General features: G+C 62.4%; 57 protein-coding genes and 1 riboswitch (2 of these 58 only partly in view). Of the genes, 30 read left to right on the forward strand and 27 right to left on the reverse strand.

All coding sequences use genetic code 11. The annotated features are described in order from the left end of the window. Window positions 1–575, reverse strand: the beginning of a protein-coding gene (locus KTR60_RS22115; protein ID WP_228401264.1) for a YncE family protein. The gene continues 823 nt to the left of window position 1, outside the view; 575 of the gene's 1398 nt are visible here — the first part of the coding sequence; the start codon lies at window positions 573–575; its stop codon lies off the left edge, out of view. A gap of 384 nt (window positions 576–959) precedes the next feature. Then, window positions 960–1180, forward strand: a riboswitch (cyclic di-AMP (ydaO/yuaA leader). Between the two features lie 8 nt (window positions 1181–1188). On the opposite strand from KTR60_RS22115, the gene KTR60_RS22120 reads away from it, so the two are divergent. Then, complete coding sequence (locus KTR60_RS22120) at window positions 1189–1752, forward strand: transglycosylase family protein (RefSeq protein WP_003939675.1); 564 nt, start codon at window positions 1189–1191, stop codon at window positions 1750–1752. Between the two features lie 83 nt (window positions 1753–1835). Here KTR60_RS22120 and KTR60_RS22125 read toward each other — a convergent pair whose 3' ends face one another. Then, window positions 1836–2024 carry a hypothetical protein gene (locus tag KTR60_RS22125; protein WP_019744939.1) on the reverse strand — a complete coding sequence of 63 codons (189 nt, stop codon included), beginning with the start codon at window positions 2022–2024 and terminating at the stop codon, window positions 1836–1838. Between the two features lie 60 nt (window positions 2025–2084). Here KTR60_RS22125 and KTR60_RS22130 point away from each other — a divergent pair, with 60 nt between their 5' ends. Continuing rightward, window positions 2085–4409 (forward strand): helicase-associated domain-containing protein, encoded by a 2325-nt coding sequence (locus tag KTR60_RS22130; protein ID WP_228401265.1) that lies wholly within the window; start codon window positions 2085–2087, stop codon window positions 4407–4409. Between the two features lie 87 nt (window positions 4410–4496). Beyond that, complete coding sequence (locus KTR60_RS29225) at window positions 4497–4622, forward strand: hypothetical protein (protein ID WP_007733507.1); 126 nt, start codon at window positions 4497–4499, stop codon at window positions 4620–4622. A gap of 424 nt (window positions 4623–5046) precedes the next feature. Here KTR60_RS29225 and KTR60_RS22135 read toward each other — a convergent pair whose 3' ends face one another. Both KTR60_RS22135 and KTR60_RS22140 read right to left on the reverse strand, forming a co-directional pair. Beyond that, window positions 5047–5697, reverse strand: a complete 651-nt coding sequence (locus tag KTR60_RS22135) for a TetR/AcrR family transcriptional regulator (protein ID WP_003940633.1) — start codon at window positions 5695–5697, stop codon at window positions 5047–5049. 54 nt (window positions 5698–5751) lie between these two features. Further along, the gene (locus KTR60_RS22140; protein ID WP_003939736.1) at window positions 5752–6063 is read right to left on the reverse strand and encodes a hypothetical protein; all 312 of its coding nucleotides are present in this window, start codon (window positions 6061–6063) and stop codon (window positions 5752–5754) included. Window positions 6064–6278: 215 nt separating this feature from the next. On the opposite strand from KTR60_RS22140, the gene KTR60_RS22145 reads away from it, so the two are divergent. The 5 genes from KTR60_RS22145 (at window position 6279) to KTR60_RS22165 (ending at window position 13302) form a co-directional block, all read left to right on the forward strand. After that, window positions 6279–7472, forward strand: a complete 1194-nt coding sequence (locus KTR60_RS22145) for an LLM class flavin-dependent oxidoreductase (protein ID WP_054188959.1) — start codon at window positions 6279–6281, stop codon at window positions 7470–7472. Next, window positions 7469–8545, forward strand: coding sequence for an alcohol dehydrogenase catalytic domain-containing protein (locus KTR60_RS22150; protein WP_050654728.1), 1077 nt, complete (start codon window positions 7469–7471; stop codon window positions 8543–8545). The genes KTR60_RS22145 and KTR60_RS22150 overlap by 4 nt, the downstream gene beginning before the upstream one ends. 180 nt (window positions 8546–8725) lie before the next feature. Then, complete coding sequence (locus tag KTR60_RS22155; RefSeq protein ID WP_003940219.1) at window positions 8726–10384, forward strand: DNA repair helicase XPB; 1659 nt, start codon at window positions 8726–8728, stop codon at window positions 10382–10384. A 102-nt stretch (window positions 10385–10486) separates the two neighbouring features. Then, window positions 10487–12565: a peptidase gene (locus tag KTR60_RS22160; protein ID WP_065351290.1), complete on the forward strand. Its 2079-nt coding sequence runs from the start codon at window positions 10487–10489 to the stop codon at window positions 12563–12565. Between the two features lie 74 nt (window positions 12566–12639). After that, on the forward strand, window positions 12640–13302 hold the full coding sequence (locus tag KTR60_RS22165; protein WP_007733514.1) for a DUF3239 domain-containing protein: 663 nt from the start codon (window positions 12640–12642) through the stop codon (window positions 13300–13302). Between the two features lie 9 nt (window positions 13303–13311). Here the strand turns inward: KTR60_RS22165 and KTR60_RS22170 are convergent, their stop codons facing one another. The 6 genes from KTR60_RS22170 to KTR60_RS22195 are packed head-to-tail and all read right to left on the reverse strand — an operon-like array spanning window position 13312 to window position 19681. After that, a complete protein-coding gene (locus KTR60_RS22170; protein ID WP_065351291.1) occupies window positions 13312–14298 on the reverse strand; it encodes an LLM class F420-dependent oxidoreductase in 987 nt (328 codons plus the stop codon). A gap of 13 nt (window positions 14299–14311) precedes the next feature. After that, the gene (locus KTR60_RS22175; RefSeq protein WP_042451237.1) at window positions 14312–15544 is read right to left on the reverse strand and encodes an MFS transporter; all 1233 of its coding nucleotides are present in this window, start codon (window positions 15542–15544) and stop codon (window positions 14312–14314) included. After that, the gene (locus KTR60_RS22180; protein WP_228401266.1) at window positions 15541–16887 is read right to left on the reverse strand and encodes an LLM class flavin-dependent oxidoreductase; all 1347 of its coding nucleotides are present in this window, start codon (window positions 16885–16887) and stop codon (window positions 15541–15543) included. The genes KTR60_RS22175 and KTR60_RS22180 overlap by 4 nt, the downstream gene beginning before the upstream one ends. A 31-nt stretch (window positions 16888–16918) precedes the next feature. Beyond that, window positions 16919–17791: an ABC transporter permease gene (locus tag KTR60_RS22185; RefSeq protein ID WP_065351293.1), complete on the reverse strand. Its 873-nt coding sequence runs from the start codon at window positions 17789–17791 to the stop codon at window positions 16919–16921. Continuing rightward, window positions 17784–18605, reverse strand: a complete 822-nt coding sequence (locus KTR60_RS22190) for an ABC transporter ATP-binding protein (protein ID WP_003940477.1) — start codon at window positions 18603–18605, stop codon at window positions 17784–17786. Before KTR60_RS22190 ends, KTR60_RS22185 begins: the two co-directional genes overlap by 8 nt. Then, a complete protein-coding gene (locus KTR60_RS22195) occupies window positions 18602–19681 on the reverse strand; it encodes an ABC transporter substrate-binding protein (RefSeq protein WP_047270959.1) in 1080 nt (359 codons plus the stop codon). Before KTR60_RS22195 ends, KTR60_RS22190 begins: the two co-directional genes overlap by 4 nt. A gap of 277 nt (window positions 19682–19958) precedes the next feature. On the opposite strand from KTR60_RS22195, the gene KTR60_RS22200 reads away from it, so the two are divergent. Then, complete coding sequence (locus KTR60_RS22200) at window positions 19959–20921, forward strand: sigma-70 family RNA polymerase sigma factor (RefSeq protein WP_065351294.1); 963 nt, start codon at window positions 19959–19961, stop codon at window positions 20919–20921. Here KTR60_RS22200 and KTR60_RS22205 read toward each other — a convergent pair. Continuing rightward, entirely contained in the window at window positions 20897–22618 is a 1722-nt protein-coding gene (locus tag KTR60_RS22205; protein WP_228401267.1) for an FUSC family protein, read from the reverse strand. The two genes, KTR60_RS22200 and KTR60_RS22205, sit on opposite strands and share 25 nt — an antisense overlap. 187 nt (window positions 22619–22805) lie before the next feature. Between KTR60_RS22205 and KTR60_RS22210 the strand changes: the two genes are divergently transcribed. Next, complete coding sequence (locus KTR60_RS22210; protein WP_047271188.1) at window positions 22806–23984, forward strand: acyl-CoA dehydrogenase family protein; 1179 nt, start codon at window positions 22806–22808, stop codon at window positions 23982–23984. Between the two features lie 4 nt (window positions 23985–23988). On the opposite strand, the gene KTR60_RS22215 is transcribed toward KTR60_RS22210, so the two are convergent. Both KTR60_RS22215 and KTR60_RS22220 read right to left on the reverse strand, forming a co-directional pair. Continuing rightward, a complete protein-coding gene (locus tag KTR60_RS22215) occupies window positions 23989–24615 on the reverse strand; it encodes a TetR/AcrR family transcriptional regulator (RefSeq protein WP_030535343.1) in 627 nt (208 codons plus the stop codon). Then, window positions 24612–25268 (reverse strand): TetR/AcrR family transcriptional regulator, encoded by a 657-nt coding sequence (locus KTR60_RS22220; RefSeq protein ID WP_007733534.1) that lies wholly within the window; start codon window positions 25266–25268, stop codon window positions 24612–24614. The genes KTR60_RS22215 and KTR60_RS22220 overlap by 4 nt, the downstream gene beginning before the upstream one ends. Window positions 25269–25451: 183 nt before the next feature. Between KTR60_RS22220 and KTR60_RS22225 the strand changes: the two genes are divergently transcribed. The 7 genes from KTR60_RS22225 to fadD11 are packed head-to-tail and all read left to right on the forward strand — an operon-like array spanning window position 25452 to window position 33721. Further along, entirely contained in the window at window positions 25452–27008 is a 1557-nt protein-coding gene (locus tag KTR60_RS22225) for a flavin-containing monooxygenase (RefSeq protein ID WP_064073971.1), read from the forward strand. After that, complete coding sequence (locus KTR60_RS22230; RefSeq protein ID WP_228401268.1) at window positions 27008–27940, forward strand: metal-dependent hydrolase; 933 nt, start codon at window positions 27008–27010, stop codon at window positions 27938–27940. The genes KTR60_RS22225 and KTR60_RS22230 overlap by 1 nt, the downstream gene beginning before the upstream one ends. Next, window positions 27937–29028: a PDR/VanB family oxidoreductase gene (locus tag KTR60_RS22235; protein ID WP_007733536.1), complete on the forward strand. Its 1092-nt coding sequence runs from the start codon at window positions 27937–27939 to the stop codon at window positions 29026–29028. Before KTR60_RS22230 ends, KTR60_RS22235 begins: the two co-directional genes overlap by 4 nt. Next, on the forward strand, window positions 29025–29525 hold the full coding sequence (locus tag KTR60_RS22240) for an SRPBCC family protein (RefSeq protein ID WP_007733538.1): 501 nt from the start codon (window positions 29025–29027) through the stop codon (window positions 29523–29525). Before KTR60_RS22235 ends, KTR60_RS22240 begins: the two co-directional genes overlap by 4 nt. Then, window positions 29522–30955 (forward strand): aldehyde dehydrogenase family protein, encoded by a 1434-nt coding sequence (locus KTR60_RS22245; protein WP_047270965.1) that lies wholly within the window; start codon window positions 29522–29524, stop codon window positions 30953–30955. The genes KTR60_RS22240 and KTR60_RS22245 overlap by 4 nt, the downstream gene beginning before the upstream one ends. 4 nt (window positions 30956–30959) lie before the next feature. Continuing rightward, a complete protein-coding gene (locus KTR60_RS22250; RefSeq protein ID WP_073512660.1) occupies window positions 30960–31922 on the forward strand; it encodes an SDR family oxidoreductase in 963 nt (320 codons plus the stop codon). Then, window positions 31919–33721: a fatty acid--CoA ligase FadD11 gene (fadD11, locus tag KTR60_RS22255; RefSeq protein WP_228401269.1), complete on the forward strand. Its 1803-nt coding sequence runs from the start codon at window positions 31919–31921 to the stop codon at window positions 33719–33721. Before KTR60_RS22250 ends, fadD11 begins: the two co-directional genes overlap by 4 nt. Here the strand turns inward: fadD11 and KTR60_RS22260 are convergent. The 5 genes from KTR60_RS22260 to KTR60_RS22280 form a co-directional block, all read right to left on the reverse strand. Next, window positions 33697–34782 (reverse strand): sulfate/molybdate ABC transporter ATP-binding protein, encoded by a 1086-nt coding sequence (locus tag KTR60_RS22260; RefSeq protein WP_007733546.1) that lies wholly within the window; start codon window positions 34780–34782, stop codon window positions 33697–33699. The two genes, fadD11 and KTR60_RS22260, sit on opposite strands and share 25 nt — an antisense overlap. Continuing rightward, window positions 34779–35588: an ABC transporter permease gene (locus KTR60_RS22265; protein ID WP_007733547.1), complete on the reverse strand. Its 810-nt coding sequence runs from the start codon at window positions 35586–35588 to the stop codon at window positions 34779–34781. The genes KTR60_RS22260 and KTR60_RS22265 overlap by 4 nt, the downstream gene beginning before the upstream one ends. Further along, window positions 35585–36394, reverse strand: a complete 810-nt coding sequence (gene modA, locus KTR60_RS22270) for a molybdate ABC transporter substrate-binding protein (protein WP_073512658.1) — start codon at window positions 36392–36394, stop codon at window positions 35585–35587. The genes KTR60_RS22265 and modA overlap by 4 nt, the downstream gene beginning before the upstream one ends. 25 nt (window positions 36395–36419) lie before the next feature. Further along, window positions 36420–36815 (reverse strand): TOBE domain-containing protein, encoded by a 396-nt coding sequence (locus KTR60_RS22275; RefSeq protein ID WP_003940157.1) that lies wholly within the window; start codon window positions 36813–36815, stop codon window positions 36420–36422. Window positions 36816–36940: 125 nt separating this feature from the next. After that, window positions 36941–37519, reverse strand: a complete 579-nt coding sequence (locus KTR60_RS22280; protein WP_007733549.1) for a carboxymuconolactone decarboxylase family protein — start codon at window positions 37517–37519, stop codon at window positions 36941–36943. A gap of 135 nt (window positions 37520–37654) precedes the next feature. Between KTR60_RS22280 and KTR60_RS22285 the strand changes: the two genes are divergently transcribed. Together KTR60_RS22285 and KTR60_RS22290 are read left to right on the forward strand one after the other, a co-directional pair. Then, window positions 37655–38845 (forward strand): pyridoxal phosphate-dependent aminotransferase, encoded by a 1191-nt coding sequence (locus KTR60_RS22285; protein WP_003939670.1) that lies wholly within the window; start codon window positions 37655–37657, stop codon window positions 38843–38845. Further along, window positions 38842–39852 carry an AraC family transcriptional regulator gene (locus KTR60_RS22290; RefSeq protein WP_003940556.1) on the forward strand — a complete coding sequence of 337 codons (1011 nt, stop codon included), beginning with the start codon at window positions 38842–38844 and terminating at the stop codon, window positions 39850–39852. The genes KTR60_RS22285 and KTR60_RS22290 overlap by 4 nt, the downstream gene beginning before the upstream one ends. On the opposite strand, the gene KTR60_RS22295 is transcribed toward KTR60_RS22290, so the two are convergent. Beyond that, window positions 39849–40274, reverse strand: a complete 426-nt coding sequence (locus tag KTR60_RS22295; protein WP_003940409.1) for a VOC family protein — start codon at window positions 40272–40274, stop codon at window positions 39849–39851. The genes KTR60_RS22290 and KTR60_RS22295 overlap by 4 nt on opposite strands. A 57-nt stretch (window positions 40275–40331) precedes the next feature. Next, window positions 40332–40772 (reverse strand): Lrp/AsnC family transcriptional regulator, encoded by a 441-nt coding sequence (locus KTR60_RS22300; protein WP_020970517.1) that lies wholly within the window; start codon window positions 40770–40772, stop codon window positions 40332–40334. 79 nt (window positions 40773–40851) lie between these two features. Here KTR60_RS22300 and KTR60_RS22305 point away from each other — a divergent pair, with 79 nt between their 5' ends. The 3 genes from KTR60_RS22305 (at window position 40852) to KTR60_RS22315 (ending at window position 43197) form a co-directional block, all read left to right on the forward strand. Continuing rightward, window positions 40852–41589: an AzlC family ABC transporter permease gene (locus KTR60_RS22305; RefSeq protein ID WP_003940360.1), complete on the forward strand. Its 738-nt coding sequence runs from the start codon at window positions 40852–40854 to the stop codon at window positions 41587–41589. Continuing rightward, window positions 41582–41911, forward strand: coding sequence for a branched-chain amino acid transporter permease (locus KTR60_RS22310; protein WP_003940007.1), 330 nt, complete (start codon window positions 41582–41584; stop codon window positions 41909–41911). Before KTR60_RS22305 ends, KTR60_RS22310 begins: the two co-directional genes overlap by 8 nt. 140 nt (window positions 41912–42051) lie before the next feature. After that, window positions 42052–43197: a HoxN/HupN/NixA family nickel/cobalt transporter gene (locus tag KTR60_RS22315; protein WP_007733551.1), complete on the forward strand. Its 1146-nt coding sequence runs from the start codon at window positions 42052–42054 to the stop codon at window positions 43195–43197. Window positions 43198–43219: 22 nt separating this feature from the next. Here the strand turns inward: KTR60_RS22315 and KTR60_RS22320 are convergent, their stop codons facing one another. The 3 genes from KTR60_RS22320 to KTR60_RS22330 form a co-directional block, all read right to left on the reverse strand. Continuing rightward, entirely contained in the window at window positions 43220–43588 is a 369-nt protein-coding gene (locus KTR60_RS22320; protein WP_030535333.1) for a hypothetical protein, read from the reverse strand. Window positions 43589–43888: 300 nt separating this feature from the next. Continuing rightward, window positions 43889–44884, reverse strand: a complete 996-nt coding sequence (gap, locus tag KTR60_RS22325) for a type I glyceraldehyde-3-phosphate dehydrogenase (protein WP_161120133.1) — start codon at window positions 44882–44884, stop codon at window positions 43889–43891. Between the two features lie 22 nt (window positions 44885–44906). Next, on the reverse strand, window positions 44907–45485 hold the full coding sequence (locus KTR60_RS22330) for a TetR/AcrR family transcriptional regulator (protein WP_054188886.1): 579 nt from the start codon (window positions 45483–45485) through the stop codon (window positions 44907–44909). Between the two features lie 129 nt (window positions 45486–45614). Between KTR60_RS22330 and KTR60_RS22335 the strand changes: the two genes are divergently transcribed. Both KTR60_RS22335 and KTR60_RS22340 read left to right on the forward strand, forming a co-directional pair. Further along, a complete protein-coding gene (locus tag KTR60_RS22335; protein WP_228401270.1) occupies window positions 45615–46199 on the forward strand; it encodes a hypothetical protein in 585 nt (194 codons plus the stop codon). A 191-nt stretch (window positions 46200–46390) separates the two neighbouring features. After that, complete coding sequence (locus KTR60_RS22340; RefSeq protein WP_020970523.1) at window positions 46391–46618, forward strand: hypothetical protein; 228 nt, start codon at window positions 46391–46393, stop codon at window positions 46616–46618. A 94-nt stretch (window positions 46619–46712) separates the two neighbouring features. On the opposite strand, the gene KTR60_RS22345 is transcribed toward KTR60_RS22340, so the two are convergent. Beyond that, a complete protein-coding gene (locus KTR60_RS22345; protein ID WP_007733561.1) occupies window positions 46713–47129 on the reverse strand; it encodes a hypothetical protein in 417 nt (138 codons plus the stop codon). 147 nt (window positions 47130–47276) lie between these two features. On the opposite strand from KTR60_RS22345, the gene KTR60_RS22350 reads away from it, so the two are divergent. Continuing rightward, on the forward strand, window positions 47277–47909 hold the full coding sequence (locus KTR60_RS22350) for an alpha-ketoglutarate-dependent dioxygenase AlkB (protein ID WP_007733562.1): 633 nt from the start codon (window positions 47277–47279) through the stop codon (window positions 47907–47909). Here KTR60_RS22350 and KTR60_RS22355 read toward each other — a convergent pair. Then, window positions 47902–49440: a class I adenylate-forming enzyme family protein gene (locus KTR60_RS22355; protein WP_228401271.1), complete on the reverse strand. Its 1539-nt coding sequence runs from the start codon at window positions 49438–49440 to the stop codon at window positions 47902–47904. The genes KTR60_RS22350 and KTR60_RS22355 overlap by 8 nt on opposite strands. Beyond that, window positions 49437–50195 carry a crotonase/enoyl-CoA hydratase family protein gene (locus KTR60_RS22360; protein ID WP_218960025.1) on the reverse strand — a complete coding sequence of 253 codons (759 nt, stop codon included), beginning with the start codon at window positions 50193–50195 and terminating at the stop codon, window positions 49437–49439. The genes KTR60_RS22355 and KTR60_RS22360 overlap by 4 nt, the downstream gene beginning before the upstream one ends. 174 nt (window positions 50196–50369) lie before the next feature. Between KTR60_RS22360 and KTR60_RS22365 the strand changes: the two genes are divergently transcribed. Continuing rightward, window positions 50370–51143 carry a hypothetical protein gene (locus KTR60_RS22365; RefSeq protein ID WP_042921741.1) on the forward strand — a complete coding sequence of 258 codons (774 nt, stop codon included), beginning with the start codon at window positions 50370–50372 and terminating at the stop codon, window positions 51141–51143. A gap of 22 nt (window positions 51144–51165) precedes the next feature. Here the strand turns inward: KTR60_RS22365 and KTR60_RS22370 are convergent, their stop codons facing one another. Further along, the gene (locus KTR60_RS22370; RefSeq protein WP_125051856.1) at window positions 51166–51858 is read right to left on the reverse strand and encodes an SDR family NAD(P)-dependent oxidoreductase; all 693 of its coding nucleotides are present in this window, start codon (window positions 51856–51858) and stop codon (window positions 51166–51168) included. A gap of 134 nt (window positions 51859–51992) precedes the next feature. Between KTR60_RS22370 and KTR60_RS22375 the strand changes: the two genes are divergently transcribed. From KTR60_RS22375 to KTR60_RS22390, 4 genes are all read left to right on the forward strand, one after another. Then, the gene (locus KTR60_RS22375) at window positions 51993–52910 is read left to right on the forward strand and encodes a LysR family transcriptional regulator (RefSeq protein ID WP_020970528.1); all 918 of its coding nucleotides are present in this window, start codon (window positions 51993–51995) and stop codon (window positions 52908–52910) included. Between the two features lie 139 nt (window positions 52911–53049). Next, window positions 53050–54426 carry an MFS transporter gene (locus KTR60_RS22380; RefSeq protein WP_125051858.1) on the forward strand — a complete coding sequence of 459 codons (1377 nt, stop codon included), beginning with the start codon at window positions 53050–53052 and terminating at the stop codon, window positions 54424–54426. A 63-nt stretch (window positions 54427–54489) separates the two neighbouring features. Beyond that, complete coding sequence (locus KTR60_RS22385; protein ID WP_211920790.1) at window positions 54490–55371, forward strand: shikimate dehydrogenase; 882 nt, start codon at window positions 54490–54492, stop codon at window positions 55369–55371. A gap of 44 nt (window positions 55372–55415) precedes the next feature. After that, window positions 55416–56374: the 5' end (the start) of an FAD-dependent oxidoreductase gene (locus KTR60_RS22390; RefSeq protein ID WP_042451270.1), read on the forward strand. It continues 994 nt past the right edge of the window; only the first 959 of its 1953 coding nucleotides appear in the window; the start codon lies at window positions 55416–55418; its stop codon lies off the right edge, out of view.

The following is a 56374-nucleotide window of genomic DNA, read 5'->3' on the forward strand; positions in this document are numbered from 1 at the left end:
AGCTTGGTCGGCGTTGCCGACTTGTGGACCAGAATGCTCGACACGGCGTCGGCGGCGTTGGGGTCGACGACTCGGATGTTGCCGGACTTGTAGTCCGAGAAGTACGCGCGGTGTGTTGTGGGATCGACGACGACATCGTTGATCTGCGGACGCGAGCCGTCGGGGTTCTTCTCGCTCAGCGTGACCGTCTTTTCGACCTTCCCGGTCTTCGTGTCGACAATCGAGATCGCGCCGCCGTAGGAGGAGGACACGTATGCGCGTCCGAGGCTTGAGTCGACGGCAAGTGCCGACGGGTAACCGACGACGCCGTCGATGGTGCCGACGGACTTGCCGGTGTTCGTGTCGACGACGGACAACGAGCTGGTCGGTCCGCCGTACTGCGTGATGTATCCGCGGTGGGTTGCCGAGTCGACGACGATGTCGCCGGGCTGGGTTGCGGAATAGCTTCCGACAACACCGTGTGTCGGATCCTCGGGTGAGGCGTGTGCAGCGGGAGCAGTGACGGCCAGGCCGACAGCAGCAGCGGCAACGGCGAGTGACGCGGTGACCGCACGCCGACGGTATTGCAGTTTCATGAGGGGTGCCCTACTTCTTTGGAAGACTCTGCGAAACCTGCCCAAGCGAGGCAAGTCAGGCAAACCTAACCTAAGTTTCACAGTCGATGTTGAGACACGGGCCACAACCTTGGGTCCGGATCGACGCACCTCTCAATCGCCCGAAATTCTATTTCCGCATAACGTGTGACCTTGCTCACATTACGGATGAATAACGGAACGGACACAACCGGACATTCACTCGGGCACCCCCACCTACCTGGGAAGAGTCTCCTGCGCTTTGTGTGACGCGTTGTACGTCTTTCGCCACGCCGCGTTATCAAATGGTGACACGAGCGACTCGAGCCGTTACCGTCGTTTTCGGCCGGGAAACTCGGCCACCTCCGGCCCGCCGCGCCAAGCCTTGTCCCGCGGGTACCGGACTTCCGACAGAGCATTCCAGGGACGAGGACGGGGGACCCAAAGTCCTCTGTGAGAACAGAAAAGTTCTCCAGTGGACACCGGTTCGATCGCAAGACCGAATCTTGGGGTGAAGCCAGACCCTTTCCAGCCAGGAAAGGCGAGGCCGGGCGACCTCTCAGCCCGAACCCGACAGCTGACCTCGCAGGCGCGTGTGGAGAGGATTTCGACCATCATGAGCGGACGCCATCGCAAGCCCACCACCACCGGCCGCACTGTCGCCAAGGTCGCCGTCACCGGCGCCATCATGGGCGTAGCAGGAATTGCAGCCACCGGAACCGCAAACGCTGCCCCCGACTCCGACTGGGATCGTCTCGCCCAGTGTGAGGCCGGCGGAAACTGGGCCATCAACACGGGCAACGGTTACCAGGGCGGACTGCAGTTCTCCCCCAGCACGTGGAACGCACACGGCGGCGGACAGTACGCAGCCACCGCAAACCAGGCCACTCGCGAGCAGCAGATCGTTGTTGCCGAGCGTGTTCTCGCAAACCAGGGTTGGGGCGCATGGCCGTCCTGCTCCTCCAGCCTCGGGCTGAGCAGCGGCGCCACCGAGCGTTCCGCTCCGGCCACGACGGCTCCTCAGGCAGCTCCGGCTCCGGCGCAGCAGGTCGCACAGACCGTTGCACACCCGGTCGCCGACGCCATCGATCAGGCAATCGCATTCGCCGAGGCCAACGGCATCCCGGTCGACCCGCAGATCCTCGCAGTCGCCGACACCGCGAAGTCGTTCCTCAAGTAACACCGGCAAGACTGTCCGCTCGGACGCTCGAACATCAAGAAGGCCCGCACCGATTCGGTGCGGGCCTTCTTCGTGTCGAGTTGTTATCGGTTGATGACGGTGTGCGGGTGTACGTAAGGAAGTGACTCCACCGGAACCGGAAAGGTGGTGTCCTCGCCGAAGGGTGAAAGTCCACCTGCGCGGGTCGATGACAATTCGGTCACTGCGTGATCTCCGTCTGCAGTTTCCGGCCATCCTGGATCTACATAGTGTTGCTTCGAATTGTTGGCCACGAAGTCATTTTGACAGGACGCCGTTACGCCGTACAGACCAGGTCTCTAATCTGATACCTGATGACCGAAACACGTGGCACCCCGGCGGGCAGTTCCGCAGCCGAAAGTCTGACCGATTGGCTCTCGGCGCGCAGTGACGCCGAGTTGACGGAGTTGCTGCGTCTGCGCCCCGATCTGGCCGTACCGCCGCCGAGCACGATGGTGGTTCTCAGCGGTCGGGCACAGCAACGCGCGTCGGTCAGCCGAGCCGCAGACGAACTCGACACCCTCGATTTCGGTCTTCTCGAATTGTTGGCGCTGGGCGGCGCCGAGGAAACTCCGATGACGCGGGCGGAGCTCAACAGTGCGATCGCCGAACGAGCGCTGACCGGCAAGGGCAAGGTCACCAAGAAGGCCGTCGACAAGTCTCTGTCGAAGATGCGCGCGTCCGCCCTCATCTGGGGTGTCGATCCCATCAGCGTCGTCCCGGCAGTCATCGGGATGATTCCGTGGCGTGTGGGGCGCGCCCTCGAACCTGCCGAGGCGATGACCGAGACCGAGATCTCGGCTGCGCTCAACGCTCTGGACACCCGCGAGCGGGATCTCCTCGAGACACTCGCCAACTCCAGCCCGATCGGTCGCACCCGCGACGCTGCCCCCGGAACGCCGCCTGAGCGCCCGGTTCAACGACTGCTGTCGGCCGGCCTGCTGCGGTGGCTCGACGAGCAGACCGTCGAGCTTCCGGCGACGGTTCGTCAGGTCATCCGCGGCGAGCCGGTTTTCGATCCGACGACGCTGACCGCACCTGTCATCGGGGGCGACAAACTCAAGCCGGCGGACGTGAACGCCGCAGCAGCCGGCGAGGCGCTCGAGTTGGTACGCCAATGCGAGAACGTGATCGCTGTTCTGGGCGCAGCGCCGGCCCCCGCACTGCGAGCCGGTGGGCTCGGTGTTCGAGAACTACGACGCGTGGCCAAGACGGCCGATCTCGACGAAGCGCGCGTGAGCCTACTTGTCGAGTTGCTCTCGGCAGCCGGACTCATCGCCAGTGGAACACCAGATCCGGCGCCGGTCTCGGACAACGCGGACGAATACTGGACGCCCACGCTCGCGGTCGACGGCTGGCTGAACGCATCCACAGCGCGACGGTGGGAGGTGCTGGCGTCCGCCTGGGTCGACGTACCTCGAGTTCCGTGGATGATCGGGCTGAGGGATTCCACCGACAAGCCGATCGCGGCGTTGTCCGAGGAGGGCCGCGCTCCGGCGGCTCCGCGAGATCGTCAGGCCATTCTGGGGCTGCTCTCCGAACTCGACAGCGGCCAGACTGCATCGGCCGTCGAGGTAAGTCGGCTGCTGGCGTGGCGACGCCCGCGATGGAGCGGGCGCCTACGGACGTTCGCGATCGAGCGGACTCTGGACGAGGCCGCTGCTCTCGGGCTGGTGGCCCGCGGCGCGTTGTCGTCACCTGGACGAGCCTTGCTGCACGGCGGGGACGCCGAAGCCGAAATGCAGTCCGCGCTACCCGAGCCCATCGACTACATCCTGGTCCAGGCGGATCTGACTCTGGTTGCGCCCGGCCCGCTGGTACCGGACCTGCTCGAGCAGGTGAGCCTGGTCGCAGACATCGAGTCGGCCGGATCGGCGTCCATGTACCGCATCAGCGAGGACAGCGTGCGTCGTGCGCTCGACGCCGGTCTGACGGCCACCGAACTGCATGCGATGTTCGCTTCGAAATCGAAGACTCCTGTCCCCCAATCACTTTCGTATTTGATCGACGATGTCGCCCGTCGACACGGACGACTGCGTGCCGGAGTGGCGGCGTCGTTCATTCGATGTGAGGACGCGTCACTGCTGGCGGAGGTCCTCGCATCCGCAGTGGCCGAGCCGTTGGCACTGCGCGCCTTGGCTCCCACCGTCGCGATTTCGCAGGCCCCTCTCCGCGAAGTCCTGACCGAGCTGCGAGCCGCCGGATTCGCGCCGGCAGGTGAGGACTCTTCGGGCACGTTGGTCGATCTCCGCCCACGTGGGGCACGTGTACCCAACCGTCGCAGCCGACCGGCGTCGAGGATGCCGGCGAGCCCGTCGGCGGATCAGCTGGCGTCGTTGGTCCGCACGATGCGGGCCGGAGACCGTGCTTCCGCCCCCGGCCGCGGCGGAGTGCGAACGGACGGTTCACGGGAGAACAACGCCGCCACCATCGCCTTGCTGGCCACGGCGGCCCGAGACAATTCGAGCGTCAACATCGGCTACGTCGACGCCCAGGGGGTCGCGACGCATCGCATCGTCGACCCCGTCAGCGTGGGCGGCGGACAGCTGGACGCCTTCGACCCCGCGAGCGGCGCGGTTCGCCGTTTCACGTTGCACCGAATTACTTCCGTCAGCCCCGTCGACTCCGGAAAAAAGTAGCAAAAAAGAAGCAACTGGCTTTTTTCTGTAAATGAAGTATGGTCGAGGTCAGTTTGTGATTGCCACTTCGAAAAATGAGGAGCGACAATGGCTGACAAGGCGCCGGGTAAGAACATGAAGAAACCCGCCCAGTCGATCAAGGAACGCCGCGCGGAGAAGCGGGCGAAAACTGCGGAGTCTTCCGAGTTCATCCGTAAGCGGAAGCGGAGCTGACAGCAAAGTCCAGAGAAGACGAGCTGATTGCGAAGCTGACCAATGCCTGCCTCCACCGACACCCTCGTGCACCTGCACGAAACGTTCAACCTGTTCAAGTCACGTAATCGAGGAACTGACGCACGCTCGCGCGGGTACGCAGCGGGCATGACCCTCGCTTCACTCTGCGTCCTCGACGAACACGCTCGGCAATCCGGAATACTTCTATCGGATTTACCGCAGAAAGAGAATCAACCATCGTGAAAAGAACAATCCATACCCTGGACCGCATTCAAACGAGACTCGAATCGGAGCTTGATTCCACTCCGGGTGATTCCGAAAAGAATATCGGTTACCGGTCCGGAATTTCCGAAGCTATTACTCATGTAATGGAAATGCGGAAGTCAGTGGTCGCGCAGAAATAGGAGACGCATCGATTAGGCGCTCACCCCAATAACTGCCGCACACCACCCACCAGAAAGACGACCTGGTCCTCGTAGAAGTCGGCAAGCCGCTCCGGCGCGAGCGGCTTGCCACTTCCGCTCCAATCGTCCGCCCGGCTCAACGCCTGGAGGAAGCCCATCAAGGCAATCGCCCAGCGAGTCTCGAGCCGTTCGGGATCGGTAGCAGGAAAAGTACGACGGACCTGGTCGAGAAGATGTTCACGCAGGTGCAGCTCGGTCGCCTCGAGGGCTGGATGGCCCGGTCGTGACATCTGCGGCTGCGAGATCTGCGTGACGATTCTGATCCATCGCATTCCCCGCGTGCGATGGCGAAGGAGCAATGCCTTGTAGGGCGCAGTGACGGCCCGTACCAGCGCCTCCACCGTCGGCGGCGTCTTGTCGGCGGAGAGGGCGTCGACGTTCGCGCTGATCTGATCTCGCACCGACGTTCCCATGTCCAACAGCACCGCTGCGACCAGATCGTCCTTGGTTCCGAAATGGTAGTGGACCGATGACGGCCCGAGACCGGCCGCGGCGTTGACCGAGCGCAGCGAAACTGCATCCAATCCCTCTGTCGCGAAAAGCCTTTCAGCAGTTTTGAGCAAACGCAGACGCGTCGCGTCGCCTTGACGGTTCTGCCGGGAGTCGGTCATACGAACGAGCTTCGCACGGGCTCGACAAACGTCTCAACCGTGGCGAACGCGGAGTCAGAGTGATTCACGGTGTGCTCGCACCCTGTTGTCGCGATCCACCCAGCCGTGGGCGCGTGCGTAGTCCACCATCGCGGAGAACTTCTGTCTCCACTCGGTGTTTCCGATCCGGGCAGCGACGGCTTGCTCCAAGTGGCCGATGTCGAGCCAGACGTGATCCCCCTCGAGTTCCCCCCACGGTTCCAGTACCCGACTCAGAGTCTCGGATCGATCGTCGCCGCCAACGACGACCGAGAGACTGGTGAAGTCGTCGACACTGTTCAGTTCGACGGTCGAGGAGTCGGGGGTGATTGTGACGTCCAGTTGCATACCTCTTCAATACTCCTTCGGAAAGTACTTGGTTCAGTCGATCGACTTGCAACAACGATATCCGACGTCATTGCACCAGATAACGTTGAACTACAGGTGATTACAAATCTCCCACTGTGCGGGAGGCTCAACTTATTGGATCAGGTGATCCATGTTAGACATCTCGATCAGAGCGAGTGATCCAAATCACTCCCCTGTCGACAGGAGTTGTCATCGTGTGGTCCGCATCGTCCATCCGCTTCGGAGCCTTCCTCGCCCCGTACCATCCGCTCGACGCCGATCCCGCCCTGCAACTCAGACGCGATATCGACCTCATGACACACCTGGACCACCTCGGATTCGAAGAAGCGTGGATGGGTGAGCATCATTCGACCGGCGCCGAGATCGTGCCTGCCCCGGACATGTTCATCGCGGCCGCCGCAGAGCGAACCGAGCGCATCCAGTTCGGCACAGGCGTGACGTCTCTGCCCTATCACCACCCGTTGATCACGGCCGACCGCATCACTCAGCTCGATCTGCAGACGCGCGGACGACTCATCTTCGGCACCGGCCCGGGCAAGATCCCCCTCGATGCGCACATGATGGGCATCAACCCGTCGGACCAGCGTCGTCGCCAGGGCGAAGCGCTCGAGGCCATTCTCGCGTTGCTTCGCGGCGAGGTCGTCAACATGGAAACCGACTGGTTCACGTTGCGTGACGCACGCGCACAGCTGCCCACCTACCGCGCGGACGGCATCGAGACAGTGACAGCGTCCACGATTTCCCCCAACGGTTCGGTGCTCGCAGGCAAGAACGGCCTCTCCCTGCTCTCATTGGCCGCGAGTTCACCCAGCGGCTTCGACGCACTGGATCGCAACTGGGATGTGTACGAGAAGGTCTCGGCCGAACACGGCCACCGCGCCGACCGAGCGACGTGGCGTGTGGTCAATCCGATGTTCATCGCCGAGACCCGAGCGGAGGCCGAGCGCGCCGTGAGCCGACGGATCGAATCGATGGCTTCCTACGTGAATCGACAGACCGGCCAGAACCCGGCCTGGGCAGATACACCGGCCGGAGTCATCGATCAGTGGCGCAACGACACGCTCGGCGAGTTCGGTCAGGCGATCATCGGTACCCCCGAAGATGCGATCGCACAGATCGAGCGTCTGATCGAGAAGACGGGAGGGTTCGGCACGTTCTTGATCCTTCACGTCGACATGGCGAGCTGGGAGGACACCAAACGCAGCTACGAATTGTTCGCCTCCGAGGTGGTCCCGCACTTCCGGAAGCGAAATGTGGGGCGTCAGGCGAGCATGCAGTTCGCCGAGGACAATCGCGAGTACCTGATCGGCGGGCTGGTCGGAGCGATCACCAAAGCCCATACCGACTACTACGGCCAGCCGGCCGAGACGGGAGCCGTGCGCGCATGAGGGCCGTCCGTTTCCAGCAGGGAGAATTCGCGGTCACCGAGATCGCCGACCCGCCGCCGTTGGCACCCCATCAGATCCGCATCGACGTCGTCGCCTGCGGGATCTGCGGCAGTGACCTGAGCATGTCGAAGGACCCGTGCCGCTTCGTTCAGGTCGCGCACGACGGGGGCTACCCGCTCGCCACCTTCGATCCGGACGCGCCAGTGGTGCTGGGGCACGAATACGCGGGTATCGTCTCCGAGACCGGTTCTGCAGTAGACGATTTCGCGATCGGCGATCGGGTGGCCGGCATCGGCTTGGCCACCGACACCGCTACCGGGATCCCGACGATCATCGGCTACTCGAACGAGTACCACGGCGCGTTCGGCGATCACATCGTCGTCGACGGGTTCTGGGTCCGCAAAGTTCCCGACCACCTGTCACTCGAGCACGCCACACTTGCCGAACCTCTCCACGTCGGCGAGATGCACCTCCAACAGTCCGGCCTCACCTCGGCCGATTCGGCGCTCGTCATCGGTTGCGGAACGATCGGACTGGGCGCCATCGTCGCCGCGAAAGCGCGCGGAGCGCAGATCGTCATCGCGTCGGAGCCCTCCCCCAAACGACGCGAGCTCGCCGCGAAGATGGGCGCGGACATCGTCGTCGATCCGGCCGAGCAGGATCCGATCGAACTGTGGAATCGAATGATCGCCGAAGGCAACCAGCTTGTCGGCCAGGCCGCGAACGGAGTTCTGATCGCCTACGAATGCAGCGGGCGGGCGGGAGTCATCGGAGAACTGATGCACACTCTGCCGTTCAACTCGCGGATTCAGGTTCTGGCTGCGCCGTTCGGCGACGAGACGATCATTCCCGTCGTCGGGCAGTTCCGGAGGATCTCGATCAATTTCGGTCACGGTCCTTACGAGAATGCCTACGACATCACCCTGCAGAGGCTCGCCGACGGCGAGATCGACGCCGAAGCGATCATCACCGGCAGGGTCGGTCTGGATGGAGTCTCGGACGCTTTCGCAGCTCTGCGCGCACCCGACGAACACGTGAAGATCCTCGTGCTACCCGCGGGCCTCCCGGAATAGCGGTCGATCCTGCCCTGTTGACGTAGGGGTGCTCGCACTCGGGCACCTCTACTTCGGGCTGTGCGAGCGTCGCCTGTTGGCGTCTGCGCCCCGATACCAGGACAATGGCAGGGTTGGCGTCAGCCGACAACGCGGCGCAACGCTCTGTGGCTGCCGCGTTTGCTTCACTAGGAGGATTCCGTGACCGACGGACCGTTGATCGTCCAATCCGACAAGACGCTGCTGTTGGAGGTCGACCACGAGCGCGCCGGCGATGCCAGGCAGGCAATCGCCCCCTTCGCGGAACTCGAACGGGCCCCCGAACACGTCCACACGTATCGCATCACTCCCCTGGCCTTGTGGAATGCCCGCGCCGCCGGACACGACGCCGAGCAGGTTGTCGACGCGCTCGTGTCGTACTCACGATTCGCGGTTCCACAACCGCTGCTGGTCGACATCGTCGACACGATGGCCAGGTACGGACGCTTACAGCTGGTCAAGAGCCCGGTGCACGGCCTCATCCTGGTCAGCCTCGACCGCGCAGTCCTCACCGAGGTGATGCGACACAAGAAGATCTCGCCGATGCTCGGTGAGAAGGTCGACGACGACACCGTGATCGTCCACCCGAGCGAACGCGGCCGCCTCAAGCAGATGCTGCTCAAGGTGGGCTGGCCGGCCGAGGACCTCGCCGGCTACGTGGACGGCGAAGCGCACCCGATCGATCTCGCTTTCGAAGAGGGCCACTGGGAACTGCGCGACTACCAGCAGATGGCAGCGGATTCGTTCTGGGCCGGCGGCTCGGGCGTCGTCGTGCTGCCGTGTGGCGCCGGCAAGACGATGGTGGGCGCCGCAGCGATGGCAAAGGCCAAGGCCACCACCCTCATCCTCGTCACCAATACCGTTGCCGGTCGTCAGTGGAAGCGTGAGTTGATCGCGCGTACATCGTTGACCGAGGAAGAAATCGGCGAATACTCCGGCGAGCGCAAGGAGATTCGGCCGGTCACGATCGCGACCTACCAGGTGATCACACGTCGCACGAAGGGCGAGTACAAGCACCTCGAACTTTTCGACTCCCGCGACTGGGGACTGGTGATCTACGACGAGGTCCACTTGCTGCCCGCGCCTGTCTTCCGGATGACGGCAGATCTGCAGTCGCGCCGCCGTCTCGGCCTGACCGCAACGCTGGTTCGTGAGGACGGCCGCGAAGGCGACGTCTTCTCGCTCATCGGCCCCAAGCGCTACGACGCTCCGTGGAAGGACATCGAAGCGCAGGGCTGGATCGCGCCGGCCGACTGCGTCGAGGTGCGAGTGACGATGACGGACGCCGAGCGCATGTCCTATGCCGTCGCCGAACCGGAGGAGCGCTACAAACTGTGCTCGACGGCTCACACGAAAATTGCGGTCGTGAAGTCGATCCTGGCCAAGCACCCCGATTCTCCGACTTTGGTGATCGGTGCGTATCTCGATCAGCTCGACGAACTCGGCGAAGCCCTGAACGCCCCGGTGATCAAGGGATCCACCAAGAACAAGGAACGCGAGATCCTCTTCGATCAGTTCCGTAACGGTGAGATCCAGACGCTGGTGGTGAGTAAGGTCGCGAACTTCTCGATCGACCTTCCGGAGGCGTCTGTCGCCGTGCAGGTTTCGGGAACCTTCGGGTCGAGACAGGAAGAAGCGCAGCGACTCGGACGCCTACTGCGACCCAAGCACGACGGCGGTCAGGCTCACTTCTATTCGGTGGTCTCGCGCGACACTCTCGATGCGGAGTACGCGGCACATCGTCAGCGATTCCTCGCCGAACAGGGCTACGCCTATCGGATCACCGACGCCGATGACCTGCTCGGACCTGCCATCGGCTGAGCATTTCTGCAACACGTTGCAGAATCAAATGGACATACGTCCAGTTATCTGTAGAGTGTCCCCTGTCACAGTCGTGTCCATCGGCCGGGGGTCACCAGCACCATGCGCTCAGTTCCACGTCTACGGGGTCGGCTCGCCGGGACCATTTCGCTGCTGACTGCCGCCGTCGTCGTCGCCACGACCGGCGTCAGTGCGGCCGCTCCGAGTCCTGCTCCCACCACGCAGAACTCGGTGTACGCACTTGCGAACGGTTGCTTCGCACTTCGTACGGAGTCCGGCGATTTCGTCCGTCGTGACGGGTCGGCGTACCTCACCGACGTAACGAAAGCCGCAGACGCCGAACCGTTCCGACTACATGCGGCCCAGTTGGGTCGATTCATGCTGTACGGCCCGGACGGGTCGATGCTCTCGCACGACGGCGCAGACTCGGTGCTCGCCACTTCCGAAGCAACTCCGTCCACCGACTGGACCGTGATGTCCACTGGCGAGTCCTTCGTTCTGACAGCGACCTCGAACGGCCGACAACTGATCTCGCGCGACTTGATGCTCACGATGTCCGATCCCGGTGACGTTCCCGAATCTGCGTTCACGCTGATCCCGCGCGACGGCTGCGCCGACTTCCCCGAAGCGGAGGTGGGCGCAAACGGCGTTCCGGGAGAAATCGGACCGAACGGTGAAGTCACCGGATTCATCGACACACACGTGCACATGAATGCTTCCGAGTTCATGGGCGGAAACCTGCACTGCGGCCGACCTTTCGATCCTCAGGGCGTCACCGCAGCGCTCGTCGACTGCCCGGACCATCAACCCGACGGGATACCGGCGCTCCTCGAAAACGTTCTGTCGTACGGCAATCCCTTCGAAACTCACGACACCACCGGCTGGCCGAGTTTCACCGACTGGCCGGCGCACGATTCACTGACACACGAGCAGACGTACTACAAGTGGGTCGAGCGGGCCTGGCGTGGCGGTCTGCGAATCTTCACCAACCTCTTTGTCGCCAACCGTGTCCTGTGCGAGCTGTATCCGAGTAAACGAAATCCCTGTGACGAGATGGAGACCGTCCGGATCCAGGCGCAGCAGACACGCGAACTCCAGGACTACATCGACGCCCAGTACGGCGGTCCCGGCCGGGGTTGGTTCCGCATCGTGAGCTCCCCTGAACAGGCCAGGCAGGTGGCCGCCGACGGAAAGCTGGCCGTCACCCTCGGGGTGGAGGTGTCCGAACCCTTCGGTTGCTCTGTGCGCAACGGTATTTCGCAGTGCACCGAGGACGACATCGACCGCGGCCTGGACGAGTTGTACGACCTCGGTGTCCGGCAGATGATCGTCACGCACAAGTTCGACAACGCCCTCGGCGGTGCCCGTTTCGACGGCGGCGTCACCGGAGTGGCCGTCAACATCGGCAACTACCTGGGCACCGGGGAGTTCTGGCAGTCGGAACCATGCACCGGCGTTGCCGAGGACAATGTGCTGCCCACCAAGGTCGACGGCGCACAGAATCTTCTCGCGGTACTCCCACCCGGAGTGACGCTTCCGGTGTACCCCTCTGGTCCGCAATGCAATTCGCACGGCCTGACCGACCTCGGCGCGTACACGATCCGAGGTTTGATGGACCGAGGGATGATCGTGGACATCGATCACATGAGCGTCAAGACCGCCGAAGCGGCTCTCGATATTCTCGAAGCTGCGAACTACTCCGGCGTCGTTTCCAGTCACAGCTGGAGCGACCCGAGCCTGTACAAGCGGATCTACGCACTCGGCGGATTTGTCGCCCTGTACGCCGGACAACTCGACGCATCGGACGAAAAGCCCGAAGAGCGTGGGTTCATCGACCAGTGGCGGGACGCACGGGCGATGCGAAGCGAGAACTACTACTTCGGTTTCGGCTACGGCGCCGACACCAACGGCTTCGGGCCGCAGGCCGCACCGCGCGGCGACGCCGCAGAAAATCCGCTGCAATATCCGTACACCGCCTTCGACGGCACGGTCATGGACCAGCAGCGCGCCGGCACCCGGGTTTTCGACGTGAACACCGACGGCGTGGCGCAGTACGGGATGATTCCCGACTGGATCGCGGACATGCGCATCGCTGCGGGAGCCGACGGCGACACCATCATCGAGGACATGAGCCGCGGCGCCGAGGCTTACCTGCAGATGTGGGAGCGCGCGCGAAACTAGCTACGCTGGTGGACGGTCCCCGGGCGATCGGGGGCCGGTCCTAGATCGTCCGGCACCACCCGAAGGAATTTTTCGTGGCTGACTTCCAGTTCACCGTCGACAAGGCTCATGCCAAGTCGGTCAACGACACACTGGCCGATGTACGCCGCCTGCAGATTTCTGCGGTGATCTTCGCGATCGTCCTCGCCGCGGTCGGGGCCTGGTTGATCAGCATGGGCGAGGTGTGGTCCATCATCATCGGCGCAGTCCTCGCCATCGGTGCGGCCAGTTCCCTGTGGGTTGCCGTGTGGGCACCTCGCAAGGTGGGAAGCGTCGAATCTCTGTATGCGGACAACCCACTGGTTCCCGCGATCGTCACCGAGGTTCACCCTCGAGCGGCGACCTTGACGGCATTGATCGACATCGCGAAGCCTGCGGCCGGAGCACCGCAGTACGCGCTCGTCAGCCGCAACGTTCGACTCAATCCGAAGTGGCGAGTCGGCGACCGCATTCCGTCGGTCGCACTGCGTTCGGATCGTTCCACCCGCAGCAAGGCTGACACGTGGCAGATGGTCAGTCCCATGCCGATCGAGTGGGGGACCAAGGACTCGGCAGTGCTGGCACGCGCGATCGCTGCTGTCAGTGCGAGCGAGTGGAACTTCCTGCAGAGCCGGATTCCCGATTCCGAAGAAGTTCGCACCCACCCCGATCGCCGGGTTCTGATCAACCCGGCCGATCTTCCTGACTCGCTGCGCTAGCCCCAACGGTTACGCGAGCGCGGGCAGCACTTCCTTCTCGAACATCTCGATTCCCGACGTGTCGTACGCGGCCTCGGGGAAGTAGAAGATTCCGTACTCGAGTCCCTGCGCCGCGAGCGCCGACAGGTTCTCGATGATCTGCTCGGGCGTACCCACGGCAGGCATTCCGCGGAACGCATCGAGCGACGCATCGGCGGCAGCTTCGCCGACCAACGGCGTCAGTCGGGCCTTCAGTGTCTCCAACCGCTGAGCCACCTCGGATTCCGTCGCGCCGATGGCCACGTTGTAGTTGGCCGAACGGACGATGGCGTCGAAATCGCTACCGACGGTGTCGCAGTGCTTCTTCAGGATTTCGGACTTGTGCGCGAAGCCGGCCGGGGTGCCGTCGAAGTTCGTGTACTGCGCGTACTTGGCCGCGATCTTGAGTGTGACCTTCTCGCCGCCACCGGCAACCCAGATGGGAATTCCGCCCTCTTGCAACGGAAGTGGACGGCACAGCGCTCCGTCGACCTGGTAGTACTTGCCGTCGAGCGTCGAGCTGCCGGTCGACCACGCCTGCTGCATGATCTGGATTCCTTCGTCGAGGTGGCCCAGACGCTCACCGGCAGAGGGGAAACCGTAGCCGTACGCACGCCACTCCTGCTCGTACCAACCGCCGCCGATGCCCATCTCGACGCGTCCACCCGTGATGAGATCGGTGGTCGCGGCGACCTTGGCGAGGTACGCCGGGTTTCGGTAACTCATGGCGGTACACATCTGGCCCAGTCGGATACGCGAGGTCGACGCACCGAGTGCGGCCATCAACGTCCACGCCTCGTGAGTCGCTTCTTCCGTCGGCTGGGGAACGGTGTGGAAGTGGTCGTAGACCCACACCGACTCCCACGGCCCTGCCTCCGCGCGCAGCGTGAAGTCTCGCATCACCTCCCACTGCTTCGCGGGGTCGATGCCGACCAGGTCCAGACGCCAGCCTTGAGGTACGAACAGTCCGAATCGCATGTAGCGAGCCTACCTACAGTTTCCCGACGCGCGACCGGGGTGACACCCGCGGAGAGTAGACCGGAATGAAGCGGAACATCATCGCCGCGCCGGCGAACGACGTCGCGCCCAGAGCGGCGAATGCCCACCCGAGTGGGAGCACCGCGGCGAGTAGACCGATCGCGAGCGGCCCACCGAACATGCCGGTGTCGTGAGTCAATCGCCATGCAGCGAGGAACTCGGCGCGTTCTTCGGGCGGGGCGATATCGGCACCGAGGGTCATGATCACGCCGTTGCCCAGCCCGTTGCCGATCCCCATCACGACAGCGACCACGGTCAATCCCACTGCACCCGTCGAGAACGGCAACAGTAGGTACGACACACCGATCACCGTCAGCGAAGGCACCGCGACCAGCCTGCGGCCGTATCGGTCCATGATGTGTCCGGCCGGGTACGAGCACAGCAGGTCCACGGCCGCACCGATACCGAAGATCACACTCACCTGGGCTGCATCCAATCCGAGGTGCAATGCCCACAATGGAAGAACGGCCTCACGCGAAGCGCGGGCGGCGCCCATCAGAAGGGAGCCTGTCCCGAGCGTCGACAGAGCGGCACGATGACGGCGAAGGATCTCCGGGAGCGTAACGTGTCCGTGATCGCTGTTGCCTGCCTGCACCTTTCGTGGCGGGTCGGGAACGCGGGCCATCAGCGCCCCGGCGAGCACGACGCCCACCAACTGGACAAGGAATCCTCCGCGCGCTCCCACCAGGAGAATCACGCCGGCCCCGATGAGCGGTCCCAGGAAGAAACCCAACCGCCACATCGCAGCGAACGACGACATTGCTCGGGCCCGTAGACCGAGTGGCACGGTCTCGGCGAGGTAGCTCTGCCGCGCAAGGCCCCACACCGCATTCGCCAATCCGGTCAACAGTGCGCCGATACCGAGCATCCACGGAGTCTGTGCAAGGAGACAGATCACCACTCCTGTTGCACCCAAGGAACTTCCGCCGATGATCGACCTGCGCTCACCGAAACGCGACACGATCCTGCCGGCGGGGAGGTCACCGAGTACGGCGCCCAAACCACCGAGTGCAACGATCAGGCCGGCGACGGCAACCGAGGCACCCAGGTCGCGCGCGGTGACGGCCATGATGGGGGCAGCCGCACCCTGACCGATCCCGAAGATGGCCGCCGGTACGAAAACCGTTGTGACCAGTGGCTTGAGACCGGCAATCGCCGGCTGTTCCTTGGGCAGTGTTTCCGTCACGCGCTCACTTCTGCCGCGTCAGCGGCCCGCGAAAACCGATTCGCCGGACGATCGAGGCCGTAGTGACCCCGCAGGGTGGATTCCGTGTATTCGGTCCGGAAGATCCCACGCGCCTGCAGAATCGGCACGACCCGGTCGACGAACACCTCGAGCCCTCCAGGCAGATAGGGCGGCATGATGTTGAAGCCGTCCGCGGCGCCCTTGTCGAACCATTCGGTCAACTCGTCCGCGACCTGCTCCGGTGTCCCGGCAAATGTCCGATGCCCACGGCCACCGCCGAGTTTGCCGATCAGTTCACGGACGGTGAGGTTTTCGCTCTCTGCAAGGTCTTTGACGAGCTGGTATCGACTCTTGTTTCCTTGGATGCGATCGATGTCCGGCAACGGTGGCAGCGGGGCATCCAGCGAATACTCGGTGAGGTCGACGCCCACCATGTTCGAGAGTTGGCGCAGTGAGTACTCAGGTGAGATGAGATCCGTGAACGACTGCTCCAGTGCCTTGGCTTCGTCTTCCGTATCCGCGATGAAGGGAACGATGCCTGGCAGCACCTTGATCTCGTCGGGACTACGCCCGTACTTGATCAGCCGCGCTTTGAGGTCGGTGTAGAAATCCTGCCCCTGCTCGAGTGTTCGTTGAGCGGTGAACACGGCTTCGGCATACCTCGCCGCGAAATCCTTACCGCTCTCGGAGGAACCGGCCTGTACAAGCAGCGGACGTCCCTGTGGAGACCTCGGCGAATTGAGCGGGCCAGCCACCGTGAATCGTTGACCGTCATGGTCGATGCGATGGACACGATCAGGATCGGCGAAGATTCCGGTCTCTTCGTCCAGGACAACTGCCCCCTCTTCCCAGCTGTCCCAGAGTCCGAGCGTCACGTCGAGAAACTCCTCGGCGCGCTCGTAACGACCGCTGTGCGTCGGTACCGCATCGAGGCCGAAGTTCGCGGCCTCGTCGGCGCCGGCCGACGTCACGATGTTCCACCCGCCTCGTCCGCCACTGATGTGATCGAGGGAAGCGAACTTCCTTGCGAGAGTGTATGGATCGCTGTAACTGGTCGACGCGGTTGCAATCAGCCCCACCTTGTCGGTGGCCGCCGCGATCGCCGACAGCAAGGTGACGGGTTCGAAGATCGCCTGGGTGTTGTACTTGACCCGCGGGCCGACTGCTAGACCGTCGGCGAAGAACACCGAGTCCAGCTTTCCACGCTCGGCGATTCTCCCCAATTCCTGGAAGTGCTTGACGTCCAGGAGGTTGGCCGCATTTGTGCGTGGGTGGCGCCACGCCGCCTCATGATGGCCGACGCCCATCAGGAAGGCGTTCAGATGAAATTGTCGTTCGGACATGAGTTCGCAGAATCTTTCCGTGAATGTGTGGTCAGGTGGTGACGCGCCAGCGCGAGAGCCGACGTTCGATCAGGACCAGAATCGCGTTGATTGTCAGACCCAACAACGAGATCGCGACGATGCCCGCGTACATGTTCGGGATCTGGAAGTTGAGTTGTGAAGCGGTGATCAGATACCCGAGACCGGCTTTGGCCCCGACCATTTCGGCGGCGATCAGCACGAGAATCGACGACGCGGCTGCCATGCGGATACCCGTGAAGATCGTGGGAACAGCGGCGGGCAGAACCACCTTCTGGAACAGCCGAATCGAGGAGAACCCCAGCGAGGCAGCGGACTTGATCAGCAGGGGGTCCACTGTTCGCACACCGGAGATCGTGTTGAGCAGAATCGGGAAGGTGCAGGCGTAGATCACCAGGGCGATCTTCGATTCCTCACCGATTCCGAGAATCAGCACGAAGACGGGAAGCAGAGCCAAGGCTGCTGTGTTGCGGAACAATTCGAGAATCGGGTTGAGGAAGTCGGAGACCGGGCGGTACCAGGCGATCGCGATTCCCAACGGAATCGCGATCGCGATGGCCACGAGGAATCCGGTCAGCGCACGCGTCAGACTGGCCGAAACATGCTCTTGCAATTGTCCGTTCTCGGCGAGAGTGAAGAATGCGGACACAACTTCGGTGAAGGGCGGGAGGAAGACCTTGTCCACCAGCCCGAGCCGAGGTGCCGCTTCCCAGATCCCGAGGAAGATCGCGATCGCAATCGACGGCTTGGCAATCCGCCAGGCGGTGGAACGAATGTAGCGCGCCGCCTTGCCGCCGGCCTGGCTCCGCTGCGCAATGTCAGGTGTTATGTCGGCCAACGGTTTCGGGGTGGCGACCACCTCCGGCGTCGCCAATGCGCTAGACATGTGCAACCTCCTTGGCAGGATCGAGTTCGCCGGCCCGAGCGCGCTCGACTTCACCGTGCAGCAGCGTCCAGATCCGGTGCCGGAACACTCGGAACTCCTCACCTGATCGCACGTCGTCGCCGGACCGGTCGATGTCGATGTCGACGATCGTCTTGACGCGCCCCGGCCGCGAAGTCAGTACTGCAACACGTTGCCCGAGGTAGATGGCCTCGTCGATTCCGTGGGTGATGAACAGGATCGTCTTGCCGGTGGCCTTCCAGATGCGCAGAAGCTCGTCCTGCAGCGACTCTCGCGTCTGTGCGTCCAGCGCAGCAAATGGTTCGTCCATCAGCAACACTTCGGGGTCGAATGCCAGGCTGCGGGCGATCGCGACTCGCTGCTTCATTCCACCGGACAACTCGTGCGGATAGCGATCCGCGAAACCTTGCAGACCGACCAGTTCGAGGTAATGCTCGGCGAGCTCGCGTCGCTCGCTCTTCTTCACGCCCTTCGCTTCGAGTCCGAACTCGATGTTGTGACGTGCAGTTCGCCATGGAAGCAGCGCGTATTGCTGGAAGACGATTCCCCGATCCAAGCCTGGGCCCGTGATCTGCTTGCCGTCCAGAAGGATTCGACCGGAAGTGGGCGAACTGAGTCCTCCGAGGAGGTCCAGCAGAGTCGACTTGCCGCAACCACTCGGCCCGACGAGGACCAGGAACTCCCCCGGCGCCACGTCGATGTTGATGTCCTCGACCGCGGTGAAAACTTCGTCGGTCCCACGAATGTCGAACTGTTTGGTGACGTGCTCGAGCCGTAGTTTCGGTTCTGTGCTCATTTTGCTGCCTCCAGTGCCTGTCCGTCAGCGCCGCTGTCGGGTGAATACGTTCCGTTGGCGTACGGGTTGAATTCGTTCGTGTAGATGTCCGACGGCTTCAACTTTCCTTCTTCGAGTTCGCCGTTACGGGTGAGCCAGTCGATCCACGTGCTGATCTCGGCATCGGTGATCGTTCCGCCTGGACCGGCGACCCCCGGGCTCTTCCAGTAGCTGATGAGCTTGGTGTCCTCGTTGCGTCCGCGGCTGTTGATGATCGACGTCAGCTTCGCGACCACTTCTTCTCGTGGGTGTGTCTGCGTCCAGCGGATGGCCCTCGCTGTTCCCTGCACGAAATCGGCGACCGCCTCCTTGTTCTGCGCGATGTAGTCGTCACGGAACACCAACGTGCCGTAGGTGAACGAGCCGAACAACGATTCGTCCGTGAACAGCTCACGAAGGCCACCACGTTCTAGCGCGGAGTCACGGAAGACCGAGCCGAGGGTGGCGACGTCGATCTGTCCCTGCCGCAACGCTTGTTCCGTGTTGACCGGCGGAACGACGATCAGTTCCACCTGCTTGATCTCGTCCGGTGTAAGCCCCTCCCGCGCAAGCCATTCACGCACGACGAACTCGTGGTGCGCACCGAGGGTGTTCATCCCGACCTTCTTGCCGATCAGGTCCTTCGCCGATTTGATCGGACTGTCGTCGAGAACGTAGTAACCGTTGAAGCTCTCCTTGTCCGAGCCGTAGTACCCGATGACCGAGGTGATCGGTGAACCCGCGGAAGCCAACTTCACCACCGCACCGTTGAACGCTCCCCCGAACTCGGTTTGACCGGTCGCTGCGTTCTGAATGCTCTGAGGGCCGCTGGTCGTATCGCCGATCCAGTTGAGCTCCACGTCGTTGAAGTAGCCGAGGTCAGCGGCCAGTTCGGGGTAGATGACCTGTCCGGTGCTGCCCTCGTACCGCAGGACGGTCTTGCCGTCGGCGGTCTTGACCACTTCGTCGGAGGAGCCCGAGCAGGCAACGGCAAAACTGGACAGAGTGACAAGAGCGACGACCGCGGCTACCGAGCGCGCGAAACGAGGGCGAATCATGAAGTTGCTTCCTGTAGAAGATGATTGGTTCAGTTCTCGGCTACACCTGTCCGGAGCGCCGTGTGCGGCGCTCGGCACAGGCAGGTGTGGGGAATGTCAGTTCAACGACAACAGTTGAGCGACATGAGCGGGAAAGACCGAAACACGTGAGACTCCAATGAATGTGCAGACAGGATCGAGCCGTGAGCAGTGCCGAAACCATACGTCGGCACCCACTACCTGGGTCAACGGTTACATTCATGCCGGATTTAATGTGTGAGGTCCGTATCATGAGGGCATGCTTTCGCCGACGACTGCGCAGGACTTCGAGCAACACCGTGGCCACCTGACGTCGGTGGCCTACCGTCTCACCGGAAGTTTCAGCGACGCTCAGGATGCGGTGCAGGAGGCATGGATACGCTTGCAAGTCGCACAATCGAGACAAGGAAGCGACCTCGAGATCCGCGAGCTGCGCGGATGGCTCACCACTGTTGTCGGTCGGATCTGCCTCGATCATCTCAAATCGGCCGCGGTCAGAAGAGAAAGCTATGTCGGACAGTGGCTTCCGGAGCCGATCGTCACGCCCGTCGACGCCACCTCGGGCACACCCTCAGCGACACCCGATCCGCTGGAGTACGTCGTGACGCAGGAACAGAATCGTTTTGCTGCCCTCGTCGTCCTGGACACCCTTACTCCCGCTCAACGCGTTGCCTTCGTCCTGCATGACGGCTTCGACGTGCCCTTCGCCGAGGTTGCGCGCATCCTCGACATCGAAGTAGCCACTGCCCGTCAGTTGGCCTCGCGGGCCCGTAAAGCCGCAGCGTCGGCGCCGGTCCCGGTCAGTAGCGAGGAGCATGCTGCTGCCGTCGAGCGATTGGTGACGGCTATCGCGAGTGGAGATCTGAACGCCGTGATCGATGCACTCGATCCCGATGCCGTCCTGATCGGTGACGCAGGCGGAACTACCCGCACGGCCGTCAACATTGTGCGCGGCAGCGATCGTGTCGCGCGGTTCTATCTGGGATTGGCCCGCAAGTACGGACCGGCAGCGGTGTTCTCGATGTCACCGGTTCTCGTCAACGGACAGCTCGGCGGTGTATTCGCCGGCTCACCGGGGGACGACCAGTACCCGCAGTTCGCCGCTCGCGTTGCCGGCTTCACTGTCCGCGACGGAGTTGTGTGCGCAGCCTACGACATTGCGAATCCAGCCAAGTTCAGCGCTGTGCCGATGCTCGATCACACCGAACCCGAACGCAAGTAGCGAGACTCCCATTCCTCGAGGTGTGATCTGGACACCTGCGTGCCGAACCACAGTCGGTGCAGTACATCCGATCCCAGATGATGCAATTCGGTGTGCGTCGTCCACTGCTGCGACGCCCACTCGGGTTCGTTGTGGGCGGCGTCGATCCCGGCCATCGCGCTACCTCGCAGTTCGAAGTCCAGGTCCCGACGAAGCTCCGAAAGCTCCGACCAATTCGCCTGTGGTGCATAGTGCCTCGCGCGAATTTCGGTCAGCAGCTTGAACAGGACGCTACCCGCCCGTTCGTCGACCCAGATCAGAGTGCGTCGATGCGCACCGCGCCCCACCGTCCACAGGACCACCAACGCCACGACGACGCCGATTGCCGTCTCGAGCATGCGGCTGAGGATCAGATGTCGGACGGTCCCGTGCGCACCACCGGCCGCGCCGAGGAGAATCGCGAGGGCGGTGATGAAGATGACGGCTATCCCGTAATTCCGCACCAGGAACAGCTCGATCCCCGCCATCAGGACTGCAAGTACCGCCACCAACCACAGACCGGTCGGACTCCAGGAGTAGATGGCACCCAACAGAATCAACCCGAGGACGGTTCCGCCGATGCGGTGGATTCCGCGATAGGTGCCCAGTATTCGATCCGGTCCTTGATGAAGGACCATCGCCGCGGCGATCACCGCCCAGTCCGGGCGATCGATGCCGAGCAGGACGGTGAGGGTTCCCGCCGCCATACAGGCAATGGACAGCCGAAGTGCCGTCACCGACGCTCGGCTGGACGGATTGCAGGCGCGGAGGAACCGATATCGGATCGTCGGGTCGGGCAGAGGCGGGTGGGCCCCGACCTCGTCGACGTCGAACGCGGGGTCCGCCATGAGCTCCGGATCGTGGTCGTCGGAGATCGCTCTGGCCATCGAGATCTGCGCTCGTTCGAGTTCACGGGTCAACGGGTGGTCTTTCCCGACGATTGCGCCGCGGTAAAGGCACTGCCACGCGTCGTGCAGCCGAAGTGCTGCAGCGTGGCGTTTGTCTCGCGTGAGTTCGGGTGGGGCGTACCTCGCCTGAGCGTCCGTGTACTCCGCAACGGCCGAGACGGCTGCCTGTACAGCGCTGCGTTCGACAGCTCTCGGTGCCCACAGGATTCCCGTCATCGAGACGACCACCGCGCTGATCCCACCGATTGCCGTCCACATCGCGACCTCGACCGGCGGCTGACCGGGAGTGGCGATCACGGAACTGATCTCGGTGGTGAGCAACAGAAAGAACGCGCCCGGTGGACCCAATCGAAGCGCGTCGACGGTGAAGGCGCAGGTCGACACCACGACGGCCATGATCAGCACGACAAAGACCAGCAGCACCGTCGGCGCTCCCTCAGCGATGGCTCGGTGGACGGGCTCACCCACCGATGCCCCGACGAAGGACAGGATCGTCAGCGCCGTCGCAGCGATACCGACTGCCTTCCACCTGCTCCGGTACGGACGACCCTCACCGTAGATCGATGCAAATGCACCGAGGCCGACCAGGAGCGAAGCAGACCCGAATCCGAGCAGTGTGGCGATGGCCGCCGGAATCGCCAGGGCTAGGGCGACGCGAACCGCTCCGGGGTACCTGTTTCCCACCGGCGGCAATCCGAACAGGACGCTGCGCGCCGGCCGCGGAGCCGGGAGGTTGGACTCGTGACCCGCTGATGTTTCTTCGGGGTCCACTGCCCATCCTTCGCGCCGGCCTGTTCGTGTCTGTGTCCTCCCATTCTTGCGGGCGGCCGACGTGGAATTCGAGGCGGGTCCGGAGGTCGATTCGACCACCCCTTTATTGACACTATGTCAACAGTGTGGATGATAGGTGGAGTCGGATCCGCTCGCGGGTCGCACTTCATCGATCGGGAGAATCACGATGACGCAAGGATCTACCGCAACCCGGACCGCAGAACGACGGTCCCCGTGGATGGACGACGAATTGGAGGCCGTGGCCGACCTGGCAAGGAACTTCTTCGCCAAACACGTCACACCGCATCAGAAACGCTTCGCGTCCCAAGGTTTTCCCGACAAATCCGCATATCGAGAACTCGGGGCGCTCGGGCTCGCCGGCATGTCGATCCCCACCGAGTACGGCGGCGGAGGAGGAACTTTCGCGCACGACGCCGTGCTGTTCCACGAGCAGGTCATGGCGGGTGATCATTCACTCCAACTCGGCGTGCACTCGGGAATCGTGCCGCACTACCTCAATGCCTACGCCGATCACGAGCACAAACTGCGCTGGCTACCGAAGCTGGTGAGTGGCGAGTGGGTGGGCGCAATCGCCATGACCGAGCCCGGCACCGGATCCGACTTGCAGAACATCACCACCCGAGCCGTCCGCGACGGTGACGACTATCTGATCAGCGGCGCAAAGACCTTCATCTCCAACGGTCGCAATTGTGATCTGGTGATCATTGCCGCCAAGACCGATCCCAGCCTCGGAGCGCGTGGAGTGTCGCTCATCGTGGCCGAGGTCGATGACAACACACCGGGTTTCGAGCGCGGGCGAATACTCGAGAAGGTCGGACAGAAGGGCCAGGACACCACCGAGCTGTTCTTCGACCGCTTGCGGGTGCCTGCAACAAACCTGCTCGGGGACCGCGAAGGCACAGGGTTTGCCCAGCTGATGCAGCAGCTACTGCCCGAACGATTGATCTGCGGAGTTGCAGCCACTGCGGCAATGGAGCGTGCAGTCGCCCTCACCGTCGAGTACACCAAATCCCGAAACATGTTCGGGCAAAAGCTCTTCGATCTGCAGAACACGCGCTTCGAACTTGCCGAGTGCGCGTCCATCGCTCGTATCTCACGAACGTTCATCGACGACTGCATCGTCAAATACCTTGCCGGGCAGCTCGATGCGACTACCGCCGCGATGGCCAAGTACTGGCTCACCGATCAGCAGTGCGCCGTGATCGACCGCTGCGTGCAACTACACGGCGGGTACGGCTACATACTCGAATATCCCATCGCTCAGATGTATGCCGACGCTCGTATTCAGCGAATCTACGCCGGATCGAACGAAGTCATGAAGGACCTCGTGGCGAGATCACTCTGAGCAATCAGGAATCCGCCTCGCACGCCGGCAGAACGTCACGCACGATGGCGAGCAAACTGCGTACCAGCAGAAGGTGCACCTGTTCGCGGTCGAGCGCTCCCGTCACCAACCACTGCTTACTGGCAGCCTTCGCCAAGCCTCCGTACGCCACGATCATCGAATGAACAGCAGCCTCGCTGCCTTCACTCGGTCGAATCTCGAGCGCATCCATCATGCGTCGCGCAGCAACGTCGTCAGCATCCTGCAGGATCCGATCCATCTCGGGATCACGGCGGAGGTCGTCGGACATGACTGTCGAGATCCACATGTCGCGATGACGCCAGGCGACGTCGAGCCACCGATCGATCACGGCGCCGATCCGCTTCTCCTGGCTCGCCGATCGCGGAATGCGGTCCACCGCCACTTCGGGAATGAAGACGAACCGCCGCACGACGTCGAGATACAACTCCCGCTTGGAGCCGAAGTAATGATTGAGCAGCGGACGTCCGACCCCAGCCGCCTTGGCCAACTCGGTCATCGAGACGTCGGCAAAAGACTTCTCCTCGAAAACCTTTGCCGCGCTGACAATGATCTGCTCACGCCGGTCTTCGGGACCGAGACGCCTTCCGCCTGTGGCCGACGCGGACGTCATTCTTTTCTCGCGGGCGTGCTGTTGACCGTCGCCTGCGCCTCGACCATGAGCGAAATGTGCTCCACCAAACGCTTTCGAGAGATCTTGGAGGACGGGGTGTGCGCCTGATAGATGAACGCGAGGGCACCGAACAGCCCCACCGAATTGAGTTCGGAGTTCGCGGAGTCGGTTGCCTCGCCGCCGTACATCAGCTCGAGCGACGCGGAAATCGGATTCGTGAACTCCGCCATCAATTCTCGCCCTCGATCCCACAGCGCAGGTTCCGCCTGGGATTCGACGAACATGATGCGTCCACGTCGAGGATCTTTGAATACGTAGTTGGTGAAGGCCTTCACCACGTGGCGGATCAGGGCCGACGGTTCGGAAGGCGCCGCCTCGAGAGCGTCCAGAATAGTGTCACGCGCACCGAGAACGACCTCGTCGAGCACGGCGACCAGCAGTTCGTCACGGTTGGCGAAGCTCTCGTAGAAGTACCGTTCGGTCAGCGCGGCCTCGCGGCAGGTCGCACGCATGGTCGCGGCGGCCGCTCCCTCGGTACCCATGATCTGCAACCCGGCTTCGATCAGCTGTGTCCGGCGCGCGGCGCGGCGATCTTCCGGTTCCTGCCCACGCCACCTGCGCGGGCCGGTGCGCCGAGCCTCGGTATCCGTCATGTCCCCATGTTCTCACTGACCGGCAGCGCTCTCGACCTCAGGTTATCGCGGCGACCTCCGCAAGCGAACTGACATCGCCCGATGTCAATCAGTTGAATTCTGACATCAACCGCTGTTGACATCACTTGATGTCAGACTTACTCTTCGTTCAGTTGTTCACGCACCAATCAGGAGGCGTCACACATGGTCGACATCGACCCAACCTCGGGGCCATCGGCCGGTGACGAGGAAACTCGAACTCGCCGAACACGAGTCGTCGTCATCGGAGCCGGTTTCGGCGGCATCGGAACGGCTGTCCGCTTGAAGCAGTCCGGGATCGACGACTTCGTCGTTCTGGAACGTGCCGCGGAGCCCGGGGGAACCTGGCAGGTCAATACCTACCCCGGTGCACAGTGCGACATCCCGTCGATTCTGTACTCGTTCTCGTTTGCGCCAAATCCGAACTGGACGCGGCTGTATCCGCTACAGCCCGAGATCTACGACTATCTCCGGGATTGCGTCCATCGCTTCGGACTGGCCGGTCATTTCCACTGCAACCAGGACGTGACAGAAGCTTCGTGGGACGAGCAAGCCCAGATCTGGCGGGTACACACTGCGGAAACCATGTGGGAGGCACAGTTCCTGGTCGCGGCCACCGGCCCGTTCAGTGCCCCCGCCACACCCGACCTTCCCGGGCTCGAATCGTTTCGTGGTCAGATGTTCCACACCGCGGACTGGAACCACGACCACGACCTTCGCGGTGAGCGGATAGCCGTGGTCGGCACCGGCGCCTCTGCGGTGCAGATCATCCCCAGACTGCAACCGCTCGCGGACACGTTGACCGTGTTCCAGCGGACACCGACGTGGATCCTGCCGCACCCGGATCAGCCGATGACCGGCTGGCCGAGCGCTCTCTTCGAGCGGGTGCCGCTCACCCAACGACTGGCACGCAAGGGACTTGACCTGCTCCAAGAAGCCCTGGTACCCGGATTCGTGTACAAGCCGTCACTGCTCAAAGGGCTGGCCGCACTCGGCCGAGCACACCTTCGCCGGCAGGTGCGGGACCCGGAGCTTCGCGCAAAGCTGCTCCCCCACTACGCATTCGGATGCAAGCGTCCGACGTTCTCGAACACCTACTATCCCGCGCTGGCGTCACCCAATGTGGAGGTGGTGACGGACGGAATCGTCGAGGTGCAGGAGCGCGGAGTCCTCACCGCGGACGGCGCCTTCCGGGAAGTCGACACCATAGTCATGGGAACCGGCTTTCGTATGGGAGACAACCCGTCGTTCGACATCATCCGGGGCAAGGACGGCCGCAGCCTCGCGCAGACGTGGAACGGCAGTGCCGAGGCCTTCCTCGGCACCACCATCAGCGGGTTTCCGAACTTCTTCATGATCCTCGGCCCCAATTCCGTGGTCTACACCTCGCAGGTCGTCACGATCGAAGCGCAGGTCGAGTACATCGTGAGCTGCATTCTTCAAATGGACGAGGGCGGCATCGGCAGTATCGACGTCCGGGCAGACGTGCAGAGAGAGTTCGTGCGCGCGACCGACCGCCGACTCGCCACCAGCGTGTGGAACGCCGGCGGGTGCAGTAGTTACTACCTCGTCGACGGCGGCCGCAATTACACCTTCTATCCCGGATTCAACCGATCCTTCCGCACCAGGACCAAACGAGCCGACCTCGCTCACTACGCGCAAGTACAACCCGTCTCGTCCGAATCACTCACCACTGCCCGAGAAACCGTGAGGAGCCGATAATGCTCGGCATCAACGCCTTCCGAGGCACACCCGTCGTCGCACCGTCCGGCGCGCGCCGCTACACCGACGAAGCACATGCGATCGCCGCCCGTGACGTCGAATTCGACTGGGACGGCGTACCACTGCATTACGTGCCGAACGAACCGATGGTCACCCACGTCATCAACTTCATGCATCTCGTGTTGCCCGAGGGAGAGCGGGCCATGTCCGCAACGCTCGCCGAAGCGCTCCCGCTCATCGAGGACCCCCGCCTGCACGAAGAGGTGGTGGGATTCGTCGGCCAGGAAGCAACACACGCGTCGTCGCACAAAGGTGCACGCGAGCATCTTGCGGACCTCGGCATGGACATGAAACCGATGTCACGCCGGATGGACTGGCTCGTGGACAAGATATTGGGCGACAAAGGATTGACCGGAAAAGCCAAGCACGCCTGGCTCTGTGAACGTCTCGGCTTGTTTGCCGCGATGGAGCACTACACGGCGGTGGTCGGGGAATGGCTGCTCACCGATCCCGCCCTCGAAGATGCCGGCATGCACCCGACGATGCTCGACATGGTCAAGTGGCACGGCGCCGAGGAAGTCGAGCACCGCAACGTGGCCTTCGACGCCTACATGTACGTGGACGGTAGCTACGCCCGCCGCGTTCGCACGGCGCTGCTCGCCAGCTTCACGTTGTTCGTGTTGTTCATCGCCTCGATGAACTACCTCTTCCGGCAGGACCCGTCGAAGGCGAAGGGCCGCCTGTGGCCTCCGCAACTGATCAGCGCCACTCGCCGCGGCCTGGTCCCGAACATGAAATTCCTGATCACCGAGATTCCTCCGTATCTGCGGCCGAGCTTCCATCCGTCCCAGATCGGGGACATGGACGTAGCCATGCGCTACCTCGCTCGCTCACCTGCCGCCAATCGTTCTTCCGAAAAGAGTGAAGGATGAACAAGACGACTGCCGACCGTCCTCACGACGCACAAGACTTCACACCGACCCGGTCGTTGAGGATTGCCGCACAGGCGACGAGCGCATACCGTCGAATCTTTGCGTCAAGTCCTGCAGCGCAGATACTTTCGCGTCCCAACCCGGTCCGCTACAGCGGATTCGACATGACGCTGGACGTGAAGTCCGTCCGGTTCGAGTGCGCAGACGTCCTGAGTGTCACCTTGACCCCGAGGGAAGGAATCACCCTGCCGTCGTGGATTCCCGGCGCTCACCTAGACGTCATTCTCCCCTCGGGAAGGCAACGACAGTATTCGTTGTGCGGAGACCCCGACGACTTGACCTCGTATCGGATCGCCGTCCGGCGGATCGACGAAGGCGGGGGCGGCTCCCGCGAGATACACGAGTCGCTGAAACCCGGAATGGTTGTCGACGTACGAGGGCCGCGGAATGCATTTCCTTTTGTCACTGCTCCGTCGTACCTCTTTGTTGCGGGCGGAATCGGGATCACTCCGATACTTCCCATGGTGCAACGCTGTCACCGCCGCGGAGTCCCGTGGCGATTGGACTATCTCGGACGAACTCGGGCAGCTATGCCATTCCTGAACGAGATCGAGGAGTATTCCAGCGGCCGGGTAACCATCCGACCCGACGACGAGCTGGGTCCGACGGATATCGGAACACTCGTCGCTGCTGCGGATCCCGGTGCCGCGGTGTACACGTGCGGACCGGTTCCGCTGATGAACACGGTGCGTGCGGCAACTTTCGCCGCCAACCCGACCGGATCGGTGCACAGCGAGAGGTTCTCCCCACTCCCGGTAGTCGACGGCAAGGAGTTCACGGTGCATCTGGCGCGCACCGGTCTCACCGTCGATGTGGGCGAGTCCGAAAGCGCCTTGGCTGCAATACGACGCGTACTTCCCGGAGTAGCGTATTCATGCCAACAGGGCTTCTGCGGTACATGCAAGGTCCGGGTGCTCTCCGGGACCGTCGAGCATCGAGACACCCTCCTCACCGAATCCGAACGTACTGGTTCGATGTTGACCTGTCGATCACGTTCCACCGGTGGGTCTTTGGTGGTGGACCTGTGAAGGGAAAATTCTCTCTTTCTGCGGCCGACGCAGCCTTCATCCGCTCCGCTCCGCTGGTGATCACTCACCGGATCGAATCCGAAGCGACATGTGAAAGCTTGTGGCAGACGTTGACCTCGGACGGAGCGCTCACGTCGTGGGCGCACGGGATCACCGGAGCCGACTGGACCTCGGACAGACCATTCGGCGTCGGGACTACGCGAACCGTGCGAGCCGGCGCTTTTGCTGCACTGAACGAGCGATTCTTCCGCTGGGACGAGGGGCGCCGGATGTCGTTCTACGTGGAGTCGGCGTCACTTCCGGGGTTCAAACGCTTCGCTGAAGATCTGGTGTTGGAACCGACTTCGACTGGCAGCCGCCTCACCTGGACGTTCGCTGTGCAAGCGCAGCCGTGGTTCGCCCCCATTCTGACTCTGTCCCGACCGATCCTCCAACGCGTCACCCGCGGCTGGGCCGACGGCGCCGTCCACCACACACTTCAAGGAACTCCACGATGACGGCGACCGAGATCGACACGACCACACAGGCGTCCGACGACACGGTGACACAGGCAGTGCGCGACGCCCGTACTGCTTCCGAGTGGTGGGCAGAACTGACATTCGAGCAACGTGCTCGTCGACTGGATCGGTGGCGAGGAATCATCGCTCGTCGCGCATCCGAACTCGCCGACGTCGTGCACCGGGACATGGGCAAGCCGCACCCTGACGCGATGCTCGAAATCGCCATGGCACTAGAACATCTCGCGTGGGCGTCGAAGAATGCCCGAAAGGTATTGGGCAGGCGCAGCGTCCGCTCCAGTTTGTTGACGGTCAATCAGGCCGCCTCGGTGGAGTATCGACCTCTCGGGGTGATCGGTGTGATCGGTCCGTGGAACTATCCGGTCTTCACCCCACTCGGTTCGCTCTCGTTCTCGCTGGCTGCAGGCAACGCCGTGGTCTACAAGCCGAGTGAGTTCGCACCGGCAGTCGGGCAATGGTTGGGCCGCGCCTTCGCCGAGGTCGTCCCTGAACATCCTGTGCTGCAGGTCGTCACGGGCGATGGTTCGGTCGGCGCGGCACTGTGCCTGGCCGGTGTCGACAAGATCGGGTTCACCGGATCGACCGCGACGGGCAAGAAAGTCATGGCAGCGTGCGCCGAGACCCTCACACCGGTGTTGATGGAATGTGGTGGTAAGGACGCGCTCATCCTTGATGCCGACGGAAATGTCGGTGCCGCCGCGGATGCTGCGGTGTGGGGAGCATTGTCCAACTCCGGTCAAACCTGTCTGGGCGTCGAGCGTGTATACGTGCACGAACATGTCTACGGCGAGTTTATCGACAAGACAATCACTTTGGCTGCCCGAGTTCATGCGGGTCCGGGTGCCGAAGACAAGATCGGTCCGATCACCATGCCCTCGCAAGTGGCTGTAATCCGGCGCCACATCGACGACGCGATGTCGCGGGGTGGACGTGTCGTTCTCGGAGGGCTCGGCTCGATCTCCGGCCAGTACGTGCAACCGACCATCATGGTCGACGTCCCCGAAGACAGCCTCGCCGTCACGGAGGAAACTTTCGGCCCGACGATGACGATCACCAAGGTCGCCTCGATGGACGAGGCGGTGGAGTTGGTCAATGCGTCGCCATACGCATTGGGAGCAAGCGTGTTCGGCAAGGACGGAGCGGCTGTTGCCGATCGGCTCCGATCCGGAGGAGCGTCGGTGAACTCTTACGTGATGTATGCCGCGGTTCCCAACCTGCCACTGGGTGGGGTCGGAGCATCTGGTTTCGGACGCGTTCACGGCCCAGATGGTCTGAAGGAGTTCACCTACGCTCGTTCGACGACTCGGCAACGATTCCGTTCGCCCTTACCACTGACGACGTTTCGAAGGACCGCCCGAATCGACTGGCTGGTCAAGGTTCTCATCCGCGCACTACACGGAAGGCACTGAAGCAATGACGGGACGCTTGTCCGCAATTGCGGGAACAGTCCGCGATCTGGGCATTCCACTGCCCGGACGCCGACTCGACTACGACGTCGCCGGGAAGGTCGTACTGATCACCGGTGGAGGCGACGGTATCGGTGCAGCGCTGGCGCGCACTCTCCACCGGCGTGGGGCCACCGTGGCACTGGTCGACGTCAACGAGAGTTCATTGGCAACGGCCGAGCGCTCATTCGAGTCACAGCGAGTCGTGACGGTGACGGCCGATGTCCGAGATCGGGACGGCATGACCGCAGCCGTGCAAACGATCATCGAGCAGCTGGGCAGAATCGACGTCGTGGTGGCCAACGCCGGAATCACCCCTCCCCCGGCAACATTGCGCCAGATCGATCCCGACGCCTTCGATCGTGTGCTCGACGTCAATCTCACCGGCGTCTTCAACACCGTGCATCCGACCATCGACGAGGTGATCCGCAACAGTGGGCACATCGTCGTCGTGTCATCGGCGGCGTCGTTCGCCCCCGGTTTGGGCGGCGCTTCGTACATGATCAGCAAGGCTGGGGTCGAAGCGCTCGGCCGGGCGCTGCGTCTCGAGGTTGCCGGCTACGGCGCTACTGCCGGCATCGCGTACTTCGGGATGGTGGATACACAACTTGCACGCGCAACACTCGACGACGACGAGATCGGGCGCAAACTCGACGCTCGACTACCTGGTCCCCTCCGTCATCGAATCTCCCCGGACCGTGCCGCCACCGTGATCGCCGATGCGATCGCGCGCCGCGCCGCCCGGACCCTTGCCCCCGCTGCCTGGGAACCCTGGGCGTGGGGACGCGGATTCATCAATGTCCTTGCCGACGGTTACCTGGCAAAAGACAAACAGGCACACGACCTGATCCGCGAACTCGAAGACAGAACCACCGCTGCGGCCCCGACGAGTGCGTCAGCCCTGACAAAGGCATCCAGGAGAACATCATGACTACGTTGTGTGCAGCCTTCCAGCGAGTGTCGGCGGTGGCGCCCGACGCGGTGGCTTTGCGAGACATCGGCGATGCGCGAACACTGACGTGGCGCGCGTACGGCGAACAGGTTCGCGATGTTGCCGCGGGATTGGCCGGAATCGGCGTGGGACATGGCGATACGGTTGCATTGATGATGAGTAACCGCATCGAGTTCTACCCGATCGACGTCGGCGCCCAACACCTCGGCGCGACGTCCTTCTCCATCTACAACACGTCGGCACCCGAAGCCATCCAGTACATCCTCGCCAATTCCGGTGCGCGAGTGCTCGTCTGCGAGGCCCAGTACGTGGATACCGTTCGCCGATCCGGTGCCACACTCGACACGATCGTGGTCGTCGACGCGCAACCGTCTGCCCAGCAGTCCGGCACCCTGACGCTGGAGCAGATCAAGTCCTCTGCTGCCGCCGATTTCGATTTCGAGAGCACCTGGCGTGCGGTGAAACCGAACGACGTAGCCACGTTGATCTACACCTCCGGCACGACCGGCAACCCCAAGGGCGTCGAGACGACTCATGCCTGTCTGTTGTTCGAAACCACCGCCGTCAGTGCTGTACTCCCCGTCGAGTTCGGTGACCGCATCACCACGTACATGCCGTCGGCGCACATCGCCGATCGGCTCACCTGCCTGTACATGCAAATGGTGTTCGGCACCCAGATCACTGTCGTGCCGGATCCGAGCCAGGTAGCGGGTGCGCTTCCGGACTGTCGCCCCACGATCTGGGGCAGCGTCCCCCGTGTGTGGGAAAAGCTGAAGGTTGCAGTCGAATCGGCCGTCGCCAACGAACCGGACGACGCGCGGCGAGCGGCATTGCAGTGGGCACTCGACGTCGGTCGCACTCGGCTCGCACACTTGCGAGCCGGTGAAACAGTCCCCGCCGAACTGGAAGCGGACTACGCCCGAGCCGATGCAATGGTCCTCTCCGCTCTGCGTGCGAAACTCGGTTTTGCCGAACTGAAGTGGGCCATCTCTGGCGCCGCACCGATTCCGCCGGACACCTTGGCATTCTTTGCAGCCCTGGGAGTTCCGATCTCGGAGATCTGGGGAATGTCCGAGCTGACATGCATTGCGAGCACCGCACCGGCCGAGCCGACCAAGCTGGGGACGGTCGGAAAGTTGCTTCCAGGCATGGAAATGCGCATCGAGGCGGACGGTGAGCTACTGGTTCGAGGACCGTTGGTCATGAAGGGGTACCGCGGCGAACCGGCAAAAACGGCCGAAGCGATCAGTGCAGACGGTTGGCTTTCGACCGGAGACATCGTCACGGCCGACGCAGACGGATACCTCACGGTGATCGATCGCAAGAAGGAGCTGATCATCAATGCGTCGGGAAAGAACATGTCCCCCGCTGCCATCGAGACCGCAGTGAAGACGTCGTCGTCGTTGATCGGTGAGGTCGTGGCGATCGGAGACGGCCGAAAGTTCAACACAGCGTTGATCACTCTCAGCGCCGACGCCGCGGTCGGAGCGGCACGCTCACTGGGACTTGCGGCCGAGGCCGCGGTACTCGCCAAGGACGCTCGGATCGTCGACATCGTTGCAACTGCTGTCGCCGAGGGAAACTCGCGTCTGTCGAGGGCCGAGCAGATCAAGCGGTTTCACGTACTCACCACGTTCTGGGAGCCAGGCGGCGACGAGCTGACACCGACGATGAAGCTCAGGCGCAAGCCGATAGCCGAGAAGTACGCGTCCGAAATTGCAGCCCTCTATGCGGATTCGGTCGTAGAGGACGTCTACGAGCCTGCGCCCTGCGCATAGATCAGCGTCTCGGTGGCCTTGACCACAAACGTAGCGGCCGATCCCGGAACCAGATCGAGCTCGGCCGCTGCGCTCGCCGTGATGTCGGCAGACAAGCCCGGCTGGCCGGCTTCGTCCTCGGCTCGGACTCGGACGACATCGCCTCGATTTTCGATCTCCGCGATCGTGACCGCAAACGCGTTTCGTGGGCTCCCGTGAGGCGGATCCAGGTAGACCGACACTGCTCGCGGCTCGAAGACTGCCACGGCGGCACTGCCGGCCGGTAGGTCGGTCTCCGTCTGGCCCGCGATATCCACCCCGACCGGACTTCTGAGCATTCCGTCTCCGGCCATCGTGCCGCTGCGCAAGTTGATCCCTGCGATGCGTGCTGCAAATGCACTGCGCGGGCGAGTCAGAACTGTTCGTACGTCACCACGTTCGACGACCCGGCCGCCGTCCAGCACGACAACGGTGTCGGCAAGGGCCAGCGCATCCAGAGCGTCGTGCGTGACGAGCACGGCCGTGCGATCTCCTGTTCGGAGCACTCTACGCAGCAACGACCGCAATGCCGGGGCGGAGGCGACGTCGAGCGCAGACATCGGTTCGTCGAGCAGGAGTAGTTCGGGTTCAGCAGCCAATGCCCTCGCCACTGCGACTCGTTGCGCTTGACCGCCGGAGAGCTGTGACGGCTTGCGGTCAGCCAATTCGGCGGCGTCGACTGCGTCGAGCCAGTGGCGCGCGGAGTCGGCGGAATCGCGACGCGACCGCCCTGCACTGCGCGGCGCGAACGCCACGTTCGCGGCCGCACTGAGGTGGGGAAAGAGAAGTGCCTCTTGCGCGAGTAGAGCAGTGCCGCGCCGATGCGGCGCCAACGCGACTCCCCTACCGGTATCGGTGAGAACGCGGGAATTCAGTTCGATCAACCCACGCCGCGGGTGATGTAGTCCGGCAACCGCCGCCAGTACCGTCGACTTGCCTGCGCCGTTCGGTCCGAGGACAGCGGTCACCTCACCGGCCGCGACGTCGAACGTCGCAACGACGTCGCGCTCCGGAATCTCGATGTCGACGTGGAGGCCACTCACAACGAACCCGCCGATCCGCGTCCACGCACCGCAACCACGATGACCACCGCGACTACGACCAACACCAGCGAAAGCGCCACCGCTGCATCCGGATCGGTCTCACGCTGGAGATAGATTTCCAACGGCAGGGTACGCGTGACCCCTTGCAGACTTCCCGCGAACGTCAGCGTTGCACCGAACTCCCCCAGTGCGCGAGCGAAAGCCAGCACTGCCCCTGACACCAGACCGGGAAGCACCAGCGGCAAAGTCACCCGGCGAAGCACGGTGGTCGGGCGGGCTCCGAGCGTCGAGGCTACGGCCTCGTATCGTGTGCCCGCAGTGCGTAGCGCACCTTCGAGGCTGACGACGAGGAACGGTAGCGCGACAAACGTCTGCGCCAGGACCACCGCGGTTGTCGAGAATGCTATCTGGATGCCGAGCACTTCCAACTGCTCACCGATCAACCCTTTGCGCCCGAACGTGTACAGCAACGCGATACCGCCCACCACTGGCGGCAGAACCAGCGGGAGCAGAATCAAGGATCGAAGAACGGACAGTCCCCGAAAATGACTGCGCGCCAACACCGCGGCCATCGGTACCCCGAACAGGATGCACAGCAGCGTGCTCATCGCTGCTGTCTTCAAACTCAGTTTCAACGCGGCAACCGACGATTCGGAAGTCACGAGTTCCCAGAACTGCGACCACTGCACGGTGGCCAGCATCGCCGCCAAGGGCGCGATGACAAACGCCCCGCCGATCAGCGCGGGAAGGTAAATCCATACCGGCAACCCGAGCGGGGCTCGGGCTGACGGTCGTAGGCGTGTCACGGAGCAGCGAATCCCGCGTCACCCAGAACTGCCAAGCCCTTGGGGCCCTTCACGAGATCGACGAACTTCGTTGCCGTTTCCGAATTCTTCGAATCCTTCAGCACCGCAATCTGGTACAGGTTGACCACCGTGGTGGCTTCCGGGAACGCGACGGTCTGAACCTTGTCACCAGCGGACTTCGCGTCGGTGACGTAAACGATGCCGGCATCGGCCTGCCCGGACGTCACCTTGCTGAGAACGTCGGTCACCGACGATTCTTCGCTGACGGGCGAGAGGGTCTCGCCTGTGGCCGTCTCGACCTTCTTCGTAGCCGCGCCACAAGGGACCTGCGGAGCGCAGATCACCAGTTGCGTCCCCTCCTTTGCCAGATCGGCGAACGACGCGATGCCCTTCGGATTGCCCGGCGGCACAACAATCGTCAAGGTGTTGCTCGCGAAGTCCGAGGGCGACCCCGCGACGACGCCGGCGTCGGTGGCCTTGGTCATGTTGGCGGCGTCAGCCGAGGCGAACACGTCAGCCGGTGCGCCCTGGGTGATCTGAGCGACGAGGTCCGAGGACCCGGCAAAGCTGAATGTGACCGATGAACCGGGGTTCTCGGACTCGAATTCCTTGCCGAGTTCGGTGAAGCTGTTCTTGAGTGACGCCGCTGCGAAGACGGTGATGCTTCCCGTGGCACTATCACTGGAAGTGGTTGTGGTCGGAGCGGCCGACGACGTCTCCGACGAAGAATTGTCGGAGGAACTACAACCGGTCACCAGGGCAAGCGAAAAGGCACCTGCTGCAACAAGTCCGACTACACGCTTCACGAATTTCCTCCAGTATGTTCAAAAACTACGGCGTTTCCACGATGACCGTGGTGGCCTTCACGATTGCGACTCCGATACTCCCGACCTCGAGTCCGAGCTCCCGAACCGCGTCGGTACTCATCAACGAGACGACAGTGAAGGGCCCACACTGCATTTCGACCTGAGCCATCACCTTGTCGGTGACGACCTTGGTGACGAGGCCGGCGAACCGGTTGCGGGCCGAACTCGCACCCGTGAGCGGATCGGCCGGTGCGGGTCCGGCGTTGGACCGGGCGAAGCCCGCCAACTCGGCACCGTCGATGACCTTGCGGCCGGAGTCGTCCGTCGTCGCGGTGAGAAGCCCACCGTCGACCCACCGCCGGACGGTGTCGTCACTGACACCGAGCAGGCCGGCAGCTTCGCGGATTCGAATGTTGGGCACCAGGTGATCGTAGGTCGCAAGTGCGGACCTAACAAGCCGAAATGCTCCGCAGATGCGTGAACTAGTCAATCATGATCACGTATCTGCGGAGCATTGTCGATAGTTGCCGTAGACGAATCAGCGCATCATTCTTCTGCCCAGGGCACACGGCAGGAGTCGGTGCTGAACCCCTGCTCGGTAATCCCCAACGCCGAATACATCCGGGCGCGCATGTTTTCGAGCCCGATCTGATAGGTCAGTTCCACGACGCCCGCTCGCCCGAACCTGCGCTCGAGATCCGCGACCTGTTCGTCCGTCACCCCGTTCTCCCCATGGGGGTCACCGGTCATGGCGTCGGCGTAGGCGATCGCGGCCCGCTCGTCTTCGCTGTACTTCGATGAATCCCGGTAGTTCGCGATCTCTTTCAACTTGTCGATGTCCAAACCGTCCAAGCGCGAGAGCATCGTCCCGAAGTCGACACACCACGAGCAGCCGACAGTCCAGGCGACGCGATAGACGGCCAGTTCACGAATGTTCGACGGCAGCACCTTCGACGCCTTCTGCACAGCCATTTCGTGGCGGGCAGCCGCTACGAACAATTTCCGATGGTTGGCCAGGACGGCAAAGGGCTCGGGGACTTCGTCGTACTGCCTGGCGGCGAATTTGTATGCCACTTTGATCAACGGACTGGCTTCTGACGGTGTCACTGCGGGAATGCGAGTCATGGCAAGCCTCCGTATGTTCTGGGGCACCGGATTCGATGCTCTCTACAGAGTTGGACGATGGCGGCGATTCAAACGTGACAAGCACCGCGTCCGAGCGGATGTGAGGATGCGGTGTCAGCCGACTAAGCTGCAAAGATGCCTTCGACGCCCCGCAACCGCACCGTCTCGCGTCTGCAGCCGTTCGCATCCACGATCTTCGCCGAGATGACAGCGTTGGCCACACTTCACGACGCGGTCAACCTCGGTCAGGGCTTTCCGGATACCGACGGTCCTGCGGCCATGCTCGAGGTAGCGCGCCGAGCCATCGCCGAGGGCGTCAATCAATACCCGCCCGGTCCGGGCATGCCCGTCTTGCGTCAGGCCATCGCGGAGGATCGGCGCATCCGCTACGGACTCGACAGTGATCCCGACTCCGAAGTTCTGGTCACCGTCGGCGCCACCGAGGCGATCAGTGCTGCGATTCTCGGACTGGTCGAACCCGGCGAAGAAGTAGTGCTGATCGAGCCGTACTACGACTCCTACGCTGCATCCGTCGCGTTGGCAGGCGCTGTACGTCGCACAGTTCCGTTGGTAACCGCGGGAGACGGATTTGCGGTCGATCTCGATGCATTGCGCGGCGCGATCACCGCCAAGACGAAGATGCTGATCGTCAACAGTCCTCACAACCCCACCGGCACCGTATTCACCGATCACGAACTTCGAGCGATCGCCGAACTCGCGTGCGAACGCGACCTGATCGTGTTGAGCGACGAGGTCTACGAGCACTTGGTCTTCGACGGCCTCACCCACACACCGATGGCGTCGCTCCCGGGCATGCGTGAGCGCACCGTCACGGTGTCCAGTGCCGCAAAGACTTTCAATGTCACCGGCTGGAAAACCGGCTGGGCGATCGGCCCGCGCGAACTCATCGACGGAGTCCGTGCCGCCAAGCAGTTCATGTCATTTGTTGCCGGTGCACCGTTCCAACCGGCCGTTGCCTACGCGCTCACCAACGAACAGCCGTGGGTCGTCGAACTTCGACAGAGCTTGCAAGGCAAACGCGACGTGCTCGGTAAAGCTCTGACCGAGGCCGGTTTCACGGTGCATTCCGGTGGCGGCACGTACTTCCTCCTTGCCGACATCAGACCGTTGGGCGAAACCGATGCGGGAGATTTCTGCCGCGCACTGCCCGAGCGGATCGGCGTCGCGGCCGTTCCGGTCGACGTGTTCGCGGACAACCGCGACGATTGGAAGCACCTGGTGCGCTTCGCCTTCTGCAAGCAGGACCATATTCTGTCCGAAGCTGCACGCCGTCTCCACCTGCTCCAAGGAGCAGCGCACCCATGACAGCGCGGACCATCCCGACCGCATTCGTCCACCGCTATCTCGCGTTCTCGCCGGACAACGACGTCGATTTGTCGGGTGCACTGCGCGCTGCCGGGATCGACCTCGAGACACTGTCCGACCCGCGCGCCCGGCTGACCCCGACTCAGGTCACCACGTTCATCCAATCCACCTGGCAGATCACCGACGACGAATTGTTCGGCCTCGGATCCGCCCCGGTCCCCCGTGGCACTTTCCGATTGATCTGCCTGACGTTGATCCATTGCCCTGATCTCGGATCGGCCTTCGCTCGAATGTCCGACGTGATCCGTGCGCTACCGGCTCTGGCCCCACTGTCGATCGAGAAGGGCGAGGAAAGCACTCGGGTGAGTTTCGCTGTCCGAGCTCGCGAAGGCGTCGCCGAACCTGATGTCGCAGAACGTGTCACAACCGATTTCGTCCTGATCTTGCTGCACCGATTTTCCGCATGGTTGATCGGAAAGCGCGTCCGACTTCGGGCGGTCGAGTTTCCGTACTCGGCACCGGATGCACGGTTGGCGCAGGACTACGACTACATCTTCGGAGCGCCGGTCACCTTCGGCGCGAAGCGCGCGGCACTGGAGTTCGACAACTCGGCCATGCGTGCACCGATCATCCAAACCGAGGAGACGTTGGAGGAGTACCTCCGAGAATCTCCGATTCAGCTCATGTCCGAACGTGATTACGACAGCACTGCGTCGGCCCAGGTACGACGGGTCCTGGAACTCGGGGTGAAGGGGCGAACCTCCACGGCCGAGGAGATCGCGGAGATGCTCTCGATCAGCGTTCCCCATCTGCGTCGACTGCTGCGGCGTGACGGAACATCACTCAATCAACTACGCGAGGAAGTGCTCCGCGACGTAGCCATCGCTGGTTTGCGGCGCGGAGAATCCGTCGAAGTACTCTCGGCGCGATTGGGGTTCTCCGAGCCCAGCGCCTTCCGTCGGGCCTTCAAACGATGGACCGGCGACACTCCGAGTTCGTACCGCTAGCTGACGCAGAACTCGTTTCCTTCGGGATCGGTCATCGTGATCCACACGCTCGGCCCCTGCGCTCCTCGGTGCAGGATCGTCGCCCCCACCGTCTCGAGGTGCGCTGCGACATCCTCGCGCTTGTCGCCCACTCGTATGTCGAAATGGAGCCGGTTCTTCACCGTCTTCGATTCCGGAACCAGTTGGAACAGAACGCGGGGACGTTCGGGATGCTCCGGATCGCTGATGGCCGCACCTTCGCGCCAGACGAGGACTCCCTCGAATGTCGTGGTGTCGGATTCCTTGGCGTGACCAGCGGCGACGAGGCCCCTGATGAAGTCTTCGTCGCTGGGCTCCGCTGCCCACCCGAGTGCTGCGGCCCACCACTTCGCCTGTTCGTGCGGATGTGCCGAATCTACTGTGACTTGAAATTCGTATCCCATGTTCCGACGTTAACGCCGACCACCGACACCTAGTGAAGGTTCAGCCGAGCCCGGGCATCAGTCGACACTCTTGATGGTCTTCATGGTGATCAACGATGTCACCCGCGAGACAGCCGGAAGCCCGCTGAGCTTGGTGACCATGAAGTTCTCGTACGTCGCGAGATCTTTCACCGCGACGCGAATGAAGTAGTCGGGAATTCCGAACAATCTCCGACATTCGATCACTTCGTCGAAGGCGGCGACCTGGGATTCGAAGTCCTCGATGGTGGCCTGGTCGTTGACTCCGATCTCGGCGGTGACGATCACTTGAAATCCTCGGCCAAGCGCTTCCTGACTGACGATCGCGCGGTACCCGGTGATGATTCCGTCGGCTTCGAGCTTTTTCACGCGGCGCAGGCAAGGGGACGGTGTCAGACCCACCAGATCCGCCAACTCGGTATTGGTCAAACTCGAGTCCTGGCGTAGGTGAAACAAAATTGCGTCATCCATGGCATCCATCGCACTATTATTGCGCACTGTTCGATATGTGGGCATTCTGAGCAATCGATCACCTCGATCTTTGTTATAGATTTGCGTCGTGATCGAACCAGCATCGTCGACGGCCGCACCGGCCGTCGAACTCCCACCGCGAACCCCGGCGTGGCGGCACGCCTTCCAGCTGTCGCTACCGGTTGGATTCGGCCTGCTCCCACTTGGGATCGCACTTGGCGTTCTTGTGGTCCAACAAGGGCTCAGCCCTTGGTGGGCAGTCGCTTTCACCTCGCTGATCTACGCAGGATCGCTGGAGTTTCTCGCGGTCGGAATGGTCGCGGCCATGACACCGCTGCCGTACGTCGCTCTGACCGCACTGCTGGTCAACTTTCGACATGTGTTCTACGCCTTGAGTTTTCCGCTGGAAAAGATTCGCAACCCCTTCGCCCGCTTCTACAGCATGTTCGCGCTGACCGACGAGGCCTATGCGATGTCGGTAACTGCCGATCCCAAGGCACTCACCGGACGCGTCATCGTCTACTCCCAGCTGTACCTGCACGGCTACTGGATCGGTGGCGCGATTCTGGGCGCGACAGCAGGACAGTGGATTCCGGACTCGATCGTCGGCCTCGACTTCGCCCTGACGGCGTTGTTCGTCGTCCTCTCGATCGAAGCGATTCGCGCACAAAACGGATTCGCGGTGCCGGTCGCCGCGGTCACCTGCGCTCTGGTCGCCCGGCTCGCAGCGCCGGACCACATGCTGCCAATTGCGATGGGCGCCTTCGTGCTCTTCCTGATCGGGCGCTTTGTCTACGACTCACGAAAGGCGAAGATCGATGCCTGACACCTCGTACATCTTTGCGGCGGTCGCAGTCATGGCCGTGGTCACCTTCGCGCTGCGCGCAATCCCCTTCGCCGCGCTCATGCCGCTGCGCTCCTCCGCCCTGGTCGGCTACCTCGGCATCTACATGCCGGCAGGCGTCATGTTGATTCTCGTCATGTATTCACTCAAAGGGGTGTCGATCACCGCCCCTTCTCATGGCCTACCCGAACTGATTGCAGTGTGCGCCACGATCGCCGCGCACCTCTGGCGAAAGAATGCCGTCCTGAGCATCGTCGTCGGAACGACGATCTACGTCGCGCTGGTCAATACCGTGTTCGCCTGAGCATTTCCCATCCGGGAGCAAAGCAGTTTTACCCCCGGATGGGTGATTTGTAACCTCCAGGCGCTTATCTGAACAGTTGAACACTTATACGATTTCAGTAGCGTGGCCGCCGGCCGCGACTGAAGGATCGGTGAGGTTCGATGTCCACGACAATGACCACGACGGGCACTCGAATCGCCGGTGCTTGGCACAGTCTGGATCGAGGCCAGCGTCGAAGCATCATCGGGATGACCGTCACCGTCGTAGCGCTCAACGTCGTCGGGTGGGCAGTTCTTCTCGGCCTGGTTGTCCCCGGCCACTACACGATCGAAGGCAGTGTCTTCGGCGTCGGACTCGGCGTAACGGCGTACACGCTCGGCATGCGCCATGCTTTCGACGCCGATCACATCGCCGCTATCGACAACACCACTCGGAAGTTGGTGGCGGACGGCAAGAAACCGATGTCCGTCGGGTTCTGGTTTTCGCTCGGACACTCGACCATCGTCTTCGTACTCGTCGCCCTCTTGGCTTTGGGTGTGCGGCAACTGGCCACCAGCCTTTCCGACGACAACTCCGATCTGGAGAAGTGGACCGGCTTGTTCGGCACCACCATTTCCGGCACGTTCCTGATTTTGATCGGAATCTTGAACCTTGTCTCTCTCATCGGGATTCATCGGGTGTACACGAAGTACAAGGCCGGAACCTTCGACGAGGAACAACTCGAGAAGGAACTCGACAGCCGTGGCGCCCTGAACAAGATTCTGGGCCCGGTGATGAAGATGGTTCGCAAGCCCTGGCACATGTACCCGGTCGGCCTACTGTTCGGATTGGGATTCGACACCGTCACCGAAGTCGGGCTGTTGGTGATCGCCGGCGGCGCGGCGGCGACAGGGCTCCCGTGGTATTCGATCCTCGTTCTGCCGATCCTCTTCTGCGCCGGGATGTCGCTTTTCGACTCGATCGACGGATCGTTCATGAACTTCGCCTACGGTTGGGCATTTGCTCAGCCGGTCCGAAAGATCTACTACAACATGGTGATCACCGGACTCTCGGTGGCAGTGGCACTGCTGATCGGGTCCCAGGAAATCATCTCGATTTTCACCGACAAACTCGACATTCACGACGGGTTTCTCGGCGCCATCGGGAACTTGGATCTCGGCGCGATGGGCTTCATCATCGTCGGACTCTTTGTCGCCACCTGGCTGATTGCTCTACTCGTGTGGCGGTACGGCCGCATCGAAGAACGGTGGCAGGCTCAGTCCGGTGCAGCAGTAGCACGACGAGCGACAGCAGACGAAGCGATGTGAGTTCGACTCGGTCTACGCAGAATCATGGGCCACCCGAAAGCGAATAGCTGATGTACGTCTCGCCCCATTTCAGGTACGCGCTCGACGTCGCCTGGCCGCGGATCTGGTCGTTCTGCCACTGGTAGACAGCGCGCCACGGAAATACGGAACTCACTTGTTCCAAGGTGTACTGCTCACGATGGCCCTGCGCGAATCGCTGTTCGAGATCTTCACGAGTGCGCGGCGGGAAATTGCTGATCAGGTAGGTCCGGCCGAGAGACTCGATGCGCCCTGGCGGCGCAAAGACATCAGCGCTGCGATAAGTGAAGGCCAGATACAGGTAGGCCGCCACCACAATCGTTGCCAGCGCTACCGCGCCGATCTTGAATGCACGTCGAAGCAGGGTCGGCATGGCTCACAGTACATCGACTGCGTCCCGATCTGATGCGGGTCGGCGGCAGCCGCACCTCCCGATTTCCTCGAGCCCAGACCACCTTCCGACTAGTACGGTGAGATCACCGGCAACCGATCTACGGCAACGATGGCGGACTCGCTCGACAACCCAGCGCCCTCTGCCACAGGTGAGGGCACATCGCGGCCAATCATTGCGGGCACCACGCACCAGTGCGGTCCATACGAGGGTCCCCCATGGGAAATGAGTTTCCGTCGCACAGCCTCCACGACCGAAGCCTTCCGCCCCTGCGTCTGGTCGCTATGGGCCAACCCGCTGCGAAAGCTCGACGAGCCGGTTCGAGAATCCCCACTCGTTGTCGTACCAGGCGAAAACCTTCACTTGTTCGCCGACGACCTGTGTGAGGGGCGCATCGAAGATTGCCGAGTGGGGATTGCCGACTATGTCGGCAGAGACAAGTGGCGCCTCCGAATAGGCAAGGTAAGACGAGAGTTCGGGAGTCTGCGATGCGACGCGAAACGCTTCGTTGATCTCCACGACAGTCGCCGGTCGTGAGAGATGGGCAGTGAGGTCGGTGATAGAACCGACTGGCACGGGGACGCGCAGCGAGAGTCCGGTCAATTTTCCGTCCAGCTCTGGGATGATCCGCCCGATGGTGGCGGCGGCGCCGGAGGAAGTCGGGATCGTAGACAATGCCGCGGCACGAGCGCGCCGGAGATCGCTGTGAGGAGCATCGTGGAGGCGCTGGTCGCTGGTGTAGGCGTGGATCGTCGTCATCAGTCCGGACTCGATGCCGAACGCCTCGTGCAGCACCTTAACCATCGGTGCGAGGCAGTTGGTCGTGCAGGATCCGTTCGAGAATACGTCCTCCGACATGTCGAGGACGTCGTCGTTTACTCCGAGTACAACTGCAGGGACATCACTGTCGGCGGGAGCCGAAATGATCACCTTTCGCGCTCCCGCTGTCAGGTGTTGGCGAGCGTTGACCGAGTCCGTGAATCTGCCGGTCGACTCTATGACGACATCGACGCGTTCGGCTCTCCAGGGGATGAGGGACGGCTCGCGCTCAGAGGTGACGCGAATGCGCTTTCCTGCAACGAGAATCGCGTCCCCGTCGACCTCGACGCCGTCCAGATGACCGGACACCGAGTCCCACTCCAGGAGCGAAGCGAGGGTTGCGGCGTCGGCGATGTCGTTGATCGCGACGATCTCGACATCTGCATCGCTGCTTAGCGCAGCCCGCAGGTAGCTGCGACCGATACGGCCGAAGCCGTTGATTCCGATACGAACGGACATTGATTTCTCTTTCTCGAGTTGGTCAGTGATCGGTGCAGAGAGCGGACTGGGCGGCGTCGAGCAGGGAAATGGCTCCACGAACCGCCGCGTCCATCGGGCCCTGTTCACCCTGCGCGCGGGCAAGTACATAGCCGCCCTGCAGGACGGCTGCCAGCGTTCGCGCGAGATCCGCCGGGACGATGCTCGTCGGAAGTTCTCCTGCAGCAATCGCGGCAGTGATCGCCCGCTCCCAATGGTTCAGCATGGTGTCGAAGGCATTCGCAACAACTGCGATCAGTTCTGCATCCGTGACCACTTCCGGGTCCTGGGTCATCCGACCCACCCGGCACCCCCGAGTACCCGGCCGCGGCAATGAGAGGTAGCGCTTCATCTGTTCGAGGGGCGAGCCTTCTCCACCCAACGGAGATGACTCGCCCGTCATTTCTCGGGTAACTGCAGACAGCGCCTCTACCGCGAGTTCGTGCTTTCCACTGAAATGGTGATACATGCTGCCCTGGCCAACCCCGGCACGTGTCATCACGTCGCGTGGGCTCGTCGCTGCATAGCCGCGCTCCCACAACAGCTCTGCCATCGCACCCGTCAGCTGGTCCTTTGAGTTCACCAATCGACTGTAACAACTAGTATGTACAACCTCAACGTAGGTTCGACCAACAGGCCGGCCGGGCGATTGTGCGGTGATCGACCAGAGCATCGTTGCCGTTCTGGACGTGGCATCTGCAAGACTCCTGAAATGAAGCACGTCGGGCGCGAGGCAGCGGCACTGCTCAACGGGGCCGGGATCGAACTCAGCGAGGGTCTGACCGACGCAGAGTTCGATTCCGTCCACGAACGCTTTGGATTTCACTTCAACCCAGACCACCGCAGTCTTCTTGCCACTGCGTTACCACTTGGCGACCGTTGGCCGAACTGGCGTAGCGCCGACGACCTCGAGTTGGGTACGTGGCTAGATAAAGTCACCGAAGGTTTCATTTGGGATGCACTGCATCAACAACCACCGTTCTGGCCGGCATCGTGGGGCAGAATGCCCGCCTCACCCGAGGACGTCACCACAATCGTGCGTCAACAGATCGGAGCGTGGCCGCGCCTTGTCCCGGTCTTCGCTCACCGCTTCACGCCCGCCGCACCCTCCCCCTCGGGATCGCCGGTGATCTCCGTGTGGCAGACCGACATCGTCTACTACGGGGCAAACCTCCTCGAATATCTCGCCAATGAGTTCCCCCTCGGACAGGGCCGAAAGACACTCTCTCCCATTAGCGTCCGCGTACCGTTCTGGTCCCGATTCATCGAGGCGGCCAACCGCGCGGAATCGATCTGACCGGCCAAAGGTCCTGTTCTGCCTGCCAAGAGTTTCGCAGACGAATTTCGCGGGTATTGATCACTTGCGGCGGCGATTTCCAGAGCGAGGGGTCAGCCGCGCAAGGTCTGCCCCCGGCTGTCACTCGCCGGGTGGCGGGCCGCCAAAACCAGCGGGCCGCCAGAAACTATCTGTGCCAGGCGATGATTTCGATGCAAACGACACGACTCGACACCATCCTGATTCTGATCGTCGGGACGGCAATCGGACTGAGCGTCTGGCTGGCTACGCAGGAACCATTCGCGTCGATCGGACTCGGAATCGCAACGGTAGTGATCTGCTGGATCTCTTGCTCGATGATCCATGGCTTCCCACACCGATCGACGAAGGACATGCGTCCGCGCGAGAACCAGGATCGCGAGTCACCGAAACGGCGCTGACGCCGCGTAGGGATGAGGCCAACCGTGGAGGCCCGGACACAGCGAAGTGAGTGGTTCACCTACCGCAGGTGAACCACTCACTTCGGTCAGAGGATCACACCTCGTCAGGTCGCCAGGTCGCGACGGCCCAGATCACAGCGACGTCGAGGGCGATGATCACGATCGACCACAGCGGGTAGTACGGCATCCACAGGAAATTCGCCACGATCGAAAGTGCCGCGATGACGAATGCCATCCCGCGGGCCCACGCCATGCCGACGAACAATCCCAGCGACACCGCGATGCCGATGATTCCGAGCACGATGTGGATCCAACCCCATGTCGTGACATCGAATTCGAAGGTGTAATTGACTCCGACGATCAGCAGATCGTTGTCCGCGAGAGCCGCGATGCCCTGCAGCAACGCGACGATTCCCGCGACGAAGAGCAGGCATGCTGCCGCCACCGTGGTCCCGATGGCAAAGCCTTGTCGGACAGGATGGTTCGCATGAGATTGGTGCGGAGCAGTCATGACATCCCCTTCTTCGGCGAAATAGCGTGAGAACAGTATTCAAAGGTTCACGCCGCCGGACATCACCCAGCAAGGATGAACAGCCGTCCAGCACTGCAATCAAATTTCATGGGAACATATGTTCGATTTCGGTGTACGGTGGAGTCTATGACCGCCACGATGCAACCGTCTCTGTTCGACAACGGTGACCTGGGCGTCTCTTTGGGCGATCTCGAGGGCACGGTGCAGAGACGTATCCTCACCGCCGGCGCATGGGTCGACCATCGCCCGGCCTGGCTGACCGGATCGGAGGCCGTGTTCGACAATCTGGAAGCTACGGTGCCGTGGCGTTCCGAACGGCGTCAGATGTACGACCGCGTTGTCGACGTCCCTCGTCTGGTGTGTTTCTACGCAGAGAATCAACCACTGCCGGACGCACTTCTCACCGAAGCCAAAGACGCGCTGAGCAGTCACTACTTCGACGAACTCGGCGAACCATTCGCCACGTCGGGTCTCTGTTTCTATCGCGACGGTTCCGACAGCGTTGCCTGGCACGGGGACGATACGGGACGAAGTCGCACCGAGGACACGATGGTGGCCATCCTGTCTCTCGGTGCGGCTCGCCCGCTCCTATTGCGCCCTCGTGGGGGCGGCGAATCCATCCGCTTCAATCTCGGACACGGAGATCTACTCGTCATGGGCGGATCCTGCCAACGCACGTGGGAACACTGTGTCCCGAAGAGTGCGCGGGCCCTCGGGCCGAGAATCAGCGTTCAATTCCGCACTCGCGGAGTTAGATAGCGTCGCGGAGTTCGTCTCGCAGCGCCTTCCGATTGAGCTTGCCGACGGCCGTCTTCGGTATGGATTCTGCGAAAACAACCCGACGCGGCTTCTTGTACGACGCCAGTCGCTCGCCGACGTGCGCGACCAATGATGCTTGCAGTACGTCGTTTTCGACGGTCCCGTCCTCGAGTACCACCACAGCCGTGACCGCCTCCACCCACTTCGCGTCGGCGGTACCCACCACGGCGACCTCACGGACGGACGGATGCGTCAGGAGTGCATCCTCGACTTCACGGGGGTAGACGTTGTATCCGCCGCTGATGATCATGTCCGAAGCTCGGTCCTTCAAGAACAAGAATCCTTCGGCGTCGAACTGACCGATGTCACGGGTGTGAACCCAGCCGTCTTCGGTGAAGGTGTCCGCATTCAGTTCCGGTGCATTGAAGTATCCGGCGATCGCCGATGGCGAGCGGATCACGATTTCACCCGGTTCTCCCTGGGGCACTTCGTTTCCCTCGCCGTCGAGCAGCCTGATCTCGACGTCGATGGCCGGCTGACCACAGGACAGCAGGCGGTCTTCCGTGTGATCTTCGGGCCGTAGGACTGCAATACACAGCGGTGCCTCGGTCTGCCCGTAGTACTGGAGAAAACGGTGTTGCCCCCACGCCTGCATCGCCCGTTCGATGGTGGCCAGCGGCATCGGCGACGCACCGTAGATCACGGATTTCAGACTCGAGATGTCTGCGCTCGCAAAATCAGGGCGTTCGAGGAGCATCTGAATCATCGTCGGCACCAGATTGATTGCCGTAGCCCGATGCTCGGTTATCGAGTCCAAGAAGGTCGACGGGTCGAAACCGGGGAGGATGACGGTCTTACCGCCACGCAGCCAGAACGGAAGCACGAAGACACCGCTGGCATGAATCAGTGATGCCGCGTGCAGCATCGTGTCGTCCTGAGTCGCCGGAAGCAGATTGAGCAGAACATTGCGGCAGATTCCGGCGTAGCTGCGCTGAGTGTGCTGCGCGGCCTTCAGCGTTCCCGTGGTCCCGGAAGTGAACAGCGTCAGGATCACGTCGTCGGGATCTACCTCGACGTCCGGAGTGGCCGAAGGCATGCTCTGCGCTCGATCCAACAGCGAAAGCTGTCCCTCCGAAGCTGTTTCCAGGCCGACGAACGTCCGATCCGGGAACCTGGCGGACAGTTCAGCAGCTCGGCCGGCAAGGTCAGTACCGAAAACGACGTGCGAAGTGTCGGTGTCCTCGAGCATTCGTGCGTGCTCGTCGAGCGAGAGTCGCGAGTTGAGCGGAACCCTGTTGATGCCGGCTTTGACACACGCAAAATCGACAGGCACGCTGGCAAGAGAGTTGTTGACCAGCAACGCAACCCGTGCGCCACGCCCGATACCGAGCGCGATGAATGCATGCGCCAATCGGCTGCTGAGTTCGTCCACTTCCGTGAACGTCATCGATCGATCGCCGAAGACGACGGCTGTTCGCGGTCCGTGCTGTCGCGCACCACGTGCGATCAGATCTCGGGTTACGGGCATCATGGTTCAGTTTCCTCGTTCGAATTCGGGTTGTTCTCGAATCGGCCGTGCCGGCCGGCGCCCGCGGCGAACGCAGCAGCGCCGCGCACACCTTCGGCGATGACAATGGGATTTCCTGCGACACCCTCGGCGCGCAGTGCTTCGGCAAGTGGTAGATCAAAAGATCGGTAGGCCGATGCGCGATCCGCGAGCATGCAGAGTTGTGGGAAAGCGGACAACTGGTGCGCAAGCTCCTTGGCTACCTGGAGTGACTGCCCCACTGGAACAACACGATTGGCCAGTCCGAAGGCCAACGCCTCCGAAGCGTCGACCGGGCGACCGGTCAAGATCATGTCGAGCGCTCGCCCCTGTCCGACGATTCGCGGCAGTCGCACGGTCCCGCCGTCGATGAGAGGAACTCCCCAGCGCCGGCAGAAGACTCCGAACACGGAATCCTCCTCGCAGATCCTCAGGTCCGCGAGCAATGAAAGCTCGAGCCCTCCGGCCACTGCGTATCCACTGACGGCGGCGATCAACGGTTTGGACAACACCAACCGACTCGGCCCCATCGGGCCGGTGCCGCCGCCTTCCGGATGCAACTCGTGCACGCGCGCGGGGTCGGAGACTGCGGTCAAATCCGCACCGGCACAAAATGTGCCGCCCGCACCCCACAGAATTGCCACCTTCTGACTCTCGTCCGACTCGAATTCCAGGAAGGCATCACGCAACTGCGCCGCCATCGGCCCGTCCACCGCATTCTTGCGATCAGGGCGATTCATCACGATGACAGTGACGCCACCGTCACGCTCCACATAGACATCGCCACCTGGTCGATCGGAGTCGGTCACGATATTTCCTCACTGCTCGCGGATAAGGTTTCCCGGTACCCACCATGCCACTTGTAACAGAATTTGTCAGGAGTTGTTCAAAAGTTGTTACAAACTGATCGAGGAATGTCCGCAACCCGAGTTGTGCTGGACCTCGCAACAGCGAGCCCGGACACCGAGTTCAGCACCGCTGTGCTGACCCGGGCCGGCGAGATCGTCGGCGTCAGCGCATCGAGCATTCGCGTGGCAGCGGGCCGCCTGTGCCGAGAGAACAAACTGCGTCGTACCGCTCGTGGAACGTACGTCCTCAACCCGGACGGTATCCCCACCTACAGCGAAGTGGAGGGGTGGCGAACTCGTACCGATCGCATACGCCCCTGGGACGGCACCTGGATCGCCGTCGAGCACTCGGGGCTCAAACGAAGCGACCGCACTGCCGCCCGCCGGCACGATCAAGCGCTGCGACTGGCGGGTTACGAGGAGTGGAAGCCCACACTCGCAGTCCGCCCGAACAATCTGCTCGGCGGCACGGACAGCGCCCGCCGCACTCTCCACCGACTCGGCGCCGCCCCCGAATCGGCCGTCATGGAAATCGCTCACCTTGCCCCCGAGGATGATTCGACAATCCGCACACTCTGGAACTCGGAAGCACTGTTGGCCGACATCGCGGAGGCCCGTGAAGCACTCACACAGGCGCAAACACGCCTGGCGACAATCAGTCGCGAGGAGGCGGCCCGCGAATCACTTGCTCTGGGCAGCGCGGTGATCGCGGTCATCGTGCGCAATCCGCTCCTTCCGGAAGAACTCGAACCGACGCAGCCACTGCGTGAACTGATCTCGCACATGCTCGAGTACCAGGACGCATCTCGCGAACTGTGGCAGTCACTGCTCCAGTTCTGATCGATTTCTCCCAGAAGGTAATTCAGTATGTTGCGCGGCCGCCGCTGGCGTCGTACACGGCGCCGGTCGAGTAACTCACCGCCGACGACGACAGCCAGGAGATCAGTTCGGCGATTTCGTCCGCCTTCCCCATCCGTGCCATCGGCGTCAAAGACTGCGAACGGGCGAGGATGGCCGGATCGGTGCCGGCATTCATAGGACTTTCCACGGCCGCCGGAGCTATCGCGTTGACCAGCACACCGGTGGTGGCGACCTCTTTGCCGAGTGATTTCGTCAGCGCGACGACGGCCGCTTTGGACCCGGAATATGCACTCTGATTCGGGTTTCCGTCCTTGGCCGCAATACTTGCGAGGTTGACGACCCTCCCCCACCCCGACGCAACCATCCCCGGCACGAACGCCCGGCACATCAGGAATGTCCCTTCGACGTTGATGCGGAACGTACGCTGCCAAGCCGCGAGGTCGACGTCGACGAGTGGCGCTGATGGTCCGACGATTCCCGCACTGTTGATCAAGATGTCGACTCTGCCGAGCCTGGTTCGAAGCGCATCGACTGCTGTCGGATCACTCACGTCGAGTTGTTCGTCCGCGCCGTCGGCAAGATCTGCCGTTACCACCCGAACTCCCCTCTCCGTCAACAGCTTTGCACTGGCGGCGCCGATTCCGCTCGCACCGCCGGTAACGAGCGCTGTGACACCCTCTGGGTAACCCCGCATCGCATTCACTCCTGAGTTTCTGTGCGCTATGCACTCAATTTATGTTGCAAACAGGCATAATTGCCGTCACACTGTGTAGAAATTCTGAATATATGGCGTTTGTTGTCAACGTCAAATACCTGGAGGCCTTGCCGATGGAAACCCGCTGGTTGCACGCGTTTGTCGCGGTTGCGGAAGAACTTCACTTCGGGCGGGCCGCATCACGGCTCCAGATGGCCCAGTCGCCGCTCAGCCAGATGATCCGAAAGCTCGAAAAGGACATCGGCGTCAAGTTGTTCGAACGAAGCACTCGCAGCGTCGCACTCACATCCGGCGGACATGCCTTTCTCCCCCACGCCTATCGCGTCATCGAGAACATGGAGACGGCACGACACGCTACGCGCGCGTCGTCGGGAGGCGTCTACGGACGAGTCACAATCGGGTTCACCGGAGTGCTCAACTATCAAGCACTTCCGCCACTGACACGCGCGTTGCGTCAGCGTTATCCGGAAGTCGAACTGACACTCCTCGGCCGGATCATGACGCGCGACGCGGTCATCCAACTCGAGAGCGGCGCCCTCGATCTCGCCTTCGTCGGACTACCCGTGGAATCCGCATCACTGTCTACCCGACTCATCCGACGGGAGGCATTCGGCGCTGTGCTTCCGATCGACCATCCCCTCGCAGAGAGAGACGCGATCGACCTCCGCGAATTGGCCGACGACGGATTCGTGACCACCCCGCTCTCGGCCGGCTCGGCCCTCCAGGAAACCGCGATGCGCGCCTGCATGAACGCAGACTTCAGGCCTCGCGTGGTTCAGGAGATCACCGATCCGTACATGATCCTGATGCTCGTTGCCGCCGGCGTCGGTGTAGCGCTGATGACGTCCGGTATGGCTGCTATCACCCCACCTGGCAGTGTGTTCGTCCCACTCACCGGCGAGCCGACGTTCATGAATCACGGAATTGCCTGGTCACCGCGGCACATGACCGATGCGCTCGCCGTCGCATTGGAGACATCCGAGGAAATTCTGCCGACGCCGGAGATTGAGACCAAAAACGTCATTATCTGAGACTCATTTAGTGTTGGACGCGCCATAGTCCTTCGTGGCACTGTCGTCTCAGCCGCCGAAAGGTGAGGGACGTCACCGATGCGTGGTGCATCTCCAAACGTGCCGCCACGGCCGGCCCATCGGGACGAAAGGACTTCACATGGCACCTCCGATCACCTCCACCGGATCCACGAACGCGACCGAGGAACATCCGAATGCGAACGCGCGCCGCGCCGCCGTTTCGGGCTTCCTCGGCAGCACCCTCGAGTACTACGACTTCTTCATCTACGGCTCCGCGGCCGCGCTGGTGTTCCCCAAGATCTTCTTCCCCGGCGGCGGATCAACGGCAACCCTGCTCTCGATCAGCACCTTAGGTGTCGCCTACGTCGCCCGCCCGCTCGGCGCGGTGCTTTGGGGACACCTCGGCGATCGGTACGGACGCAAGAACGCGCTTCTCGCCTGCCTGCTCCTCATGGGTGTTGCGACGGTCATCGTCGGTTGCCTGCCGACCTACGACCAGATCGGCATCGCCGCGCCGATCATTCTCGTCTTGCTTCGCCTTCTTCAAGGGCTCTCTGCGGGCGGTGAATCACCCGGCTCTTCGGCACTGACGCTCGAACACGCACCTGATCACCGTCGTTCGTTCTTCACCTCGTTCACCATGAGCGGGATCATGTTCGGCATCGTCGTCTCCAGCCTGGTATTCATCCCAGTGGCGAGCCTGCCCGACGAAGACCTCTACTCGTGGGGTTGGCGAGTTCCCTTCTGGCTCAGCATCATCGTGACCGTCGTCGCGCTGTGGCTACGTCGCGCCCTGGATGAGCCGGAGGTATTCGAGGAACTCAAGGAACAGGACGAGACGGCCGGAATTCCCGTCGTCGAGATGTTCCGCTCGCACTGGCGCACCGTGATCCGTATCAGCATGAGCTCGACCTTCGCGATGATCAACACCATCGTCAACGTCTTCGCCCTGGCGTACGCCGTCGAATCCGGCTTCGAGCGCTCCACGATGCTGTGGGCAATCGCGACCGCCAATTTTGTTGCCGTACTGACTCAGCCGCTGTTCGGCATCCTCTCGGATCGCTACGGACGCAAGCCCATCTTCGTCGTCGGCGCGATCGGAGCCGGCCTGATGATCTTCGTCTTCTTCCATTCGATCGGAACCCAAAGCGTCCCCATGGTCTTCGCTTCGGGAATCGTCATGATCGGCATCTTCTACGCCATGCCCAACGGCACGTACCCGGCGTACTTCCCGGAGCAGTTCCCCGCGAAGGTCCGATACACCGGAATGGCCGTCAGCCTCATGCTCGGACTCCTTGTTGCCGGCTTCACACCGGCTATCGCTCAGGCGATTTCAGCCGGAGACAAGAGCAACTGGACACCGGTTGCCTGGATGTGCCTGGGCTTCGCCGTCGTCTCCGCCATCGCGGCAATGACCGGACCGGAAACGTACCGCACGCCCACAGCAGAACTGGGCCAACCGAAGCCGAGCCTGCCGATCAAGCAGGACTCAGAGCTCACCAGCAACAACGCTTGACCGGACCGGCCCCTCGCGCTGAATTGCCGCGAGGGGCCGTCCCCACTTATGCAGGAGAATGTCATGACCACCGAATACACACGTCACCGTATCGGCCTTGTCGGGTCGGGTATCGCCACCTCACTCTCGCCCGCGTTGCACGCACACGAAGCAGCAGCACTGGGACTCGACGATTACAGCTACGAACTGGTAGATCTCGAGAACCTGAACATCTCGGTCGAGAAAACCGGTGAGGTGGTGCGTGGCGCCGTCGCGGGCGATTTCACCGGACTGAACATCACCCACCCGTGCAAGCAGGTTGTCGTGGACGCGCTCGACGAGCTGTCCGACAACGCGCGGTTGCTCGGTGCCGTCAATACGGTTGTGGTCGACAACGGCCGTTTGATCGGCCACAACACCGACCACAGCGGATTCCTCACAGCACTGCAGCGCGGTTTGCCCGACGCCGCCTTGGACCGAGTGGTGCTTGCCGGGGCAGGAGGGGCGGGTTCCGCTGTGGCATACGCACTCGCCGCCGCCGGCACCACGGATCTTCGCATCGCAGATATTGATCCCGCTCGCGCTGCCGATGTGTGTTCTCGCGTCGCCTCGGCCTTCCCTGGCACGCGCACAACGGCTTTGGCGATCGATGAGATCGCCGTCAACCTGACGACGTGCGACGGCGTCGTCAACGCATCTCCGATCGGCATGGTGGGTCACCCCGGAACTCCCTTCGACCCTGCGGCGTTGCATTCCGGATTGTGGGTCGCTGACATCGTTTATCGACCGATGCGCACCGAATTGCTCGACGCTGCAGCTACTCTCGGATGCGCAGTTCTCGACGGTGGGCAGATGCTGGTGGCTCAAGCCTCTGACACCTTCACACTCCTGACTGGTGTCGAAGCCGATACGGATCGCATGCGCAGCCATCTGAGCGAGCTGCTCTCCGAGACGGCATGCGCATGAGCACAACCGAACACCTACTTTCTCGCGAAGTACCAGGAGCACTGATGAATGTGACTGCGCCGTTCGCCGAACCTCTCGACATGGGCAGCGTCCGCCTCCGGAACCGGTTCGTGTCCGCCCCGATGGAACGCAACTACTGCGAAGTCGACGGCACTATGACGGACGAGTACATCGCGTACCTCGCTCGCCGCGCCGAAGGTGGTGCTGCACTGATCTTCACCGAAGCAAGCTACGTGCGCGCCGACGGCAAGGGTCGCATCCGGCAGATGGGCGTCGACGTCGACGAACGGATTCCCGGCATCAAGAAGATGGCCGACGCGATCCACGCTCACGGCGCCCTCGTCGGAGTCGAACTCAACCACGGTGGACGTACGGCGCAAGGTTCTGTCAGCGGGTTTGTTCCCGTTGCCCCGACACCGATTCCGTGTTTGGTTGTCGGCGGCGAGATGCCAGAACAACTCGACGGCGACGACATCGAGCACATCATCGAATGTTTCGGTGAAGCCGCGGCACGCTGCCAGCAGGCCGGCGTCGACGTCATCTCCCTGCACGGTGGCCACGGGTATCTGATCCACCAGTTCCTCTCCCCTGCTTACAATCACCGCGACGACGAGTGGGCCGACCCCACCTTGTTCGTCAACAAGGTCATCGCCTCCGTCCACGAGCACGCACCGGGAATCACTCTGGGACTCCGATTCTCAGCCTTCGAAGGCATCGACGGCGGACTCGACGCCGAGATGACTCGCGCTCGCATCGGCGCCATCGACACCGACCGACTCGATTTCCTCGACGTCTCGGCCGGCAACTACGAAGCGGGACAGTGGATCATCCAGCCCGGTGAATGGTCGCGCGGTCTCCTCGCGCCGTACTCCGAGCAGTACCAGCGCGACTTCGACATCCCGGTGGGAGTGGCCGGACGCATCACGTCGCCGGAGATCGCTGCGCGGATCATCGAATCCGGGCAGGCGAACTTCGTCAGCATGGCTCGTACGCTGCACGCAGA

The organism is Rhodococcus sp. C1 (genome assembly GCF_020809065.1).
GTDB lineage: Bacteria > Actinomycetota > Actinomycetes > Mycobacteriales > Mycobacteriaceae > Rhodococcus_F > Rhodococcus_F qingshengii.

Excerpts from the sequence above, each read along its gene's own strand:
- KTR60_RS22160 (WP_065351290.1), top strand. The coding sequence starts at position 10,487 with ATGCGCTCAGTTCCACGTCTACGGGGTCGGCTCGCCGGGACCATTTCG.
- KTR60_RS22350 (WP_007733562.1), top strand. The coding sequence starts at position 47,277 with ATGACCGCCACGATGCAACCGTCTCTGTTCGACAACGGTGACCTGGGC.
- KTR60_RS22355 (WP_228401271.1), bottom strand. The coding sequence starts at position 49,440 with ATGATGCCCGTAACCCGAGATCTGATCGCACGTGGTGCGCGACAGCAC.
- KTR60_RS22225 (WP_064073971.1), top strand. The coding sequence starts at position 25,452 with ATGGTCGACATCGACCCAACCTCGGGGCCATCGGCCGGTGACGAGGAA.
- KTR60_RS22285 (WP_003939670.1), top strand. The coding sequence starts at position 37,655 with ATGCCTTCGACGCCCCGCAACCGCACCGTCTCGCGTCTGCAGCCGTTC.
- KTR60_RS22370 (WP_125051856.1), bottom strand. The coding sequence starts at position 51,858 with ATGCGGGGTTACCCAGAGGGTGTCACAGCGCTCGTTACCGGCGGTGCG.
- KTR60_RS22320 (WP_030535333.1), bottom strand. The coding sequence starts at position 43,588 with ATGCCGACCCTGCTTCGACGTGCATTCAAGATCGGCGCGGTAGCGCTG.
- KTR60_RS29225 (WP_007733507.1), top strand. The coding sequence starts at position 4,497 with ATGGCTGACAAGGCGCCGGGTAAGAACATGAAGAAACCCGCCCAGTCG.
- KTR60_RS22385 (WP_211920790.1), top strand. The coding sequence starts at position 54,490 with ATGACCACCGAATACACACGTCACCGTATCGGCCTTGTCGGGTCGGGT.
- KTR60_RS22300 (WP_020970517.1), bottom strand. The coding sequence starts at position 40,772 with ATGGATGCCATGGATGACGCAATTTTGTTTCACCTACGCCAGGACTCG.
- KTR60_RS22210 (WP_047271188.1), top strand. The coding sequence starts at position 22,806 with ATGACGCAAGGATCTACCGCAACCCGGACCGCAGAACGACGGTCCCCG.
- KTR60_RS22375 (WP_020970528.1), top strand. The coding sequence starts at position 51,993 with ATGGAAACCCGCTGGTTGCACGCGTTTGTCGCGGTTGCGGAAGAACTT.
- KTR60_RS22380 (WP_125051858.1), top strand. The coding sequence starts at position 53,050 with ATGGCACCTCCGATCACCTCCACCGGATCCACGAACGCGACCGAGGAA.
- KTR60_RS22195 (WP_047270959.1), bottom strand. The coding sequence starts at position 19,681 with ATGATTCGCCCTCGTTTCGCGCGCTCGGTAGCCGCGGTCGTCGCTCTT.
- fadD11 (WP_228401269.1), top strand. The coding sequence starts at position 31,919 with ATGACTACGTTGTGTGCAGCCTTCCAGCGAGTGTCGGCGGTGGCGCCC.
- KTR60_RS22150 (WP_050654728.1), top strand. The coding sequence starts at position 7,469 with ATGAGGGCCGTCCGTTTCCAGCAGGGAGAATTCGCGGTCACCGAGATC.
- KTR60_RS22290 (WP_003940556.1), top strand. The coding sequence starts at position 38,842 with ATGACAGCGCGGACCATCCCGACCGCATTCGTCCACCGCTATCTCGCG.
- KTR60_RS22345 (WP_007733561.1), bottom strand. The coding sequence starts at position 47,129 with ATGACTGCTCCGCACCAATCTCATGCGAACCATCCTGTCCGACAAGGC.
- KTR60_RS22250 (WP_073512660.1), top strand. The coding sequence starts at position 30,960 with ATGACGGGACGCTTGTCCGCAATTGCGGGAACAGTCCGCGATCTGGGC.
- KTR60_RS22190 (WP_003940477.1), bottom strand. The coding sequence starts at position 18,605 with ATGAGCACAGAACCGAAACTACGGCTCGAGCACGTCACCAAACAGTTC.
- KTR60_RS22310 (WP_003940007.1), top strand. The coding sequence starts at position 41,582 with ATGCCTGACACCTCGTACATCTTTGCGGCGGTCGCAGTCATGGCCGTG.
- KTR60_RS22230 (WP_228401268.1), top strand. The coding sequence starts at position 27,008 with ATGCTCGGCATCAACGCCTTCCGAGGCACACCCGTCGTCGCACCGTCC.
- KTR60_RS22140 (WP_003939736.1), bottom strand. The coding sequence starts at position 6,063 with ATGCAACTGGACGTCACAATCACCCCCGACTCCTCGACCGTCGAACTG.
- KTR60_RS22295 (WP_003940409.1), bottom strand. The coding sequence starts at position 40,274 with ATGGGATACGAATTTCAAGTCACAGTAGATTCGGCACATCCGCACGAA.
- KTR60_RS22180 (WP_228401266.1), bottom strand. The coding sequence starts at position 16,887 with ATGTCCGAACGACAATTTCATCTGAACGCCTTCCTGATGGGCGTCGGC.
- KTR60_RS22235 (WP_007733536.1), top strand. The coding sequence starts at position 27,937 with ATGAACAAGACGACTGCCGACCGTCCTCACGACGCACAAGACTTCACA.
- KTR60_RS22135 (WP_003940633.1), bottom strand. The coding sequence starts at position 5,697 with ATGACCGACTCCCGGCAGAACCGTCAAGGCGACGCGACGCGTCTGCGT.
- KTR60_RS22245 (WP_047270965.1), top strand. The coding sequence starts at position 29,522 with ATGACGGCGACCGAGATCGACACGACCACACAGGCGTCCGACGACACG.
- KTR60_RS22340 (WP_020970523.1), top strand. The coding sequence starts at position 46,391 with ATGCAAACGACACGACTCGACACCATCCTGATTCTGATCGTCGGGACG.
- KTR60_RS22365 (WP_042921741.1), top strand. The coding sequence starts at position 50,370 with ATGTCCGCAACCCGAGTTGTGCTGGACCTCGCAACAGCGAGCCCGGAC.
- KTR60_RS22220 (WP_007733534.1), bottom strand. The coding sequence starts at position 25,268 with ATGACGGATACCGAGGCTCGGCGCACCGGCCCGCGCAGGTGGCGTGGG.
- KTR60_RS22280 (WP_007733549.1), bottom strand. The coding sequence starts at position 37,519 with ATGACTCGCATTCCCGCAGTGACACCGTCAGAAGCCAGTCCGTTGATC.
- gap (WP_161120133.1), bottom strand. The coding sequence starts at position 44,884 with ATGTCCGTTCGTATCGGAATCAACGGCTTCGGCCGTATCGGTCGCAGC.
- KTR60_RS22170 (WP_065351291.1), bottom strand. The coding sequence starts at position 14,298 with ATGCGATTCGGACTGTTCGTACCTCAAGGCTGGCGTCTGGACCTGGTC.
- KTR60_RS22315 (WP_007733551.1), top strand. The coding sequence starts at position 42,052 with ATGTCCACGACAATGACCACGACGGGCACTCGAATCGCCGGTGCTTGG.
- KTR60_RS22335 (WP_228401270.1), top strand. The coding sequence starts at position 45,615 with ATGAAGCACGTCGGGCGCGAGGCAGCGGCACTGCTCAACGGGGCCGGG.
- KTR60_RS22200 (WP_065351294.1), top strand. The coding sequence starts at position 19,959 with ATGCTTTCGCCGACGACTGCGCAGGACTTCGAGCAACACCGTGGCCAC.
- KTR60_RS22130 (WP_228401265.1), top strand. The coding sequence starts at position 2,085 with ATGACCGAAACACGTGGCACCCCGGCGGGCAGTTCCGCAGCCGAAAGT.
- KTR60_RS22120 (WP_003939675.1), top strand. The coding sequence starts at position 1,189 with ATGAGCGGACGCCATCGCAAGCCCACCACCACCGGCCGCACTGTCGCC.
- KTR60_RS22185 (WP_065351293.1), bottom strand. The coding sequence starts at position 17,791 with ATGTCTAGCGCATTGGCGACGCCGGAGGTGGTCGCCACCCCGAAACCG.
- KTR60_RS22360 (WP_218960025.1), bottom strand. The coding sequence starts at position 50,195 with ATGAATCGCCCTGATCGCAAGAATGCGGTGGACGGGCCGATGGCGGCG.
- KTR60_RS22215 (WP_030535343.1), bottom strand. The coding sequence starts at position 24,615 with ATGACGTCCGCGTCGGCCACAGGCGGAAGGCGTCTCGGTCCCGAAGAC.